The following is a 57,181-nucleotide window of genomic DNA, read 5'->3' as shown; positions in this document are numbered from 1 at the left end:
GTTGAAAACTGTGTCAGCGTCAGTGTGTCGCACTTTCCAGCAGCTGCCTCTATCGATTTACGACCAAAATTTTCCGAGAGCCGGCCTGAACAGTCGCGCCCTGACAAACATAAGCCTCTACTCCTTCGTTAAAACGTAACTGATATTTTCGCACTCAACATTCACACCGGAAATATCACACACCAAGCATCCAATTACTCTTACAGCAAATAATATTTTTTGAGCAATCATTAAAGCACCACCAGCACTCAAAAAAATCGAAGAAAACACAACAACAACTACCACATCAAACCATTTTCATAAACCATTCAAGAAAAGACAATAGAGCATGAATATAGAACATGATAAAAAACGAATTAACAACCCGATGACAATTATCGCGATATTTGCAGCGCTCTCTGAAACTTCGGCAGCCGTTTCCCTACCCTTCCTTGACCAAGAGGAAAGAGAACTCTATGTCTGGTTTCTGATCAGCTTTCCGTTTTATTTACTTTTGCTTTTTTTCGCGACACTCAACTTCAACTACAAATCACTTTATGCGCCTTCCGACTTTGAAAAGGGCAAACACTTCATGAAGGTCATGGATGATGCCGGGCGGCCGGAAAAAAAAGCGTCCGGGAAGTCCTCTGGGAGTTCCGCTCTGGAAACGTCAACGAATGACCGGCAGTCAGCTCGGACGCCCTGCGGCGCACAGGACCCGCCAATGGAGATTGGCCTGCAAACCACCGTATTTGTTCAGCATCAACTTCAGTTACCGGAGTTTATAAAAGACCTGTACATCGTGGATGCACGCTGGATGAGCAAGGAGGTCGAGTTTGGAGCGCTGCTGGAAAAAATCCAGAGGCCACGGGAAAAGGAGGCGTACGTGATTCTGTTTGTCACTTGTGCCGTTTCGGAGGCTTTACTGAAAGCCAGTGCGCTTAAACATTCAAAGCAGACCAGGAAGCGCTGTGTCGCCTTTTATGTTGCCTACAATCTGGACTCGCACAGGTTGTCGGTCATTGATCAAGCCGGACAACCAGCAGACAACAACACGTAGAACAGGACAAACCATTGGCAGGAGAAAAACAGAAAATCATCAGCGAAAACGAAAACACCCGACAACGTAGTAACTGGCGTCACACCCCGTTTTCAGGTGCCTGACCTCGTCCTGGACGAGATCAGGCATCCATCACGATATCAAAGGTCTCAGAACAGCTTCCGGCCTTTGTTCGCTGCAATGCGCATGCGCAAGGCGTTGAGCTTGATGAAGCCCGCTGCATCCGCCTGGTTGTACGCGCCACCATCTTCTTCGAAGGTCGCGATATTGGCGTCAAACAGCGAGTCGTCGGACTTGCGGCCAGTGACGATCACATTGCCCTTGTACAGTTTCAGGCGCACAACGCCGTTCACGTTGACCTGGGACGCATCGATCATCTGTTGCAGCATCAGACGCTCAGGGCTCCACCAGTAGCCGGTGTAGATCAGGCTGGCGTACTTGGGCATCAGCTCGTCCTTGAGGTGAGCCACTTCGCGGTCCAGGGTGATCGATTCGATCGCACGGTGGGCACGCAGCATGATGGTGCCGCCCGGGGTTTCGTAGCAGCCACGGGACTTCATGCCCACGTAGCGGTTCTCGACGATGTCGAGACGGCCGATACCGTGTTCGCCACCGATACGGTTCAGGGTCGCCAGCACGGTGGCCGGAGTCATTTCGACGCCGTCCAGCGCGACGATGTCGCCGTTGCGGTAGGTCAGTTCCAGGTACTGCGGCTTGTCGGGTGCGTTTTCCGGGGAAACGGTCCAGCGCCACATGTCTTCTTCGTGCTCGGTCCAGGTGTCTTCCAGCACGCCGCCTTCATAGGAGATGTGCAGCAGGTTGGCATCCATCGAGTACGGGGATTTCTTCTTGCCGTGACGCTCGATCGGAATCGCGTGCTTCGCGGCGTAATCCATCAGCTTTTCACGGGACAGCAGGTCCCATTCGCGCCACGGAGCGATCACTTTCACGCCAGGCTTCAAGGCGTACGCGCCCAATTCGAAACGAACCTGGTCGTTGCCCTTGCCGGTGGCGCCGTGGGAAATGGCGTCAGCGCCGGTTTCGTTGGCGATTTCGATCAGGCGCTTGGCGATCAGCGGACGAGCGATGGAAGTACCCAGCAGGTACTCGCCTTCGTAAACGGTGTTGGCGCGGAACATCGGGAAAACGAAATCGCGCACGAACTCCTCGCGCAAGTCGTCGATGTAGATCTCTTTCACGCCCATGGCCTGAGCCTTGGCGCGTGCAGGTTCGACCTCTTCGCCCTGACCCAGGTCAGCGGTGAAGGTCACCACTTCACAGTTATAAGTATCCTGCAGCCACTTGAGGATCACCGAAGTGTCCAGGCCGCCGGAATACGCCAGAACGACCTTGTTTACGTCCGCCATGCCATCACTCCACGGGGTTCTACGGAAAGCCGGGAAGTCTACCGCTCATACAGAATAATTTACAGTGGCGCGACAGCTTATGACGACGAAGCGACAGATTCTGTCGAGGGCGCGACGATGACCGCCGGGTCAGGAAGTTGCCGAAGTGGCCGCTTTCGTCGCTTGCGGGGCGACTTGTTCCACAGGTGCTCCGCGCTCCAGGCGTACCGCTACCCGTCGGTTCTTCGCGCGGTTGGCGTTGTTGGTATTAGGCGCCAACGGATAACGCTCACCATGGAAACGCACGGTGATTTGCGACTCCTGGATGCCGTTGGCCTTGAAGAACTCCATCACTGCCAGGGCCCGGCGCCGCGACAAGTCGCGGTTGGTCAGACGGTTGCCACTGTTGTCGGAGTGACCGTCGAGCTCGATGCGATTGACCGTCGGATCGGCCTTCATGTACTCCAGCATCACCTGCAGCTTGGCCTTCGCGGCGCCGTCGAGCTCGATTCCGCCGCCGGGGAAGCCGATTTCGGATTGTTTCACCTGCTCAAAGTTCTGCGGCAACAGTTTGGCCACGCAGCTTTGGTAATCGGCAAACGCCTTGGTGAACCTGACCGGCAGCAAGCGCACTTCCGACACCCGGCCATCCCCCGCGAAATGGCGAACCACCGGGCTGCGACCGTCCATCAGTCCGCTGATCAGGCGTCCGGCCTGAACCTGTGAACTGTTGAACACCACGTTGCCGCTGCCGATTCTCACCGTGCCCAGGTTGATATCGTTACGCCCCGGTTGCCACGGCGCGGCAGCGGCCAGCAGCGTCGCCGAGCCACCGCCAATCATCGGGTTGTAGGTTTTCAGACGAAACGTCGCCTGCTCACCGGCACGACGCACGAACTCGCCCGAACCGAAGTCGGTAATCGGCTGAGTCATGCGGCATTCGAACTTGTCACCCTCGACCGTCCACTCAATGCTCTCCAGACGGGTCTGGAAAGTGAGCGCCATCGCGGGAAGGCTGGCAAACACACTGAGCAAGGCTAAAAAACGCTGGCGCACGGGAGGCTCCACTGGCTTCTACAACAAAAAGACCGACACACACATGTTTACGGCATACCCGTTGGATATCGGAAGCTTCGCGCAAAACTTGATAGCGAGTGCCTGCAAGAGTCTTTTCCGGTAGCATTCCCTTGAGTTTGACCCGCCTGGAATCCCCTCATGTCCGACCGCCTGACCCTGCTGCGTCCCGACGACTGGCATATTCATCTTCGCGATGGTGCCGTATTGACCAATACCGTCGCGGATGTCGCGCGCACCTTTGGCCGCGCCATCATCATGCCCAACCTGGTTCCACCGGTGCGCAACGCGGCCGAAGCCGACGGCTATCGCCAGCGGATTCTCGCTGCCCGCCCGGCCGGCAGCCTGTTCGAGCCACTGATGGTCCTGTACCTGACCGACCGCACCCAGCCTGAAGAAATTCGCGAGGCCAAGGCCAGCGGATTCATTCACGCCGCCAAGCTGTACCCGGCCGGCGCGACCACCAACTCGGACTCTGGCGTCACCAGCATCGACAAGATTTTCCCCGCACTCGAGGCCATGGCCGAAGTCGGGATGCCGTTGCTGGTTCACGGTGAAGTCACCCGTGGTGATGTCGACGTGTTCGACCGCGAAAAAATCTTCATCGATGAACACATGCGCCGTGTGGTCGAGCGCTTCCCGACCCTCAAAGTGGTCTTCGAGCACATCACCACCGCGGACGCCGTGCAGTTCGTCAACTCGGCTTCGGCCAACGTCGGCGCGACCATCACGGCTCACCACCTGCTGTACAACCGTAACCACATGCTGGTGGGCGGGATCCGGCCGCACTTCTATTGCCTGCCGATCCTCAAGCGCAATACCCACCAGGAAGCCCTGCTCGACGCCGCCACCAGCGGCAGCGAGAAGTTCTTCCTCGGCACCGACTCGGCGCCCCACGCCCAGCACGCCAAGGAAGCGGCCTGCGGTTGCGCCGGTTGCTACACCGCCTATGCGGCAATCGAGATGTATGCCGAAGCCTTCGAACAGCGCAATGCGCTGGACAAGCTCGAGGCCTTCGCCAGCCTCAACGGCCCGCGCTTCTACGGCCTGCCGGCCAACACCGATCGCATCACCCTGGTCCGCGAAGAATGGACCACCCCGACCAGCCTGCCATTTGGCGAGCTGACCGTTATCCCGCTGCGCGCCGGTGAAAAACTGCGCTGGCGCCTGCTGGAGGAACACGCGTGAGTGAAGACCATTTCGACGACGAACTGGAAGGCAACGGCGGCGGAGGTGGCCCTCGTCATCCAATGGCGGCCAGGTTCCGTGGTTACCTGCCGGTTGTCGTCGACGTAGAAACCGGTGGTTTCAATTCGGCCACCGATGCCCTTCTGGAGATCGCCGCGACCACCATCGCCATGGATGAAAAGGGTTTTGTTTATCCGGATCACACCTACTTCTTCCGTGTCGAGCCGTTCGAAGGCGCGAACATCGAAGCGGCGGCCCTGGAGTTCACCGGGATCAAGCTCGATCACCCGCTGCGCATGGCCGTGAGTGAAGAGTCTGCCCTGAACGATATCTTCCGCGGCGTGCGCAAAGCCCTCAAGGCCAATGGTTGCAAACGGGCGATCCTGGTCGGGCATAACAGCAGCTTCGACCTGGGCTTCCTGAATGCAGCGGTTGCGCGCCTGGACATGAAGCGCAATCCGTTCCATCCGTTCTCCAGTTTCGATACCGCAACGCTCGCGGGCCTGGCCTACGGCCAAACCGTGCTGGCCAAGGCGTGCCAGGCAGCGGACATCGATTTCGATGGCCGCGAGGCTCACTCGGCCCGTTACGACACCGAGAAGACCGCTGAGCTGTTCTGCGGCATCGTCAATCGCTGGAAGCAAATGGGCGGTTGGGAAGATTTCGACGATTGATGTCGTCGGGTTTATCCCGCCCATAAAAAAACCGGCCTCGAAGGCCGGTTTTTTTGTACCTGCTTTTTATAGCTGAAGCGTGCGCCTTACAGAGCGGCAGCGTGCTCGGTCAGGTAAGCCGCAACGCCTTCTGGCGAAGCGTTCATGCCTTTATCGCCTTTTTTCCAGTTGGCAGGGCAGACTTCGCCGTGCTCTTCGTGGAATTGCAGAGCGTCGACCAGACGCAGCAGCTCTTCCATATTACGGCCCAGCGGCAGGTCGTTGATGATCTGCGAACGGACAACACCTTTGTCGTCGATCAGGAACGCGCCACGGAAAGCCACGCCGTCAGCGGACTGAACGTCGTAGGCTTTCATGATTTCCTGCTTGATGTCGGCAGCCATGGTGTAGCGAACTTCGCCGATACCGCCATTGTTGACCGGGGTGTTGCGCCAGGCGTTGTGGGTGAAGTGCGAGTCGATCGACACAGCGACCACTTCAACGTTACGCGCCTTGAACTCGGACATGCGGTTGTCCAGAGCGATCAGTTCGGACGGGCAAACGAAGGTGAAGTCCAGTGGGTAGAAGAACACCAGGCCGTATTTGCCTTTGATCGCCGAGGACAGGGTGAAGCTGTCAACGATCTCGCCATTGCCGAGTACGGCCGGTACGGTGAAGTCAGGGGCTTGCTTGCCTACGAGTACGCTCATTGGATATCTCCTGGTGTAATAGCGTGAGAAACAGGGTTCGCATCAGCCTGCCACCCTGAGGCGACAGCCCTGTGACACGATCCCCGGTCGCAAAAGACCGGCCATCATACACCGCGTGTTTGAGCTGGCTTAGCTGTTTTTTCCCCGTACGATGAAATCCCCGACGGTTTTGTATCACCAATTTGTCAGGCAGACCATTCGTCAGCCATACTCATTTATGACAAAAAGTGCTCTGAAACCACTTTGACAATCATTCTCGTTAACATTAAGATCCATCGCAATTGAGTCACAATCAGCGACGGACCTTCCTTATGTATGTTTGCCTCTGCACTGGCGTCACCGACGGTCAAATCCGCGATGCGATCTATGAAGGATGCTGCAGCTACAAGGAAGTCCGTGTGGCTACCGGCGTTGCCAGTCAATGCGGCAAATGTGCCTGCCTCGCCAAGGAAGTGGTCCGCGAGACCCTGACCAAACTGCAAACGGCCCAGGCTGCAATTCCCTTTCCAGCAGAATTTACCGCGGCTTAACTATCGAATATCAAAGAACCGGACATACGTCCGGTTTTTTTATGCCTCAAAATCAACTAGTTATGCTCTAGACGCGGAACACAAACATTCTTATTCAGATTAATTTTCATTTAAGTTTCAATAACTTAGGTTTGACACCCTTAAATACGCGGCTCAGACTCTGCCCTATTGACAGCTAATAAAGGGCAGGACCCCATCATGAAAGGCGACGTTACAGTCATCCAGCATCTCAACAAGATCCTCGCCAATGAGCTGGTCGCGATCAATCAATACTTCCTGCATGCGCGCATGTATGAAGATTGGGGCCTGAACAAGCTCGGCAAGCACGAGTACCACGAATCCATCGACGAGATGAAGCACGCGGACAAGCTGATCAAGCGGATCCTGTTCCTTGAAGGCCTGCCGAACGTCCAGGACCTGGGCAAGCTGCACATCGGCGAACACACCAAGGAAATGCTGGAGTGCGATCTGCGTATCGAACGCACCGGTCACGCTGATCTCAAGGTGGCTATCGCTCATTGCGAAACAGTCGGCGACTTCGGTAGCCGTGAGCTGCTTGAAGATATCCTCGAGTCCGAAGAAGAACATATCGACTGGCTGGAAACCCAGTTGGGCCTGATCGATAAAATCGGACTCGAGAACTATCTGCAATCGCAGATGGGCGAAGAGTAGGAGCTGCCGCAGGCTGCGATCCTGGGGATTGCAGCGGCAACTTTGCAGTAACTATCCAGACACAATAAAAAGCCCCGCACTCTTTCGAGTAGCGGGGCTTTTTATTTGCCGAAGATCAAAAGATCGTCCGAACGCGGCCCGAGCCTGCGGCAGCTCCTACAGGGGAGCCAAGCGAATCAGGCTTCGGTCTTTGGAACAGCTGCCTTGGCGGCGGCGTCCTTGATCAGGCTCTGCAGCGAACCGTCAGCAGCCATTTCAGTCATGATGTCGCTACCGCCGACCAGCTCACCGGCAACCCACAGTTGCGGGAAGGTTGGCCAGTTGGCGTATTTTGGCAGGTTGGCGCGGATTTCCGGGTTCTGCAGGATGTCCACGTACGCAAACTTTTCGCCACACGCCATCACGGCCTGCGCGGCTTTCGCGGAGAAGCCGCACTGCGGGGCATTCGGCGAGCCTTTCATGTAAAGCAGAATGGTGTTGTTGGCAATCTGCTCTTTAATCGTTTCGATGATATCCATGGAGCACCTCGGCTGAACTTTCCGACTCATGGGTCGGCACGGTGGCGCATTGTAACGGAAAGCCGAGCGCCCTGCTCGGTCTCTCCGTCAGACTGACTCAAGCTGCGGCCACGGTCACCGGTACGCCATTGAGCGCGGCATTTCCCGACAGTTCGTCAAGCCGGCATTCGTCGGTCAGGTCGTTGGCGCTTGAGCCCGGCTGACTGCTGGCAATCGACATTTGCACGCCCGGCCGCGCGTGACCCCAGCCGTGAGGGAGGCTGACCACGCCTTTCATCATGTCCAGACTGCCAAGCACTTCGACCTCAATTACCCCCACCCGCGAGCTGACCCGCACACGTTGCCCGTCACTGAGCCCGCGACTGGCCAGGTCGTCCGGATGCATCAGCAACTGGTGACGTGGTTTGCCCTTCACCAACCTATGATAGTTATGCATCCATGAGTTGTTGCTGCGTACATGCCGGCGGCCAATCATCAACAACTCGTCGGCGGCCGGCGCCTGCAAGGCTGCGAAGCGCGTCAGGTCAGCGAGAATCGCGGCCGGCGCGGCCTGGATGCGTTGATTGGCAGTCTTCAGGCGTGGTGCCAGGTTAGGCTTGAGAGCGCCCAGATCGACGCCATGGGGATGATCGAACAAAGTCGCCAGCGAGAGTTTGTGCTCTGACGTGTCGCCGTACATCCCCATGCGCAGACCGCGATCGATCATTTGTGCGGGGGCGATGGTGGGTTTCAACTCTTTGCCGGTCCTGGCGGCAAATGTCTTGGCCAGCCCGACGAAGATCTCCCAGTCGTGCAATGCACCTTCGGGCTTGGCGAGGATGGCGCGGTTGAAGCGGCTGACGTTGCGCACCGCAAACAGGTTGAACGTGGTGTCGTAATGGTCGTTTTCCAGCGCCGATGTGGACGGCAGGATCAGGTCGGCGTAACGCGTGGTTTCATTGATGTACAGGTCGATGCTGACCATGAACTCCAACCCGTCCAGCGCCTGCTCGAGCTTTCGGCCATTGGGCGTGGACAGCACCGGATTGCCAGCCACAGTGATCAACGCCCGGACTTGCCCCTCCCCTTCGATGAGCATCTCTTCGGCCAGCGCCGAGACAGGTAGTTCTCCGGCGTATTCCGGGCGCCCGGAAACCCGGCTCTGCCACAGATTGAAATGCCCGCCCGAAGTCGTCGCCACCAGATCCACCGCTGGCTCGGTGCACAAGGCACCACCCACGCGATCGAGATTGCCGGTGACCAGATTGATCAACTGCACCACCCAGTGGCACAGCGTACCGAAGGCCTGGGTCGAAACGCCCATGCGGCCATAGCAGACTGCACTCGGTGCCGCGGCGAAGTCCCGCGCCAACTGGCGGATCTGTTCGGCCGGTACGGCGCACAACGGACTCATGGCCTCGGCAGTGAACGGCGCGACAGCCTCGCGCACGTCCTCCAGGCCGTCCACCGGCAGATGGCTGTCGCGGGTCAGACCGTCAGCGAACAAGGTATTGAGCATGCCGAACAACAGCGCGGCATCACCACCCGGGCGCACAAACAGATGCTGATCGGCAATCGCCGCCGTCTCACTACGGCGCGGATCGACCACCACCACTTTGCCACCCCGGGCCTGTATCGCCTTCAAGCGTTTTTCCACATCTGGCACGGTCATGATGCTGCCGTTTGAAGCCAGCGGGTTGCCGCCCAGGATCAGCATGAAATCGGTGTGATCGATGTCCGGGATCGGCAGCAACAAACCGTGGCCGTACATCAAATGACTGGTCAGGTGATGGGGCAATTGATCGACCGACGTCGCGGAAAACCGGTTGCGGGTTTTCAGCAGGCCGAGGAAATAATTGCTGTGGGTCATCAGCCCGTAATTGTGCACGCTCGGATTGCCCTGATAGACCGCCACGGCGTTTTGCCCGTGACGCTCCTGAATGGCGGCGAGGCGTTCGGCGACCAGATTGAATGCCGCTTCCCACTCGATGGGCTGCCACTCATTGCCCACCCGCTGCATCGGCTGATGCAGGCGATCCGGATCGTTCTGAATGTCTTGCAACGCCACGGCCTTGGGGCAGATGTGCCCACGGCTGAACGTATCCTGGGGGTCGCCCTTGATCGATGTGATCTGGACGTTACCACCTTCGACCTCAGTGGTTTCGATGGTCAGGCCACAGATGGCTTCGCACAAATGGCACGCACGGTGATGGAGAGTCTTGGTCATGGCCAGTCACTGTCTTGTTATGGGCGGGCAACGATGGCCGCGGAAACAAAACTATGGCGCCAGACCCGCCGCCACGCCAGCGACGTGCGTCTTGTGAATCGAGGGTTATCAGGCCAGCCGATGGCCGCCGGAGTTCAGTTCGAAGGCAGCCTGGACAGCGCTCCTGAAGGGTTTCAATCGGCCCGTGGGGGCCCTGCACGCAGGTCAGTTCGCCGATCAGGCACCAGTGTTCGTCGAGCCCGGCGCTGATGAATGACAGGTCAGAAACCGACTGTCAGCGCACCATTGCCGCCCCGCCTGATTGCCAAGCCCCGAGGGGCCGGTGTACAAATGAGGCGCTGCTATCAGGAAACAGGCTTCAAAAGCGCTACCTCGGTGAACCCGTAGCACCTCTGAAACTCCCTAAAAACTGTAGCCCTATTGGTAAGACGCGACATTTAATTATAAGATCGCGCCTTCCCCTATTTCGTCGCCCCGTGCGGCTTACGCCGCAGGTCTCGCCCGTTGTTCCGTTAAACAAGGCTTTGAGCATCTGCGGTTTGTAGCAAAAGGTAGTCAATGATGAGCGCAAGGCACTTTCTCTCCCTGATGGATTGCACGCCCGAAGAGCTGGTCAGCGTGATCCGTCGAGGCGTTGAGCTCAAGGACCTGCGTAACCGCGGCGTACTGTTCGAGCCTCTGAAAAACCGCGTCCTGGGGATGATTTTCGAGAAATCCTCGACCCGCACCCGGATCTCCTTCGAGGCCGGCATGATCCAGCTCGGCGGCCAGGCGATCTTTCTGTCGCCACGTGACACCCAGTTGGGTCGTGGCGAGCCGATCGGCGACTGCGCCATCGTCATGTCGAGCATGCTCGACGCAGTGATGATCCGTACCTTTGCCCACAGCAACCTGACCGAATTCGCCGCCAACTCCCGCGTACCGGTAATCAACGGCCTGTCCGATGACCTGCATCCGTGCCAGTTGCTGGCCGACATGCAGACCTTCCTCGAACACCGCGGCTCCATCCAGGGCAAGACCGTGGCCTGGATCGGCGACGGCAACAATATGTGCAACAGTTATATAGAAGCGGCGATCCAGTTCGACTTCCAGTTGCGCGTGGCCTGCCCGGAAGGCTACGAGCCCAATCCTGAATTCGTGGCCAAAGCCGGCGATCGGGTCACCATCGTTCGCGACCCGAAAGAAGCCGTGCGCGGTGCACACCTGGTGAGCACCGACGTCTGGACCTCCATGGGTCAGGAAGAAGAAACCGCCAAGCGTCTTAAGCTGTTCGCACCGTACCAGGTCAACCGCGCCCTGCTTGACCTGGCCGCTGAAGACGTACTGTTCATGCATTGCCTGCCGGCGCACCGCGGCGAAGAAATCAGCGTCGATCTGCTCGACGACAAACGTTCGGTGGCCTGGGATCAGGCCGAAAACCGCCTGCACGCGCAAAAGGCCTTGCTCGAGTTTCTCGTCGAACCGGCGTACCACCACGCATGAGCCAGCCTTTACTGCTTAACCTGCGCAACCTCGCCTGCGGCTATCAGGACCAGCGTGTAGTACAGAACCTGAACCTGCACCTGAACGCTGGTGACATCGGTTGCCTGCTCGGCTCTTCGGGCTGCGGCAAGACCACCACACTACGGGCGATTGCCGGCTTTGAACCGATACATGAAGGCGAAATCCAGCTGGCGGGCGAAACCATCTCCAGCGCCGGCTTCACCCTTGCTCCGGAGAAACGTCGCATAGGCATGGTGTTCCAGGACTACGCGCTGTTTCCGCATTTGAGCGTGGCCGACAACATCGCCTTCGGCATTCGCAAGCATCCGCAAATGGATCGCGTTACCGAAGAACTGCTGGAACTGGTCAACCTGAAGAACCTCGGCAAGCGCTTCCCCCACGAACTTTCAGGTGGCCAGCAGCAACGTGTCGCCCTGGCCCGCGCACTGGCGCCGGATCCGCAATTGCTGTTGCTCGACGAGCCGTTCTCCAACCTCGATGGTGAATTGCGCCGCAAGCTCAGCCACGAAGTACGCGACATCCTCAAGGCCCGAGGCACCAGCGCGATTCTGGTGACTCACGACCAGGAAGAAGCCTTCGCAGTCAGTGACCACATTGGCGTGTTCAAGGAAGGTCGCCTGGAACAGTGGGATACGCCCTACAACCTGTATCACGAACCGCTGACACCCTTCGTGGCGAGTTTCATCGGCCAGGGCTATTTCATTCGCGGTCAGTTGAGCAGCCCGGAATCGGTGCAAACCGAGCTCGGCGAATTGCGCGGCAACCGGGCCTACACCTGGCCGGTAGGCGGTGCGGTTGATGTGCTGCTGCGCCCGGACGATATCGTCTACGCGCCGGATAGCGCACTGAAGGCGCGAATCGCCGGCAAGACGTTCCTGGGTGCGTCGACCCTGTATCGCTTGCAGCTGCCGACAGGCGCACAGCTGGAATCGATCTTCCCGAGCCATGTCGATCGCCAGGTTGGGGCGGATGTGGGTATTCGTGTCGCGGCTGAACACTTGGTGCTGTTCCAGGCGTCCGGCAGCACGGCGGCGCAGATTCCTGCTGTTGAATCAGGTGTCCGGCGTTACAGCGCCGCTAGCTGATACACAAAAACCCTGTAGGAGCGAGCTTGCTCGCGAAAAACGTCTGGATAACGCGTTCCTTCCGGTTGCACGCGTTATCGTTGTCGTCCATCGCGAGCAAGCTCGCTCCTACATTGGATTTGCGTTAACCCAACATCAGCGTTCCACGCGCTACCAAGGTCGCATTCCCGCCGATCTTCACTCGATCGCCTTCCAGTCGACAGAACAGCTCCCCACCCCGCGCCGAACGCTGAAAAGCCGTCAGGCTCGACTTGCCCAAATGCTTTGACCAGTACGGAATCAGAAGGCAATGGGTCGATCCGGTCACCGGGTCTTCATTGATGCCGATTGCCGGGGCGAAATAGCGGGAAACGAAATCGTGCTGCTCGCCCCGCGCCGTCACGATGGCGCCCAACCATGGCAGTTTCGCCAGGGCCACCATGTCCGGCTTGCAGTCGAGCACGGCTTGCTCCGACTCCAGCACCACGAACAGTTCATTCGAACCCAGTACCTCAACAGCCTTCACACCCAGTGCACGCTCAATTTCCGAGACCACGTTCACCGGTGACGCAGTGATCGCCGGGAAGTCCAGCCACAGGCCTGCGCCCTCCCGCGTCACGCTCAACGGGCCGGACTTACAGGTGAAGTCCAGTCGCTCGACAGGCTCTTTATAGATCTCAAACAGCACATAGGCGCTAGCCAGCGTCGCGTGACCACACAATGGCACCTCGGTGGTCGGCGTAAACCAGCGGATGTGCCAGCCCTGCCCTTCGCGCACGACAAACGCCGTTTCGGCGAGGTTGTGCTCGGCGGCAATCTTTTGCATCAACTCATCGGCGAGCCAGGTATCGAGCCGATAGACCATCGCCGGGTTACCACTGAACGGCTGATTGCTGAACGCGTCGACCTGATGAAACTCAAGCTGCATAACCTTCTCCCTTGGTTTGTCCGCTGAGCATGCAGCGCCGGCCGAATGAGCGCCAGTGACAGAGCGGGCAGATTTTCACCATACAGCGCTCACACCCGACCGATATCGGCAAATTTCGCCTGGGTGTGCTCGGCCAGCACGGCCGGTGCCAGTTCGACTTCCAGTCCACGTCGACCCGCACTGACAAAAATACTGGCGAAGGACTGGGCTGAATTATCGATGAATGTGCGCAAGCGCTTTTTCTGCCCCAGCGGACTGATCCCGCCCAATAGATAGCCAGTAGAGCGTTGCGCTGCCGCCGGGTCGGCCATTTCGACCTTTTTCACGCCCGCGGCGTGGGCCAGCCCTTTCAAGTCCAGGCTGCCGACAACCGGCACCACGGCCACCAGCAACTCGCCCTTTTCGCTGGCCGCCAGCAAAGTCTTGAACACCTGCGCCGGATCGAGCCCGAGTTTTTCCGCCGCTTCCAACCCGTAGGAGGCGGCCTTCGGGTCATGTTCGTAACTGTGTACGCGATGTTCGGCCCGAACCTTTTTCAACAAATCCAATGCGGGGGTCATGACAGCTCCAGACTGGGCGGCAGAAGAAAAATACTGCGCCCGATTCTAGGACATTGATCGTTAAAAGGCTCTACGGCGGCGCATCCATAACGCCATTGCCTGGCCATCCCATTGCGCAATGACTCATTCATTCATGCAACGAATAGTTTTTTTGTGACCGATGGTTCACTTTCGACCTTTGACATCAGCGTTTCTTGTCTATATTTTTTCGTTTCTGAAACTGTACGAAACGTCCTACCGCTGCACCCAGCAGTAAACCGCGACCAGGATGGGGATCCTGCCTCGGCGAAAAACGCGCTCCGACCATGATGGGAAAAGCGCCAGACAACAAAAAAATTGAGGTTTCAATGACAACTGTTTTACAACAACCGTCGCTCTCGAGCCAATGCATGGCCGAGTTTCTGGGTACAGCGCTGCTGATCTTTTTTGGTACAGGCTGTGTTGCCGCGCTCAAGGTCGCGGGTGCCAGTTTTGGCTTGTGGGAAATCAGCGTTATCTGGGGCGTCGGCGTCAGCATGGCGATCTACCTTACCGCCGGGGTTTCCGGGGCTCATCTGAACCCTGCCGTCAGTATTGCCCTGAGCATTTTCGCGGACTTCGAAAAGCGTAAATTGCCTTTCTACGTACTCGCCCAAGTGGCGGGTGCCTTCTGTGGAGCGCTGTTGGTCTACACGCTCTACAGCAATCTATTCTTCGAATTCGAACAAACGCACCACATGGTTCGCGGCACTCACGCCAGCCTTGAGTTGGCCTCCGTGTTCTCCACCTTCCCGAATCCTGTGCTGACCACCGCCCAGGCATTTCTGGTCGAGGTGATCATTACAGCCATCCTGATGGGCGTGATCATGTCCCTGACCGATGACAACAATGGCCTGCCAAAAGGCCCGTTGGCACCGCTGCTGATCGGCCTGCTGATTGCGGTGATCGGCAGTTCGATGGGACCGCTGACCGGTTTTGCCATGAACCCTGCGCGGGACTTCGGTCCTAAACTGATGACTTTCTTCGCTGGCTGGGGTGAAATTTCCTTCACCGGCGGACGCGATATTCCGTATTTCCTGATTCCTGTTTTTGCACCGATTGTCGGTGCCTGCCTCGGCGCCGCCGCCTATCGCGGGCTGATTGCCCGCCATCTGCACGGCGCTGTACCTGCTACAAAGGATGCAACAGCTGCCATTGACGGCAAACCCAGAACTTCTTGATACCGTTGGCGCGTGCCCCTGCCCTTTGATCACGCGCCAGACCTCACTCCCTTATTTCGTCCAAGGCAATCGACATGACCGACACACAGAATAAGAACTACATCATTGCCCTCGATCAGGGTACGACCAGCTCCCGCGCGATCATTTTCGACCGCGACGCGAACGTGGTCTGCACCGCCCAACGGGAGTTCGCTCAGCATTACCCGCAAGCCGGTTGGGTTGAGCACGATCCGATGGAGATCTTCGCCACCCAGAGCGCAGTGATGGTCGAGGCCCTTGCACAAGCCGGCCTGCACCATGACCAGGTAGCAGCCATCGGCATCACCAACCAGCGCGAAACCACCGTGGTCTGGGACAAGAACACCGGCCGCCCGATCTACAACGCAATCGTCTGGCAGTGCCGACGCAGCACCGAGATCTGCCAGCAACTGAAGCGCGATGGCCACGAGCAATACATCAGCGACACCACAGGCCTGGTCACCGACCCGTATTTCTCCGGCACCAAGCTCAAGTGGATCCTCGACAACGTCGAAGGCAGCCGCGAACGCGCGCGCAACGGTGAGCTGCTGTTCGGCACCGTCGACAGCTGGTTGATCTGGAAATTTACCGGCGGCAAGGTGCATGTCACCGACTACACCAACGCTTCGCGCACCATGCTCTTCAACATCCACACCCTGGAGTGGGACGCGAAGATGCTGGAAGTCCTCGACATCCCGCGTGAGATGCTCCCGCAAGTCAAATCGTCGTCCGAGATCTACGGCCACACCAAAAGCGGCATCGCCATCGGCGGCATTGCCGGTGACCAGCAAGCCGCTCTGTTCGGCCAGATGTGTGTCGAGCCAGGCCAGGCGAAAAACACCTACGGCACTGGCTGCTTCTTGCTGATGAACACTGGCGACAAAGCCGTGAAATCCCGACACGGCATGCTGACCACCATCGCCTGCGGCCCGCGTGGCGAGGTGGCCTATGCCCTGGAAGGTGCGGTGTTCAACGGCGGCTCCACCGTGCAATGGCTGCGTGACGAACTGAAGATCATCAACGACGCCCACGACACCGAATACTTCGCCAACAAGGTCAAGGACAGCAACGGCGTGTACCTGGTGCCGGCCTTCACCGGACTTGGCGCACCGTACTGGGACCCGTACGCCCGTGGTGCATTGTTCGGACTGACCCGCGGCGTACGCGTGGATCACATCATTCGGGCCGCGCTGGAATCGATTGCCTACCAGACCCGTGACGTGCTGGACGCCATGCAGCAAGACTCTGGGGAGCGTCTGAAAGCTCTGCGCGTGGACGGCGGTGCAGTGGCCAACAATTTCCTCATGCAGTTCCAGGCCGACATCCTCGGCACGCAGGTCGAGCGCCCGCAAATGCGCGAAACCACGGCGCTGGGTGCGGCTTACCTGGCAGGCCTGGCCTGTGGCTTCTGGGGCAGCCTGGAAGAGTTGCGTGGCAAGGCTGTGATCGAGCGCCAGTTCGAGCCGACGCTGGACGAAGCTGCGAAGGAAAAACTCTACGCAGGGTGGAAAAAAGCGGTCAGCCGTACTCGCAATTGGGCGGCTGAAGACGAGGCTGAATAAACCGGGATACGGGCTCGTATCTGTATGTAACTGGTCGGGAGCGGATTCCTGCGGCATCATGGGCAAATTTTGCACGGCAGCCCAAAGGACGCCCAATGAATCTGCCTCCCCGTCAGCAGCAAATCCTCGAACTGGTCCGCGAACGCGGCTATGTCAGTATCGAGGAAATGGCCACGTTGTTCGTTGTTACCCCGCAGACCATCCGCCGCGACATCAATCAGCTCGCGGAAGCCAATTTGTTGCGTCGCTACCACGGCGGCGCGGCTTACGACTCCAGCGTTGAAAACACCGCCTACGCCATGCGCGCCGATCAGATGCGCGACGAGAAACAGCGTATCGGCGAAGCCATTGCCGCGCAGATTCCCGACCATGCCTCGTTGTTCATCAACATCGGCACGACCACCGAATCCATTGCCCGGGCACTGCTCAACCACAGTCACCTGAAAATCATCACCAACAACCTGCATGTGGCTTCGATGCTCAGCGCCAAGGACGACTTCGACGTGCTGCTGACCGGTGGCAACGTACGGCGCGACGGCGGTGTGGTCGGTCAGGCCAGTGTCGATTTCATCAATCAGTTCAAGGTCGACTTCGCCCTGGTCGGCATCAGCGGCATCGATGAAGACGGCAGCCTGCTGGACTTCGACTATCAGGAAGTGCGGGTATCCCAGGCGATCATCGCCAATGCCCGGCAAGTGATCCTCGCGGCCGACTCCAGCAAATTCGGACGCAACGCCATGATTCGCCTGGGGCCGATCAGCCTCGTCGATTGCCTGGTCACCGATCAGCAGCCTTCCCCGGCGCTGGCGCAACTGCTGAACCAGCACAAGGTTCGGCTGGAGGTTGTTTAACACCGAAGGTGGTTAAACAACCTGTAGGAGCCGGCTTGCCGGCGAAGGCGATTTCAGGAGCGCGTTCGCCGGCAAGCCGGCTCCTACAGCACTTACGCGACACTCCTCCCTTCTTTCAATGTTCGAATATTTTCCTTTGATGCCCCCTCGATGAGTATTTTCAATCGAAGCTGGCTGGCTGTGCGCGTCTTTATGGGCTAGTATTTTCGCAAATGAACATTAATGTTCGAATTCAAATACAGAACATCAAAGAACTCCGAGGCCGAGCCGATGCCCACTTCCACCTTGCCCACGCCCCCTCTCGCCGAGGTTTACGATATCGCCGTCATCGGTGGCGGGATCAATGGCGTGGGGATCGCAGCGGATGCCGCCGGTCGCGGTCTCTCGGTGTTCCTTTGCGAAAAGGATGACCTGGCCAGCCATACCTCGTCGGCCAGCAGCAAGCTGATTCACGGTGGCCTGCGCTACCTCGAGCATTACGAATTCCGCCTGGTGCGTGAAGCCTTGGCCGAACGTGAAGTACTGCTGGCCAAGGCTCCGCACATCGTCAAGCAAATGCGTTTCGTGTTGCCGCACCGCCCGCACCTGCGCCCGGCGTGGATGATTCGCGCCGGTCTGTTTCTCTATGACAACCTGGGCAAGCGCGAGCAACTGCAAGGTTCGAAAAGCCTGAAGTTCGGCCCTGACAACGCACTGAAAAGCGAGATCACCAAGGGCTTCGAATACTCCGATTGCTGGGTGGATGACGCGCGCCTGGTGGTGTTGAACGCCATGGCCGCCCGGGAAAACGGCGCCCACGTTCACACCCAGACCCGCTGCGTCAGCGCGCGTCGCACCAAGGGCCTGTGGCACCTGCACCTGGAGCGTGCCGATGGCAGTCTGTTTTCGATCCGCGCCAAGGCATTGGTCAATGCGGCCGGGCCATGGGTCGCCAAGTTCATTCGCGATGACTTGAAGATGGAATCGCCATACGGCATCCGCCTGATCCAGGGCAGCCATCTGATCGTGCCGAAACTATACGAAGGCGAACACGCGCACATCCTGCAGAACGAAGATCAGCGCATCGTGTTCACCATTCCGTACCTGAATCACTTCACCCTGATCGGCACCACCGACCGCGAGTACACCGGCGATCCGGCGAAAGTGGCAATTACCGATGGCGAAACCGATTACCTGCTGAACGTGGTCAATGCCCATTTCAAAAAGCAGATCAGCCGCGACGACATCCTGCACAGCTATTCCGGTGTGCGCCCGCTGTGCAACGACGAATCCGACAACCCGTCGGCCGTGACCCGCGATTACACCCTGGCGCTGTCTGGCACAGGCGAAGAGGCTCCGTTGCTGTCGGTGTTCGGCGGCAAGCTCACCACCTATCGCAAACTGGCCGAGTCGGCGCTGGCGCAACTGGCACCGTATTTCAAACACATCAAGCCAAGCTGGACCGCCAGCGCCACGCTGCCGGGCGGTGAAGGCATGACCACCCCGCAAGCCTTGAGCTCGCGTATCCGCGACAAATTCGACTGGGTACCGAGCGAGATCGCTCGCCGCTGGGCCACCACCTACGGCAGCCGTACCTGGCGTATGCTCGAAGGCGTACAGGACCTCAGCGATATGGGCGAGCACATCGGCGGCGGTCTCTACACCCGCGAAGTCGACTATCTGTGCAACGAAGAATGGGCCACCAGCGCCCACGACATCCTCTGGCGTCGCAGCAAGCTCGGTTTGTTCACGACGGTGGCCGAGCAGGAAAAGCTCAAGGACTACCTGAACAAGGTCGAACTGAACCGCAGCAAGATCGAAGCGGCCTGATCGGTCACCGGCATAAACAAAAGCCCCTGAATCTCGCGATTCAGGGGCTTTTTCGTATCGATGGATTTCAGTCGCGCAAATCCGATTCATGAATCGGCTGCTCACGGTGAGTCGCCCGCTGATACTGCGCCGGCCACACGGCCTTGTGCCCGCCCAGATCGTCATCTGCATGCAACGCCCAGTAGGGATCGCGCAACAACTCACGGGCCAGGAAGATGATGTCCGCCTGACAGGTGCGCAGGATGTGCTCGGCCTGGGCCGGCTCGGTGATCATGCCAACCGTGCCGGTGGCCATGCCCGACTCCTTGCGTACACGCTCGGCGAAGCGGGTCTGGTAACCCGGCCCTGTGGGAATCTCCGCATTCACCGCCGTCCCGCCCGACGAGACGTCGATCAGGTCGACCCCCAGGGCTTTGAGGCGGCGTGCCAGTTCCACCGTTTCATCGGGGTTCCAGCCATCTTCCACCCAGTCGGTGGCCGAGACTCGGACAAACACCGGCAACTCTTCAGGCCACACCGCACGCACCGCTTCGGTGACCTGCAGCACCAGCCGAATACGATTTTCGAAGGAGCCGCCATATTGATCGCGACGCTGATTGCTCAACGGCGACAGGAACTGATGCAGCAGGTAACCATGGGCCGCGTGCACTTCGACCACCTTGAAACCGGCCGTCAGTGAGCGTTTTGCCGCATCGACAAAGGCCTGGATCACCTTCGCGATCTCGCCGTCATCCAGTTGTCTGGGTTGGGTGTGCTGTGGATCGAACGCGATCGGTGAAGGTCCGACCGGCACCCAGCCGCCCTCATCGGGCTTGACGCTGCCATGCTTGCCGAGCCACGGCCGGTAGGTGCTGGCCTTGCGCCCGGCATGGGCCAGCTGAATGCCGGCAACGGCGCCCTGGGCGTTGATGAAGCGGGTGATGCGTTGCAGGGGTTCGATCTGCTCGTCATTCCACAGACCGAGGTCCTGAGCGGTGATACGCCCGTCGGCGGTGACCGCCGTGGCTTCGGTAAACACCAGCCCGGCCCCGCCGACAGCGCGGCTGCCGAGGTGGACCAGGTGCCAGTCATTGGCCAGGCCATCGGCACTGGAGTACTGGCACATCGGCGATACCGCGATGCGGTTGGGCAGGGTCAATTGGCGAAGGGTAAAGGGTTCAAGCAGCAGACTCATGGGGCACCTCTCGAATCAGTGGGCAGGCTCCAGGTTCTGTTTGAATAGTCGACGAGTGACAGGAAAAAGGTACAGCACCCGCCCCCGCGGGCAAAAAATTCGACAAGACGTCACAAGGCCAAAATCAAGCAGTGCTTAGAGCCTAGTCGACATCGGAGATCAGTGGAGGGTTCAAGAAAAGATCGCAGCCTTCGGCAGCTCCTACAAAGGCATGACGTACACCTGTAGGAGCTGCCGAAGGCTGCGATCTTTTGATCTTTAACGCACTATCGCGGTTCGATGTGGGCAATCATCAGCTGGACCGTCTCGTTGCCACGAAACTCGTTGAGGTCGAGTTTGTAGGCCAGTTCCACCCACTTGATGGTCGGATTCGGCCAGATGTCGCGGTCGATCCCGAAGGCAATGCCGTCGAGTTTCACCGAGCCACATTCACTTTTGAGCACGACTTTAAGGTGCCGTTCGCCAACGACGCGCTGCTCGACCAACTGGAACACCCCATGAAACAAGGGTTCCGGGAAGTGTTGCCCCCAAGGGCCGGCATGCCGCAAGGCACGGGCCAGCTCCAGGTGGAACTCTTCCACCGCCAGGGTGCCGTCCGACAACAGGCGGCCAGTCAGGTCTTCTTCGCGCAGTTGCCGGCGCACTTCAGCGTCGAAGGCTTCGGCGAACAAGGGGAAGTTCGCTTCCGGCAGCGTCAGGCCGGCCGCCATCGCGTGGCCACCGTATTTGGTGATCAGATTCGGATGCTGCGCCGCCACCACGCTCAGGGCGTCGCGGATGTGAAAGCCCTGGACCGAACGCCCCGAGCCCTTGAGCAGGCCATCTCCGGCATCGGCAAAGGCGATGGTCGGGCGGAAATAGCGCTCTTTCATCCGTGACGCGAGGATACCGATGACGCCCTGATGCCACTCGGGATCGAACAGGCACAAGCCGAACGGCATCGACTCCACCGGCAGATCCTTGAGCTGCGCCAGCGCTTCACGCTGCATACCTTGCTCGATGGATTTGCGATCCTGGTTCATGCCGTCCAGTTGCGCCGCCATCTCACGGGCCAGACCGGCGTCTTCGGTCAGCAGGCATTCGATGCCCAGGCTCATGTCATCCAGGCGCCCCGCCGCGTTCAGCCGCGGGCCGACAATGAAGCCCAGGTCGGTGGAAGTGATACGTGCATGGTCACGCTTGGCCACCTCGAGGATCGCCTTGATCCCCGGCCGGGAACGTCCGGCACGAATGCGCTCCAGGCCCTGATGCACCAGAATCCGGTTGTTGGCATCCAGCGGCACCACGTCGGCCACACTGCCCAAGGCCACCAGATCGAGCAGTTCGCCGATATTCGGCTGCGGCTTGCTTGTGTACCAGCCCAGTTCGCGCAACCGCGCACGCAGGGCCATCAGCACATAGAAAATCACTCCGACCCCGGCCAGTGCCTTGCTCGGGAACTCGCAACCTGGCTGGTTCGGATTGACGATGGCGTCGGCTAACGGCAGCTCGTCACCGGGCAAGTGGTGATCGGTAACCAGCACCTTGAGCCCGGCCTTTTTCGCCGCGGCCACGCCTTCGACGCTGGAGATGCCGTTGTCGACGGTAATCAGTAAATGCGGCTGACGCTCAAGCGCCACCGCGACGATCTCCGGTGTCAGGCCGTAGCCGTAGTCGAAACGGTTTGGCACCAGATAATCGACATGCGCCGCGCCCAGCAAACGCAGGCCCAGCGTACCCACAGTGCTGGCCGTCGCGCCGTCGGCATCGAAGTCGCCGACGATAAGAATGCGCTGGCGCTGTTCGAGCGCCGTCACCAGCAGATCCACGGCGGCATCGATGCCCTTGAGCTGCTGGAACGGAATCAACCGCGCCAGGCTCTTGTCCAGTTCTGCCTCGGATTGCACACCCCGCGCCGCGTACAGGCGGGTCAGCAGCGGCGGAATATCACCGAGGAATGGCAGGGTGTCGGGCAGCAAGCGAGGTTCGATGCGCATGGGGTGAATGATGCTTCTCTTCGATACGTAGGATAAAACCGGGTGACGCGGTGCAATGGCGAATAATCAGCCGCGCTCACCGGCCAGCCACTGCAACTGGACTTCGTGCTGACCACGGTCGTCGGTGACGAAAATCGTTCCTTCGCTGATCATCACGTCCCACTTGATAACGCGCGGCATGTCTTTGGCCAGGGTTTCCAGGACTTCCTGCGGAACAGCCGCGATATGTACGTTTTTCAGATTTTTGATAGCCGGGATCACTTTGGTTTCCCAGACGCGCAGGCTGCCATAGGCCAGCAGGCTGGTGCGCTCGGTGCGGCGCGAGCACCAGGTCAGGCGCTCGGCATCGGGCTGGCCGACTTCGATCCAGTGCAGGACGCGGTCATCCAGACTTTTTTCCCACAAGGCCGGTTCATCCACTTCCGACAGACCACGGCCAAAAGACAGTTGCTCGTTGTACCAGAGGGCGTAGGCCAGCAGGCGCACGGTCATGCGCTCTTCGGTTTCCGAAGGGTGACGGGCGATGGTCTGCTTCACGCTCTCGTAGACGCTGCGGTCAAGGTCGGTGAGGTTCAGTTCAAACTTGTAGGTCGTGGACGGCTGGGCCATGAACGGGCTTCTTGATACGAGGAAAGGCGGCAAGTCTAACCGATGCGACGGGCAATCCACGAATTGAACACAATCAAGCTGGAGCGCCTGACAGTCGGCTATGTTAAAACGCTCTAATCGCTCATCCCTTGTCCTGCAGGATCCCGCATGCCGCTCACCGCCAAACCGCTTTCCGGTCTGAAAGTCATCGAATTGGGTACCTTGATTGCCGGCCCGTTTGCTTCGCGCATTTGCGCTGAATTCGGTGCCGATGTGATCAAGGTCGAGTCCCCGGACGGCGGTGATCCATTGCGCAAATGGCGCAAGTTGTATGAAGGCACTTCGTTGTGGTGGTTCGTCCAGGCCCGCAATAAAAAGTCCCTGACCCTCAATCTCAAGCACCCTGACGGTCAGGCGATCCTGAAACAGCTGCTGGGTGAAGCCGACATTCTGATCGAAAACTTTCGTCCCGGCGTCCTGGAGAAACTCGGCCTGGGCTGGGACGTCCTGCACACCTTGAACCCGAAACTGGTCATGGTGCGGCTGTCGGGTTTCGGCCAGACCGGCCCGATGAAAGATCAGCCCGGCTTTGGCGCAGTTGGTGAATCCATGGGGGGCCTGCGCTACATCACCGGCTTCGAAGACCGGCCACCGGTGCGCACCGGCATTTCCATCGGCGACTCGATTGCCGCGCTCTGGGGCGTGATCGGCGCACTGATGGCCCTGCGTCATCGCGAGGTCAACGGTGGCCAGGGGCAAGTGGTGGACGTGGCGCTGTACGAAGCCATCTTCGCGATGATGGAAAGCATGGTCCCGGAGTTCGATGTGTTCGGCTTCATTCGCGAACGCACGGGCAACATCATGCCGGGCATCACCCCGTCCTCGATCCACACCAGCGCCGATGGCAAGCACGTGCAGATCGGCGCCAATGGCGACGCGATTTTCAAACGCTTCATGCTGATCATTGACCGGGAAGACCTGGCCAACGATCCTCTGCTTGCCAGCAACGATGGCCGCGATGCCCGACGCGACGAGATTTATGGCGTCATCGATCGCTGGGTCAACTCGTTGCCGCTGGACACGGTGCTGGCGCGGCTCAATCAGGCCGAGGTGCCGGCCAGCCGGATCTTCAGCGCCGAAGACATGTTCAATGACCCTCAGTACCTGGCGCGGGAAATGTTCCTGCAGGCCAAGCTGCCGGACGGCAAAGACTTCAAGATGCCGGGCATTGTGCCGAAACTCTCAGAGACACCTGGGGAATGTGAATGGGTCGGGCCACAACTGGGTGAGCACAACGCACAGGTACTCCAGGAACTTGGCTATGACGCGACGCAGATCGCACAGTTGCGCAAAGACGGAGCCATCTGAACCGAGGCGCCTGCCTCGATGCTGCCCGTCGCGCGGCGGGCAGCTGCTGCGCATGCTGGCGATTTTGCTCTTGCTCCTTGAAACGGTCCCATCAGCTCTGGCGCAAACCAGGGAAACCCTGATCTGGCTCAAACGCGACCTGCCGCCGCTGACGATCTTCGACGGCCCGAAAAAAGGCCAGGGCGTTATCGATCAACTGCTTCCACTGTTGATTGCCGGCATGCCGCAGTACCAGCACATCGTGATGAGGGTCAATCGCGCGCGTGGATTGCAAATGCTCCACGAGCCGTCCCTCGTCTGCGACGCGGCGCTGAACTGGAGCAAGGAACGGGAAAAGTGGATCGCCTTTTCCATCCCGGTCTTCCGCGCCATGAGCAATGGCCTGGCCGTGCGGCGCGTCGACCAGAAAGTGCTGACACCCTTTATCAAGGACGGCGAAGTGGACCTGGCAGCGCTGCTCGCCAGCGGCAGCGAAAAACTGGGGATTATTGCCGAGCGCAATTATGGCGAATACCTCGACGAGTTGCTCAAGCAAGCGCCAGCCGACGCGCTGACCGCTCATTACGGTAATGACGCCTTGGGCAGCCTGCTACAGATGCAGCGCCTGGGACGCTTGCGCCTGCTGTTGGGTTATCGCCCGGAAATTCGTTACCAGGCCTCACTGCAAGGTATCGCCGAAGATGAATTGCAGTTCTATCCGATCCGTGGCACTGGCAAGTACCTGTCCGGTTACATCGGCTGCACCGACACGCCAAAGGGCCGGCAGGCCATTGTCGAGATCAACCAGGTGCTGCGCACCCTTCCCCGTGAACGCCTTGACGAGGCCTACGCCGCCTGGCTGGATCCGGAGAGTCGCAGCGATTACTTGAAAGACACCAAGGCGTTTTTCGACAATCTGGCGCAGCCATGACAAATCCCGGGCAAAAAGAAACCCCGGGAAGTGGGGAGACGACCCGGGGTTAAACTTGGCCTGCCTGGAGACCAGTAGCAGCAAGCTACAAGCACCGGAGCACAATGCTTGATCCTGCTGTTACAAAGTCTGACTGACCTGGGCGCGGGAAGGTTCCCACAAATATCCGTTCAATTGCGGCTGGCCAGAAGCTTGTCCTGCGCCGCATTACGCAATGCCGCGATGACACAAGGCTCAAGGCGCCCTTCAGCGATCAGCACGTCGCGATGCAAACCGTCGACCACATCCGTCAGCAGCCGTTTGTCATTCAACTGGACCTGATTGAACGCGCGCTCGACCACGGTCGCGCCGATAGCATTCTTCAAGGTTATCCGGCATTCGCCACGAATGCCTGATGGGGTCAACGTGACCTGATACGGGCTCAGCGCCTCACCGAGCAACAGACTGATACTTTCCATCCCGATCACCACTCAATAGTCCGAAACAACGTGCCTGGGGCATGCCTGAAAAAGATGACCGCTGGCCCGAGAAGAAAGTTCTGGATACTGACCGCAAGCGAACCTGCAGCCCAGTCAAGAGAGCATGCACGGCGAACATGACAGAGAAAAAACGTAACCATCACGTCTGTCGGGTACGTCGGGCGATGTCGGCCCAGCCCCCCAACAATCCTCGTAGCTGGCCATCTGCCGTGTAAAACGGCACCGTCCACTGGTAGATATCCCTGACGCCTTCCTTGAACATCAATTGACGCTCGAAAAAGCGCGTCCTGCGCGTACTCAACTGCGCCAGAAACTCGGCATGCAACAGTTCAGCGGTTTGTCTGGGCATGACATCGACCTCGATCAACTGCCGCCCCTGCATCCGGTCAAAACGTGTCGACAAGGCGTCCTCATAACTTTTGTTGCACATGATCAAGCGCCCTTGCAGATCACGGACAAACATCGGGTCAGGCATGGCATCCATCAGGGCATGCTGGAAGGCGAGCTGATCGCGCAGACTCCTTTGGGCCTCGACCCGTTGCCTGACCACCACCGCCAACCGCCGATTCCAGAGCAGGGACAACAGCCCGAACAGGCTGAGCACAAACATACCCCAGCAGACCCACTGGTCAATCCGCTGCCAGAGACCAGGCGGCTGTGGCACGGTAGCGCCGCCGAACCACTTCAGGCGAAGGTCGCGCAGCTCCTGCGCAGGAAACGCCTCAAGCGCCTTGTTGAGGATACTCAGCAACTGCGGCTGACCTTTGCGCAACGTCAGATAATCCGCATCCCATTTGCCCGGCACCACAGCCCCGATCTGCAGCCGACCCGACGGAAAATGCTGGGCGCCGATTTCGTTTTCGATGGTGACGTAGGCTTCGTCGCTTTCAACCCAGGCACGGGCTTCGGCGTAGGTTTTAACCGAACGCAATTCGATGGACGGATAATCACGACGGATCACCGCTTCCAGTGCATGCCGGGTCGGCAGCACCAGTACCCCCGTCGCCATATCCTCCAGCGACTGCACCGGCGGCGCCCCAGCCTGCCCGACAAAGACCCATCCGGCACCGCCGAACGCATGGCTGAAATCGAGAAATACCTTGCGTTCGTCATTCATCGCCAGGGTCGTACTCAAATCCGCCGCGCCGCTTTCCAGATGGGCCAGCATCTGATCGGTGGAAAAAGACTGTTCGTAAACGAACTGCAACCCCGTCATGTCACTGATGCGCTTGAGCAGATCACTGTTCAAGCCCGTCCATTGGCCATGTTCATCCTTGAACAGGTACAACGGATATTCCAGTGCCGTGACCACGACCCGTGGATGGCTGGCCATCCATTGCAACTCCTGGTCATTCAGCACGACCTTTGAGTGGGGGGCAGACATCCCGCGTTCCGGAATCGATGCAGGGTTCGCCCCTCCCCATTCGGCGATTCCCAGCATGCCGAATAAAAACAGCCAGCGTGCGACTGGCTTGAACACACTTGTAAACAGCATTCCCACGTCCTTGGTGATCCATTCGCCTGTCCCTTCGCGGCGATAACACGACAAGTGTGCATGCAGAAATGAAAAAGCCCGTCAGGAGACGGGCTTCAAAATGTTACAGCGCTGACCGGTTACAGCGGCTTGCCGCGGTTGCCATGCTGACTGACAAAGGCCTGCACGGCCTTCAAGTCATTTGGCAATACGGTGCAACGTTCGTCTCGTTCAAACAAATCAGAAAGATGTGCAGGCAGTTCGAGCGCTTTTCCTACGCCGGCTTTTTCCACGGCGTCCGGGAATTTGACCGGGTGGGCGGTGCCCAGGATCACCATTGGAGTGTCCAGGCTGCGACGGCATTCCCGCGCAGCTTTCACGCCGATGGCAGTGTGCGGATCCAGCACTTCACCAGTCTGCTCGTAGACTTCAGCGATGGTTTCGCAGGTTTGCGCGTCATCCACGGCCAGCGAGTCGAACAACTTGCGAGCTTCGGTCCAACGCTCTTGCTCGACACTGAAACCGCCGCCCTGCTTGAACGAATCCATCAGCCCGGCGATGGCCGCGCCGTTGCGACCATGCAGGTCGAACAGCAGGCGTTCGAAGTTCGACGACACCATGATGTCCATGGACGGCGACAGCGTGGCGTGCAGGGTTTCCTTGACGTACTGGTTGCCGCTCATGAAGCGGTGCAGGATGTCGTTGCGGTTGGTGGCGACGATCAATTGGTTGATCGGCAGGCCCATGTTGCGCGCCAGGTAACCGGCGAAGATGTCGCCGAAGTTGCCGGTCGGCACCGAGAACGCCACCGAACGCGCCGGGCCGCCCAGCTGCAGGGCCGCGTGGAAGTAGTAAACGATCTGGGCCATGATCCGCGCCCAGTTGATCGAGTTCACGGCCACCAGGCGAGTGCCCTTGAGGAAACCCTGGTCGGCGAAGCTCGCCTTGACCATTTCCTGGCAGTCATCGAAGTTGCCTTCGATGGCGATGTTGTGGATGTTCTCACCAAAAATGGTGGTCATCTGCCGACGCTGCACTTCGGACACGCGGTTGTGCGGGTGCAGGATGAAGATGTCGACGTTTTCGCAGTGCTTGCAGCCTTCGATGGCGGCCGAGCCGGTGTCACCGGAGGTGGCACCGACGATCACCACGCGCTCGCCGCGCTTTTCCAGCACGTAGTCGAGCAGGCGACCGAGCAATTGCAGGGCGAAGTCCTTGAACGCCAGGGTCGGGCCGTGGAACAGCTCCAGCACCCATTCGTTGCCGTTCAGCTGACGCAGCGGCGCAACGGCGCTGTGGGCGAATACGCCGTAGGTTTCTTCAAGAATTTTTTTGAAATCGGCGTCCGGGATGCTGCCGGTGACGAACGGGCGCATGACCCGAAAAGCCAGTTCGTGATACGGCAGGCCGGCCCAGGAAGCGATTTCTTCCTGGGTGAAACGTGGCAGGTTTTCCGGGACGTACAGACCGCCGTCGGTGGCAAGACCTGCCAGCAGGACGTCTTCGAAATTCAGGGCCGGTGCCTGGCCGCGGGTACTGATGTAACGCATGACTGACTCCAATGGACAGTGTTCGTAGTGCCGGGCCCGCAAGCGAGCCCGGTCAACGATATCGGCTTAGTTCAGGTGCTCGACACGGATCCGTACAACCGGACCGACCACACCCGCCAAGGCTTCCAAAGCAGCGATGGCGTCGTTGATGTGCTGTTCCAGCACGCGGTGGGTCAGCAGGATCATCGGCACCAGGCCGTCGTGCTCCTCGGCTTCCTTCTGCATGATCGACTCGATGTTGATGCCGCGCTCCGAGAGGATGCTCGCGACCTGAGCCAATACGCCCGGATGGTCCTTGGCCTGAATACGCAGGTAGTAGGCGCTTTCACAGGCTTCGATTGGCAGGATCGGATGAGCCGACAGCGAATCCGGCTGGAACGCCAGGTGCGGCACGCGGTTTTCCGGGTCGGAAGTCATGGCGCGGACCACGTCCACCAGGTCGGCGATCACCGACGAAGCGGTCGGTTCCATGCCGGCGCCAGCGCCGTAGAACAGGGTCGAACCGGCAGCATCGCCGTTGACCATCACCGCGTTCATCACGCCGTTGACGTTGGCGATCAGGCGATCGGCCGGGATCAGCGTCGGGTGCACGCGCAGTTCGATACCCGCCGCGGTGCTGCGCGCCACGCCCAGGTGCTTGATACGGTAGCCCAGCGCTTCGGCGTAGTTGACGTCGGCGGTGGTCAGTTTGGTGATGCCTTCGGTGTAGGCCTTGTCGAATTGCAGCGGGATACCGAACGCGATGGACGCCAGGATCGTCAGCTTGTGAGCGGCGTCGATACCCTCGACGTCGAAGGTCGGATCGGCTTCGGCGTAACCCAGTGCCTGGGCTTCGGCCAATACGTCTTCGAAGGTGCGACCCTTCTCGCGCATTTCCGTCAGGATGAAGTTGCCGGTGCCGTTGATGATACCGGCCACCCAGTTGATGCGGTTGGCCGACAGGCCTTCGCGGATCGCCTTGATCACTGGAATACCACCGGCTACCGCCGCTTCGAACGCAACGATCACGCCCTTCTCGCGGGCCTTGGCGAAAATTTCATTACCGTGAACGGCGATAAGTGCCTTGTTCGCGGTGACCACATGCTTGCCATTCTCGATGGCCTTGAGTACCAGCTCGCGGGCAACGGTGTAGCCGCCCATCAGCTCTATAACGATGTCGATCTCAGGGTTCGTGGCCACTTCGAAGACATCGTTGGTAATCGCAATACCGGTCGTTTGGAACTGAGGCTTTGGCGTGCGCATGGCAATTTGTGCCACTTCGATCCCACGCCCGGCACGACGAGCAATTTCCTCGGCGTTGCGCTGAAGTACGTTGAAGGTACCGCCACCGACGGTTCCTAACCCACAGATGCCTACTTTGACCGGTTTCACTGTGAACTCCCCATAAAACGGCCGACTCGAGGCCGGCCGTGAAAACAACCGCAGACTCGCGGCTCTCTATTGATGGCCCGGCGAATGTCGCTACCGGACCATGATCGTCAAGGCTTGCCGTGACGATACGAATTTACTTCGCGCCCAGCGCCAGTTTGGCGACTTGTGGCGCAGGCTGGTAGCCCGGAATGACCTGACCGTCGGCCAAAACGATGGCCGGTGTACCGTTCACGCCGATCGACTGGCCGAGTGCGAACTGTTTGGAAACCGGGTTATCGCACTTGGCGGCCTTGATTTCCTTGCCGTCGACCATTTTATCCATGGCCGCCTTCTTGTCCTTCGAGCACCACACCGCTTGCAGCTGTTCGTCACCCGGCGAGCCCAGGCCCTGGCGCGGGAACGCGACGTAACGCACTTCGATGCCGCGCTTGTTCAGCTCAGGCACTTCGGCATGCAGTTTGTGGCAGTACGGGCAGGTGGTGTCGGTGAATACGGTGATGTGCGACTTGGTTTCGCCAATGGCCGGGTAGACAACGGTTTCGGCAACCGGGATGTCGTTGATCAGCTTGGAGATCCCCTGGCGCTCGGTTTTCTCGGTCAGGTTGACCGGCTTGCCGTCCTTGAGATCGAACAGGTAGCCCTGAACTACGTACTGGCCGTCGGCACTGGCATACAGCACGCGGCTGCCTTTGAGCTTGACTTCGTACAGGCCTGGCAACGGGCTGGCGGTGATGCTTTCCACTGGCACTTCGAGCTGGAGGTTTTCCAGGCTTTTACGAATGGCTTTGTCGGCCGCGTCATCGGCGACGGCAAAGGTGCTGACCAACGCAATGGCTGCGGCGGCGAAAATCTGGGTCAGACGCATGAGAACTCCTGAAGGCGAACATATGGGACGATCAGAACGCCCGTGCCGAAACACCGGGTCATAACCGCCCATCGTGCAAACCGGCTCAGCCTATCACATAAGGCCCGCATGGCCGAATGCGCCTGTCGCAAGAGATTTTGAGAGCACCGAAGAACCTGTAGGAGTGAGCCTGCTCGCGATAGCGGTAGTCCTGACAACACAGCGGTGACTGACAGACCGCCATCGCGAGCAGGCTCACTCCTACAGGGATTTTGTTCAGCCTCTGGGGTGGTGTTTGGCGTGCAGGTCCTGCAATCGCGCTCGGGCAACATGGGTGTAGATCTGTGTCGTCGACAAATCGCTGTGCCCCAGCAGCATCTGCACCACCCGCAGGTCTGCGCCGTGGTTGAGCAGGTGTGTGGCGAAGGCATGGCGCAAGGTGTGTGGTGACAGTGACTTGCCTATCCCGGCCACCCTGGCCTGATGCTTGATCCGGTGCCAGAAGGTCTGGCGGGTCATCTGCTCGCCACGCTGACTGGGAAACAACACATCGCTGGGACGCCCGCCAAGCAGTTCGCCGCGAGCATCACGCATGTAGCGCTCGACCCAGACAATCGCCTCCTCGCCCATTGGCACCAATCGCTCCTTGCTGCCCTTGCCCATCACTCGCAACACGCCCTGGCGCAAATTGACCTGTTCCAGGGTGAGGCTGATCAGCTCGGTCACCCGCAAGCCACAGGCGTACAGCACTTCAAGCATGGCCCGGTCGCGCTGACCGATTGCCTCACTCAAGTCCGGTGCCGCCAGTAGCGCCTCGACGTCGGCCTCCGACAAGGATTTCGGCAGTGGCCTGCCGAGCTGCGGCATATCAATCCGTAACGTTGGATCGACGGCGATCATCTTTTCCCGTAGCAAATAGCGATAGAAGCCACGTACACCGGAGAGAAATCGAGCAGTGGAACGAGGCTTGTAGTTTTGCTCCAGGCGCCAGGCCAGGTGGTCGAGAATCAACTCTCGCCCGGCATTGACCAGCTCCAGTCCATTGTCCTGTAACCAGCCGTTGAACAACGCCAGGTCACTACGATAGGCGTCTCGAGTGTTATCGGAGAGACCTTTCTCCAGCCAAAGAGCGTCGAGAAACTGGTCAATCAGGGGATGATCAATGGCAGGCATAAAGGCTCAGGCAAAACCGGCAATACGGCCAGGGAAGATAAATCGCAGACAACAAAAAAGCAGCCCGCAGGCTGCTTTTTTTTGCATCGGAAGCTGGACTTAAGCCAGTTTTTCCTTGATGCGAGCTGCTTTACCCGACAGGTCGCGCAGGTAGTACAGCTTGGCTTTACGCACGTCACCGCGACGCTTGACAGCCATGCTGTCGATTTGCGGGGAGTAGGTCTGGAAAGTACGCTCTACGCCAACACCGTTGGAGATTTTACGAACGGTGAATGCACTGTTTACGCCGCGGTTACGCTTGGCGATAACAACACCTTCGAACGCTTGCAGACGCGAACGGTCGCCTTCCTTCACTTTCACCTGAACGACAATGGTGTCGCCCGGGGCAAAGGTAGGGATCTCTTTGGTCATCTGCTCTGCTTCGAGTGCAAGGATGATTTTGTTAGTCATGCTGTGCTCCTAAGGTAAATCGTCGGATCTACCATCGATACGTTGTTAACTATCGTCCCGCTCGCGGATGTATTCCTCGAGCAGCTTCTTCTCTTCTCCAGAAAGCGAGCGGCTTTCCAGAAGATCGGCGCGTCGTTCAAAGGTCCGACCAAGGGACTGCTGTAAACGCCAACGCCGGATGTGCGCGTGATTGCCACTTAGCAATACGTCGGGAACACGCTGATCCGCATACACCTCCGGTCGGGTGTAGTGCGGGCAATCCAGCAAACCATCCGTAAAGGAATCTTCCTCGGCGGAGTCCGCATGCCCTAAAGCTCCAGGCAGCAGTCGTGTAACCGCATCGATCAGGACCATCGCCGGCAGCTCGCCGCCAGACAGTACATAGTCGCCAATCGACCACTCTTCATCGACATGAGCATCAATAAAACGCTCGTCAATGCCTTCATAGCGGCCGGCAATCAGGATCAATGCATCCAGATTCGCCAACTCGCGTACCGCCGACTGAGTCAGTTGACGGCCTTGGGGGGACAGGTAAATCACCTTCGCCGCCTCCCCGGCTGCTGCCTTGGCCTGAACCAGAGCATCTTCCAGGGGCTTGATCTTCATCACCATGCCCGGACCACCGCCAAACGGGCGATCGTCCACAGTGTGATGTCGATCCGTCGTGTAGTCTCGCGGATTCCAACAGGTGAGCTGCAAGAGCCCCTGTTTCACCGCCCGACTGGTGATGCCGTACTCGCTGATGGCGGAAAACATCTCGGGAAACAGACTGATCACTTCTACGCGCAAGTTAGCCACGTTAGAAATCCGCGTCCCAATCCACCTTCATCTCGCCCGCGGCCAGATCGACGGCCAACACGCATTGCTCCGTATAGGGCAACAGGCGTTCGCGATCATCCAGGCTGCCAGCGCAAGGCTTGACCACCATGACATCGTTCGAGCCGGTCTCCAGCAGGTGATCGATTTTCCCGAACAGTTGTCCGAGAGTGTCGATGACCTTGAGACCTTCCAGCTGGTACCAGTAGTACTCGCCGTCGATGAGTTCAGGGAACAGGTTGCGCGGCACGCAGATCTCATAACCGGCCAGAAGACGAGCTTCTTCGCGATCATCGAGACCCTTGAGCTTTGCGACCAGGAACTTGTCGTTCCCGCGTCCGCTGACCAGCTCTACCTGCTTTACATTGCCGTCACGCTTGAGCGTCCAGGTTTTGTAGTCCAGCAGGTTTTTAATCGGATCAGTAAAGGAGTACACCTTCACTTCGCCGCGAACGCCGTGAACAGAATAAATCTTGCCGATAACGATCAAATCATCAGCAATGGCTGGCGTCGCGTTCATATTGCTCAGGCCGCAGCCTTAGCAGTTTCCTTCAACAACTGAGCAACGCGCTCAGAAGGTTGTGCACCAACGCTCAGCCAGTAGGCTACGCGCTCTTGGTTCACGGACAGACGAACTTCCTGACCACGAGCAACAGGGTTGAAGTAGCCAACCTGTTCCTTGTGCGAACCGTCGCGCGGGTTGCGGCTGTCGGTTACGGTCAAGTGGTAAAACGGGCGCTTTTTGGAGCCGCCAAGGGCAAGACGGATTGTTAGCATGTGAACATCGTTCCTGTAGTCGGTGCTGCAAATCTAAAGGCACAGCGGGCATGGGTGCCCGAAAGGCCGCATATTCTAAGGAATATCCGGACTTTTGCAAATGACTTTTTCCGGCGGTCTATCGGCCGCCATGCAGATTTGCTATAGAGCCGTCGTTGAAAACGGCCGGTCAGCTCCCGCCAAGTGCGGGTTTGCTGTGTATCCCACGTCCGTGTGGGGCAGCGCCGACCTGATGGCCGGCGCGGATTCTTTACATTTTCGGCATGCCGCCGCCGGGCAACATTCCGCCCATGCCGCGCATCATCTTGGCCATTCCGCCTTTCGCGGAGAACTTCTTCATCATCTTCTGCATCTGCTTGTGCTGCTTGATCAAGCGGCCGATGTCCTGCACCTGAGTGCCAGAACCCATGGCGATCCGACGCTTGCGCGAACCGCTGATCATCTCAGGGTCGCGGCGCTCGGCCGGGGTCATGGAGTTGATGATGGCTTCCATCTGCTTGAATTGCTTTTCTGCCGCGCCCTGGGCGTTGCCCATTTGCGCCAGGTTCACGCCGCCCATGTTCGGCAGCTTGTCCATCAGGCCACCGAGGCCGCCCATGTTCTTCATTTGTTGCAGCTGATCGCGAAAGTCTTCGAGATCGAAGCCCTTACCCTTCTTCAACTTTTTAGCAAGCTTGTCGGCTTTGTCCTTGTCGAGCGTCGCTTCCGCCTGCTCGATCAGGCTGAGCACGTCACCCATGCCGAGGATGCGCGAGGCGATACGCTCAGGATGGAACGGATCGAGCGCTTCGCTCTTCTCGCCCATACCGATGAACTTGATCGGCTTGCCGGTGATCGCACGCACCGACAGAGCGGCACCGCCACGGGCGTCGCCGTCGACCTTGGTCAGGATCACACCGGTCAGCGGCAATGCATCGCCGAAGGCCTTGGCCGTGTTGGCGGCATCCTGGCCGGTCATGGCGTCGACCACGAACAGGGTTTCGACCGGGTTGATCGCGGCGTGCAGGGCCTTGATCTCGCCCATCATCTCTTCATCGATGTGCAGACGACCAGCGGTATCGACGATGACCACGTCGATGAATTTGAGTTTCGCTTCCTTAATAGCCGCTTGCGCGATCTCGACCGGCTTCTGGCTCAGGTCGGACGGGAAGAAGGTAACGCCGACTTCACCGGCGAGCATTTCCAGCTGCTTGATCGCCGCGGGACGGTAAACGTCGGCGGACACCACCATGACCGACTTCTTCTTGCGCTCTTTGAGGAAGCGCGCGAGCTTGCCGGCAGTGGTGGTTTTACCAGCGCCCTGCAAACCGGCCATCAGGATGACCGCTGGCGGCACGGCGCTCAGGTTCAAATCTTCGTTGGCCGCGCCCATCAGGCTTTCAAGTTCGGCCTGGACGATCTTCACGAAGGCCTGGCCCGGCGTCAGGCTGCGCGACACCTCGGTACCGACGGCACGCTCCTTGACCGAATTGACGAAGTCCTTGACCACCGGCAGGGCGACGTCGGCTTCGAGCAACGCCATGCGCACTTCACGCAGGGTGTCTTTGATGTTGTCTTCAGTCAGCTTGGCCTTGCCGGTGACATGGCGCAGCGTCTGCGAGAGACGGTCGGTTAAGTTTTCAAACATTGCGCGATCCTTTCAGGCCCTGTGTAGACCGGGATAATGGCGGCCCGGACCGGACTAAACGTGTGCTCGGCGAGCCTGCGGCGTGGGCAGGTCGCGGATTATAGCGAAGACTGTGGCCGGCGGACACCTCGCTGTCGGGTTGCGCGGTCTTTCGTGCGGCGGGGGTTCTATGCCAAACTCAGCGACTTTCGGGCTTGCCTAACAGGATTTATGCTCCCCTTGTCACCCAGCTTGCTAACTACCCTCGCCGCCGCCTGCTTGTATGCCGCTGCGACCATTTACCAGGGCACTCGCCTGGCTTCCGGCGCCAAGGCCAACAAACGCCTGCTGGTCATGCTCGGCGTGCTCGCCGTATTGGCCCATAGCGCCAGCCTGCTCACCCACCTGCTGACCCCGGGCGGCCTGGCCCTGGACTTCTTCAGCGCCGCCAGCCTGATTGCCGTGGCGGTCATCGCACTGACCCTGCTGGCCTGCTCGCGGATTCCGGTAGAGAACCTGCTGATCCTGCTGTTCCCGCTTGGGGCCTTGACCGTGTCACTGGCGCATTTCGCGCCGGCCGGTACGGTGCAGGTCATCGATGAAGAGCCTGGCATCCTCGCCCACATCCTGCTTTCGATTCTGGCCTACGGCATGTTCACCATCGCGGTGTTCCAGTCCTTGCTGCTGCTGGTTCAAGACCACCAGCTCAAGCACAAGCATCCCTCCGGACTGATCAAGAACTTCCCGCCACTGCAAACCATGGAAAGCCTGCTGTTCGGTTTCCTCTGGGCCGGCTGGACGCTGTTGTCGCTGTCGCTGATTTCCGGCTGGCTGTTCGTCGAGAACCTGTTCGCCCAGCATCTGGTGCACAAAACCCTGCTGGCCTGCCTGGCCTGGGTCGTCTTCAGCGTGCTGCTGTGGGGACGCAATCGCCTCGGCTGGCGCGGGCACAAAGCGATACGCTGGACCCTGGCCGGTTTTTGCCTGCTGATGCTGGCGTATTTCGGCAGCAAGCTGGTTCGTGAATACATCCTGCATATCTGACGGGCGGCATTAATGGACGACTTGCCCATAGGGCCGATGCTCGCGGTAGTGACCCTGCTGATTTTATGGTCGGGGCTGTTTACCGCCATCGAAGCGGCGCACCAGCATTTGCTGGCCCAGCGCACCGCAACGCGTTCCAGCGACAAACCGGTGGCGAAACTCAGCTTCCCCCTGGCCAGCCTGATTTTTTGCAACACCCTGTGCCGTGCACTGGTGGTAGTCATCAGCACCTTGCTGGCCATTTTCACCTGGGCCGAGAACGGCCCGTGGGTCGCCTGCCTCGGGACGGGTGCCATGTTGCTGGTGTTTTCCGACTACTTGCCACGCGCCCTCGCCACCCGCTATCCGGATGCGATCCTGGCCCAGGGCAACAATCTGCTGCGGGTGCCGCTGAAAATCATCTATCCCGCGGCATGGCTGCTCAATAGCATCAGTCAGTTGCTGACGCGACCATTCGCCCGTAAAACCAAAGTGGTGCAACAAAGTGAGGACGAAGCGCTGACGGAGCGGCATGCGCCCTCCGAAACCGTAAGCCGCCCTCACCCGCTGCCAGGCATCCACGCGCTGGACAACATCACCGTCAATGACATCCTGGTACCGCGCAGCGACGTGGACGGCATCAATCTCGATGACTCCATCGAAGAAATCATCGAACAATTGCGCCACAACAAGCGCACGCGCCTGCCGGTGTTCCACAGTGATATCAACCAGGTCGAAGCCGTCCTCAACACCCGACACATCCTCCACTTGCTGCCCGATGCGATCCTGACCAGGGAAGCGTTGCTGGCGGCCAGCCATGAGCCGTACTTCGTGCCGGAAAGTACCCCGTTGCAGTTGCAGCTGCTCAACTTCCACAAGCAGCAGCGGCGCCTGGGCATGGTGGTCGACGAATACGGCGAAGTGCTGGGCATCGTCACCCTGGAAGACATTCTCGAAGAAATCGTCGGCGAGTTCGAAAGCCAACACAGCGTGGACAATCCGCACATTCATCCGCAAGCGGACGGACGCCTGGTGATCGACGGTGCCGCCTCCATTCGCGAGCTGAACAAGAGCCTCGGCTGGCACCTGCCCAGCGATGGCCCGAAAACCCTGAACGGCTTGGTCACCGAGGCCCTGGAAACCATTCCCGAAAGCGCGGTGTGCCTGAAGATCGGCCGCTACCGCCTGGAAATTCTCGAGACCGAGGACAACCGTGTCACGCGGGTGCTGATCTGGCAGACAAGTGCGATGCCTGTTGTTATCTAAAACTCGCCACAATGTCCTCGCAAGCCCTCTTGTTCGATCGTTAGCCACCTTCCTATAATCGAACCGCTTACCCAAGCCTCGCCGGCCCCGTGCTTACCCCGCACTTCACAACTTCCGGCCTGTCCACCCGCAAAGCCCGCAACAAACCGACGACTGTTCCTACCTTGAACAGCGACCGTGCCTCCACCCACATCCCTGGGTTCTCGACCATAATAATTCGCTCCACTGGAGCACATGACTGTCAGGGATAACCGCATGACGACCAGCACGACTTACAGCGACTCCACACCTGCACAACCGACGAACTCCGCCACCCGCGTGGCCACCGCGAGTTTCATCGGTACCGCCATCGAGTTCTACGACTTCTACGTCTATGCCACCGCCGCCGCGCTGGTGATCGGTCCGGTGTTCTTTCCGCAGACATCCGGCACCGCCCAGATGCTTTCGGCGTTTCTCACGTTCGGCATCGCCTTCCTTGCGCGCCCCTTGGGTTCGGCCCTTTTCGGTCACTTCGGCGACCGTATCGGCCGCAAGAGTACCCTGGTCGCCTCGCTGCTGCTGATGGGCGTGTGCACCACCCTGATCGGCGTTCTGCCAGGTTACGACAGCATTGGCGCCTGGGCACCGGTCCTGCTGTGTGTCCTGCGCTTCGGCCAGGGCTTGGGGCTGGGCGGCGAATGGGGTGGTGCGGCGTTGTTGGCCACGGAGAACGCACCCAAAGGCAAGCGCGCGTGGTTCGGCATGTTCCCGCAACTGGGTCCATCCATCGGCTTTCTGGCGGCCAACGGCCTGTTCCTGACCCTGGCCGTGGTGCTGGATGATGAACAGTTCCGCTCATGGGGCTGGCGTATTCCGTTCCTGCTCAGCGCCGCACTGGTGATGGTCGGCCTGTACGTGCGCCTCAAGCTGCATGAGACCCCCGTGTTCGCCAATGCCATGGCACGCCAGGAACGGGTGAAGATCCCCCTGTTCGAGCTGTTCGGCCAATACTGGGCGCCCGTATTGCTGGGCGCTGGCGCGATGGTCGTGTGCTACGCGCTGTTTTACATCTCCACCGTGTTTTCCCTGAGTTACGGTGTGGCAACGCTCGGCTACAGCCGCGAAACCTTCCTCGGCCTGCTGTGCTTCGCGGTGCTGTTCATGGCTGCCGCCACCCCGCTGTCGGCCTGGGCCAGCGACCGTTACGGGCGCAAACCGGTACTGATCATCGGTGGTGTGCTGGCGATCCTGTCAGGGTTCCTCATGGAACCGCTGCTGACCCAAGGTTCGACCTGGGGCGTGGCGCTGTTCCTGTGCATCGAGCTGTTTCTGATGGGCGTGACGTTTGCGCCGATGGGTGCGCTGTTGCCGGAGCTGTTCCCCACTCACGTGCGCTACACCGGCGCTTCGGCGGCCTACAACCTGGGCGGTATCGTCGGTGCGTCCGCAGCGCCGTTCTTCGCTCAGAAACTGGTGGCGATGGGCGGGTTGAGTTACGTCGGCGGTTATGTGTCCGGGGCGGCGGTGCTGAGTTTGATTGCGGTGCTGTGCCTGAAGGAAACGCGGCATAACGATTTGAATCAGGTCGCCTGACAGACCGCCATCGCGAGCAGGCTCGCTCCCACAGGTTGAGTGTCGTTCACAAAATGCTGGTACGACACATATCCCTGTGGGAGCGGGCTTGCCCGCGATGGCGCCCTCACTGACAAAACACCCCCCGAAAAACCACAACTTTCCCCCACCCATTGTCACCTCGCTCTACGCGCATCGGCTCATCCCCGCTATACTTCCCGGCTTTTCCTGAATAAATGCCAATAGGGTCCCGCCGCGCATGGATAAGACCTACCAGCCGCACGCCATTGAAACTTCCTGGTACAACACCTGGGAGTCAGAGAATTACTTCGCCCCGCAAGGCGCGGGCGAGTCCTACACCATCATGATCCCGCCGCCGAACGTCACCGGCAGCCTGCACATGGGTCACGGCTTCAACAACGCGATCATGGACGCCCTGATCCGTTTCCGCCGCATGCAGGGTCGCAACACCCTGTGGCAGCCGGGCACCGACCACGCCGGTATCGCCACGCAGATGCTGGTAGAGCGTCAGCTCGAAGCCAAGGGCCAGAGCCGCCATGACTTGGGCCGCGAGAAATTCCTCGAGAAAGTCTGGGAGTGGAAAGATGAGTCCGGTGGCAACATCAGCCGTCAGATCCGTCGCCTCGGCTCGTCGGTTGACTGGAGCCGCGAGCGCTTCACCATGGACGACGGACTCTCGGAAGCCGTTAAAGAAGCTTTCGTACGCCTGCACGAAGACGGCCTGATCTACCGCGGCAAGCGCCTGGTCAACTGGGACACCAAGCTGCACACGGCGATTTCCGACCTCGAAGTGGAGAACCACGACGAGAAAGGTTTCCTGTGGAACCTGAAATACCCGCTGGCCGACGGCGCCAAGACCGCTGAAGGCAACGATTTCCTGATCGTCGCGACCACTCGCCCGGAAACCATGCTCGGCGACTCCGCCGTGGCCGTTAACCCGAACGATGAACGCTACAAAGCCCTGATCGGCAAATTTGTCGAGCTGCCACTGGTTGGCCGCCGTATCCCGATCATCGCCGACGATTACTGCGACCCTGAATTCGGCACCGGCTGCGTGAAAATCACCCCGGCCCACGACTTCAACGACTACGAAGTCGGCAAGCGTCACAACCTGCCGCTGCTGAACATCTTCGACAAGAACGCAGCGGTCCTGCCGGCCTGCCAAGTGTTCAACCTTGACGGCACGCTGAACGAAACCATCGACGGCAAGATCCCGGCCGAATATGCCGGTCTCGACCGCTTCGAAGCGCGCAAGCAGATCGTCGCCGCGTTTGACGCTGCCGGTCTGCTGGTCAGCGTTGACGATCACGCCCTGAAAGTGCCGAAAGGCGACCGCTCCGGCACCGTCATCGAGCCATGGCTGACCGACCAGTGGTACGTGTCCACCAAGCCTTTGGCCGAACCTGCGATTGCCGCCGTTGAAGACGGCCGTATCCAATTCGTGCCGAAACAGTACGAAAACATGTACTTCTCGTGGATGCGCGACATCCAGGACTGGTGCATCAGCCGCCAGCTGTGGTGGGGCCACCGGATTCCGGCCTGGTACGACGAGTCGGGCAAGGTCTACGTCGGTCGCGACGAAGCCGAAGTTCGGGCCAAGCACAACATCGGCCCGGACGTTGCTCTGCAGCAGGACAATGACGTTCTCGACACCTGGTTCAGCTCGGGCCTATGGACGTTCTCCACCCTCGGCTGGCCGGAAAAAACCGAATTCCTGAAGAAATTCCACTCCACCGACGTCCTGGTGACCGGCTTCGACATCATTTTCTTCTGGGTTGCCCGGATGATCATGCTCACCATGCATTTGGTGAAAAACGAAGACGGCACGCCGCAGGTACCGTTCAAGACGGTGTACGTTCACGGCCTGGTGCGTGACGGCCAAGGCCAGAAAATGTCCAAGTCAAAGGGCAACGTCCTTGACCCGCTGGACATCATCGACGGCATCGAGCTGGAAGAACTGGTGCAGAAACGCACCTCCGGCATGATGCAGCCGAAACTGGCGAAGAAGATCGAGAAGCAGACCCGCGACGAGTTCGCCGAAGGCATCGCCAGCTACGGCACCGACGCCCTGCGCTTCACCTTCTGCTCGCTGGCGTCCACCGGTCGTGACATCAAGTTCGACATGGGTCGCGTCGAAGGCTATCGCAACTTCTGCAACAAGATCTGGAACGCGGCGCGCTACGTGCTGGACAAGGGCGAAGACTGCGGCCAGAACGGCGAAGCCTTTGAGCTGTCCCTGGCTGACCGCTGGATCATTTCGCAGCTGCAACGCACCGAAGCCGAAGTGACCCGCCAGCTTGACCAGTTCCGTTTCGACCTGGCCGCGCAAGCCTTGTACGAGTTCATCTGGAACCAGTATTGCGACTGGTACCTGGAACTGTCCAAACCTGTACTGTGGGACGAAAACGCACCGGTCGAACGCCAGCGCGGCACCCGTCGCACCCTGGTTCGCGTACTGGAAGTCGCCCTGCGCCTGGCGCACCCGTTCATGCCGTTCATCACCGAAGAAATCTGGCAGCGCATCGCGCCGCTGGCGGGCATCGATGGCAAGACGATCATGCTGCAACCTTGGCCGGTGGCCAACGAAACACGCATCGATCAGGCCGCCGAAGATGACATCGAATGGCTCAAGGGCCTGATGCTCGGCACTCGCAACATCCGTGGCGAAATGAACATCGGCCCGGGCAAACCGCTGCCGCTGTTCCTGAAGAACGTCAGCGCCGAGGATCAGCGTCGCCTGACCGAGAACGAAGCCCTGCTGAAGAAGCTGGCCCGCCTCGAATCGATCACCGTGCTGGCTGCTGGCGAAGAAGCACCGCTGTCCGCTACCGCTCTGGTCGGCGAGATGGAAGTGCTGGTGCCAATGGCCGGCTTGATCGACAAAGGTGCGGAACTGGCGCGTCTGGACAAGGAAATCCAGCGTCTGCAAGGTGAAGTGCAACGTGTCGGCGGCAAGCTGTCCAACGCCGGTTTCGTTGACAAGGCGCCAGCCGAAGTCATCGAGAAAGAACGCGCCAAACTGGCCGAGGCCGAACAGGCCCTGGGCAAACTGGCCGAGCAGCATGCGCGGATTGCCAGTTTGTAACGGCAAGTCGCGATGAAAGAGGGAGGCCCGGGTGGCCTCCCTTTTTTATCCAAAAACACAACAAATCCCCTGTAGGAGCTGCCGCAGGCTGCGATCTTTTGACTTTGCTTAAAAACAAGATCAAAAGATCGCAGCCTGCGGCAGCTCCTACGGGTTCGGCGCATTCGCCATCAATGTGGGACAATGCCCGCCACTTTCAGCCATACCCGAATCGACCACACCCATGACCGCCCCCCGCCCCCCCAAGCCTGCGCGCAAAAAGCCTGCTCCGAAGACTCCGGCCACGGCCGTCTCCCCGAAGGAAAAGGCCAGCCTGCATCCGCGCAATCGCCATCAGGGTCGCTACGACTTTCCGGCGCTGATCAAAAGCGCCCCGGAACTGAAGAAATTCGTGATCGTCAATCCGTACGGCAAGGAAAGCATCGACTTCGCCAGCCCGGAAGCCGTGCGGGTGTTCAACCGCGCACTGCTCAAGTCGTTCTATGGCATCGCTCACTGGGACATTCCGGCCGACTACCTGTGCCCACCGGTGCCAGGCCGTGCCGATTACGTGCACTTCCTCGCCGACCTGCTGGCCAGCAGCAATGACGGTGTGATCCCCCGGGGCGCCGCCGTGAAGGTGCTGGACATCGGCATGGGCGCCAACTGCGTGTATCCGCTGATCGGTTACAGCGACTATCGCTGGCAGTTCCTTGGTTCCGATATCGATGCGACCGCCATTGCCGCGGCGAAGGCCATCATTCAAACCAATGGCCTGAACAAAGCGATCCAGGTACGCCAGCAGAGCAACCCCAAGCAGATCCTCACAGGCCTGCTGGAGAGCGCAGAGCGGTTCGACCTGACCATGTGCAACCCGCCATTCCACGCCTCGCTGGACGAGGCCACACGGGGCAGCACGCGCAAATGGCGCGCCCTGGGCAAGGCCGATCCGAAACGCAAGCTGCCGGTGTTGAACTTTGGCGGCCAGTCGGCCGAGTTGTGGTGCGAAGGCGGTGAAGTACGCTTCGTGACCCAACTGGTCAGCGAAAGCGTGCAAGTCGCTCAGCAGGTGCTGTGGTTCAGTACATTGGTATCAAAGGCGTCCAACCTGCCAGCGATCCAAACTGCCCTGAAAAAGGCCGGCGCCCTGGAAAGCCAGGTAGTGGAAATGTCCCAAGGGCAGAAGCAGAGCCGCTTCGTCGCCTGGACCTTCCAGAACAAAGCGCAGCAACAAACCTGGCGCCAGGCGCGATGGAGCAACGCTTCAGCGTAGTGAGCGCTTTATCGCGCCCACAAAAAAACCGTGCCCGGATCGCTCCGGCGCACGGTTTTTTTTAACAAGTCTTACTTGTTAACAGCGTCGGTCAGGCCTTTGGCCACAACCAGCTTGATCACTTTCTTGGCAGCGATTTCGATGGCAGCGCCAGTCGAAGGGTTACGGCCAGTACGGGCAGGGCGCTCAGTCACTTTCAGTTTGCCGATACCTGGCAGAGTGATTTCGCCGCCGTTTTCCAGCTGATCGGCAACGATTTGGCCCAGTTGGTCCAGAGCGTTACGCGCGGTGGTTTTCGGCGCGTCGATAGCTTCAGCGATGTCGGCGATCAGTTGGTCTTTAGTAAGAGCCATTTAGTGTTCCTTCCCTATCAAATTCATATGGATTGCAGAGTGCAATGTCAGCCATCGAGCCCGATCTTCTGGATCTGGCACCCTCGGCGAAATAACCTCGGGATCGGGGTTATAGATACCGAAATCAGGGTTTGGTTCGACCTGACAAAAGCTGACTGCAGGCTTAACGCAGTGACTTCGCGCAAGACCGGGCAAAACTAGCACACAGACGTGGAAATATCCGCCTCTAGCTACCCATTTGGTCAGCTTTATTGCGCTAAAACATGAAAAAAACCCATAAGCGCCGCCGGTCGCCCGCCAATTACCCTTCGCACCGCGCCAAAACCAGTGGTTGCGGTACACTGGGCGCTTTTTCGGGGGAGCACGCCCTCCTCTCTTCATTCAGCCGAGAAGCCCATGCCGATCCGTCATTGCATCGTCCACCTGATCGACAAAAAACCCGACGGCACACCTGCGGTTCTCCACGCCCGTGACTCTGAACTGGCTGAGTCCGCGGCCATCGAGAACATGCTCGCCGACCTCAATGAAAGCTATAACGCCAAACAGGGTAAAGCCTGGGGCCTGTTCCATCCGGAATCCGGCGCGTTCCCGTTCAGCGGCTGGCTGAAGGAGTACCTGGAGGGCGGCCAGGATTTCACCGCATTCAGCCGCGTGGCGGTCGAGCACCTGCAAAAACTGATGGAAGAGTCGAACCTGTCGGTCGGCGGCCACGTGCTGTTCGCGCACTATCAGCAAGGCATGACCGACTACCTGGCCATCGCCCTGCTGCACCACAGTGAAGGCGTGGCCGTGACCGACGAACTGGACGTGACCCCGTCCCGTCACCTGGACCTGGGTCAATTGCACCTGGCGGCGCGGATCAACGTTTCCGAGTGGCAGAACAACAAACAATCCAAGCAGTACATTTCGTTCATCAAAGGCAAGAACGGCAAAAAGGTTTCGGAGTATTTCCGCGACTTCATTGGTTGCCAGGAAGGCGTCGACGGTCCCGGTGAAACCCGCACCCTGCTCAAAGCCTTCAGTGATTTCGTCGAAAGCGAAGACCTGCCGGAAGACGACGCACGCGAGAAGACCAAGACCCTGGTGGATTACGCCAGCAGCCAGGCCAAACTCGGCGAACCGATGGGCCTGGAAGAGTTGTCGGGACTGATCGACGAGGAACGCCCGAAGGCCTTCTACGACCACATCCGCAACAAGGATTACGGCCTGTCGCCGGAAATCCCGGCTGACAAACGCACCCTGAACCAGTTCCGCCGTTTCACCGGCCGCGCCGAAGGCCTGTCGATCAGTTTCGAAGCCCACCTGCTGGGCTCGAAGATCGAGTACGACGAAGAAGCCGGCACGTTGATCATCAAGGGCCTGCCCACTTCGCTCACCGATCAGTTGAAGCGTCGCAACTGATGCTCGGCGGCGTGCTGAAAAAATTCCTGCTGATCCTGCTGGTGGTCGTGGCTTACCAGAACTGGGGCAAGATCGAGCGGGTGTTCAACCCTTCGCAAGTGGTACCTGCACAGACGCAGGCCCAGGCCAACGTCGTGCTCTACGCCACCGATTGGTGTGGTTACTGCAAGCTGACCCGGCGCTTTCTCGATCAGAAAGGCATTCCGTACAAGGAATTCGATATCGAGAAGGATGCCGTCGCGCGCGGGGACTATGCAGCCTTGGGTGGCGGCGGGATTCCGATCATCGATGTAAACGGAACCCTGATTCGCGGGTATGACCCGGATGCGATTCTGGCGGCACTGAAGTAAACCAAAGATCAAAAGATCGTCCGATCGCGGCCTGAGCCTTCGGCAGCTCCTACATGAGATTGGTGTAGGAGCTGCCGAAGGCTGCGATCTTTTCGTTTTTACTATCAACAGAAATGTCAGCTGGCTTCGATACGGAAACCAAACCGCGGGAAGTGCACATGCATCACACCGCCACGCTCGTCCTCGCGCTGTACAATCAGCTCTTCGCGGCCGGCAAACAACAACTCCCCCGCCACCGGATCAACGCCATAGTCCGTGGCTGCAATCACTACCTGCTGCCCCGCCTTGAATCCATTGGGATCGACGAACTGCTCATCCGGCAATGCCGCTGGCGTGGACGCGCGCGCCACTGCCAGAGCCTCCTCGGAGCTCATCTCGCTGGACGCACCATGACCGAAGCCCAAAACCCTCGCATGCCAGGCGGCAACCGCCGGATAAGCATCGACCAAGGGTGCCGTGACCGACGTCGCCTTGAGAAACCACAGTGAATGAGCCAGGGCGAAGTCGGCAATCGACGGTTCGCCAAACAGGTAATCGCCTTCTTCGCGCTGCAACTGTTGCTCCAGGCGAGACATGATCGTTGGCCACTGGTGTTTGGCCTGCTCGGCGGACAACCTGGTCGCGCTGCCACCACTGAACAAACCGGCGCGGTCGGCGATAAACGCCTTGATCGCTTCCGGCGACAAATTGCCAAAGCGCACCGCTATCGATTCCGGCTGGAACACCAGGCTGACCGCATGCTGGAACACCACTGAGTCGGCCCAGGCTGCAAATGACGCGGTGATCATTTCTTGACCCTCAGGGAAGAACGCCGGCAAGGCTTTTTCCTGTTCCAGTCGCCGGGCAATCAATGCCGTGTCGCAATAGATATCTGCACCGACCTGCAACACCGGTGTCTTGCGGTATCCACCGGTCAGCGCCGTGAGATCCGGTTTGGGCATCACTGACGAGATCTTCACCGAGCGCCAGGACAAGCCCTTGAAGCCCAGCAGCAGGCGGGCCTTCTCGGCAAAAGGGGACGTCGGGTAATGATGCAGAATCAACTCGGACATGCTCGGCTCCGCCGCAAGGATCAGGAACCAGCAGCTTAGCGCGCAATCAGCTGGCAGCCTACAGATCTGCCTGATGGGAACTGATCAGTCAGAGTGATAAGCCAGAGGTGGCGCTCGCTGCGTTCGCCACCAGGCATTCCTTGGCGCTTTTCTTGAGTTTTTTGATCAGCCGTTCCTGACGCAACGCATCGCTTTTGTCGCGACAACGTTCGGTGTAGACCAGGGCCATGGCCGGGCTGGAGAGAAAGAATCGTGCGCCCTTGCCGCTTTGATGCTTGGCGAAGCGACGCACGGGATCATCGCTGATCCCACAATAAAGCGAACCGTTGGCCGCGCGAACGAGGTAGACGAACCAGGTTTTGCTCGCGCAGGTGTCGGCGTCGACAGGGCTTTCGCTGAGGGTGGTCACGTAACGATCCGGGCTTGAGGGAAAACAGGCCGCGATTTTATCAGCGACTGGCCTGGAATGCCTTCAGCCCCTTCAATGCCTGGGCGCGAACGGCGTTGCGCACCAGTGGCGTCCAACCCAGCAACAGACCTTTGAAACCCAGCGCCTGACGCGACCAGGCCCACAGATCAAAACGGTCATGATGCTCGCAGATCTTGCCATCACGAAAGACGAAACGCGCCTGGATATCGTTGACCACGGTGTTGCCGGTCTGGCTGAACAGATAGGTCGCGACCCAATGGGCACCACCGGTGCGCTCATCGGCGTGAACATGATCGAAGGTCAGGGAAAAATCCTTGGCCCGAGTGGTCAGCATGCGCCACATGTCACCGGCATCGCGACCGCGAAGCTCACCGAACGCCGGGTCGCTGAACACCACATCATCGGTGTAGCAGGCAGCCATGGCTTCGGCATCCAGGCGCTGGAAAGCCTGGTAGAAACGGGTGATCAAAACGCTATGGGCTTCACTCATTTGCGGATTCCCCAGGATTTGCATAATGGCTTCGAAAGATTGCCTGCACGATAGTCTGCAAATGCATCGAACACTATCGGCATTCATGACGAAAATAACGCGATGATTATTCCTGTCATTTCAGTACGACATTCCGTTGTCCCGGGCGTAGGAAAAAAGATCAACATCCGTGGAAATACCCAGCCGGTGCATGGCCATGTTCTTTTGTTTACTGATGGTCGACACGCTGCGATTGAAATGAATGGCGATTTCGCTGACGGTCATGCCACTGGCGAGCATTCGAACCACTTCGTGCTCCTTGGCTGACAGTGGCGATTCGTGCAGCTGATTGCGGGTGTTGGCCAGCAGTGTGCGCAGGGACTCGCTGAGGTAGCGGCGCCCTGCCTGCACCGCATTGATTGCCAGGGGCAACTCAGTCGCCGATGCGGTTTTGGCGACGACGGCCATCACCCCTTGAGCCAACGCAGCCCTTGCTGTCGCCACACTGGTAAACATCGTCACCAGAATGATCGGCAAGGCCGGGTAACGGCGTTGAATCGTACTCAACATTTTCAAGCCATCGGCCTGCTGCCCCCCCGGCATGGAGAAATCCGTGATCAGCAGGTCGCAGGGCGTGCTTGAAAGCAGATTCATCAGGCTGTCGACACTGTCGGCCTCACCGACGATCACACATCGTCGACTGGCGTTGATGAGTATGCGCAGCCCGACACGAACGACGGAATGGTCGTCAGCAATAACGACTCGCATTGTGGGATACCTCCTGCTTGTGGCGCGAAGGCGCGGAAAATAGCGCCGTTCTTACCCATTCCACAACGCCCCGAAAAAACCTCTAACGTCGCCCCCTCAATGTATTCAATGAGCTGACTCTTTGCCCATCTAACAAACAGATGGTTCCTACATTGCAGCGCGCTGAAGACTACGCATGAGGATTACAACCAAAGGATTCCTCGTTAGAAAACGTTACGTAGTCCGCAACACCCTTTCATACATACCCCCCTCTCTTTTCGTACTAGTTGCATTCCTCCCGCTCCGCCTGCTCGATAAATTGTCGCCTGCCAAGCAGTCCGGCCGTAGCCGTAAAGAACTGCGCTCACTCTCTGCCTGACTATCGAATACGTGAACAAGACGCCAATGACCCTGCGCGCTGCATTCTTACTCACGCAATCCCTGCGCTACCTGTATCGCGAGCCATGCCAACGGTCTTTTATCCGGGAATTTCAATGAGAGACATCAAGACAATATTGTTGAAGCAAGTGCGCCGTTTGACCCATACGGGTATCGGTGCCTGCGCTCTGTTATGGACCGCACAGGTCCACGCCGACGGCATGGTGCCCGATACTTCAGTGGTCATCGTCAATGAAGCCAACGGGGAAACCGCTGTCTCTGTAACCAATACCGATAGCAGCCTGGCGCTGCTGCACGTCACCCTCGAAGACATTCCCGAAGACACCGAGCCTTTGGTGTTCGTGACGCCCCCCTTGGCACGCGTTGAAGCCTCCAGGACGCAGTTGGTGCGCTTCATCCTGCAATCAGAAAAGCCCCTGCTCACCCAGCGTTTGAAGCGGGTGATTTTTGAAGGCATCCCACAAGGCAAATCTGCTCCCGAAGCCGGGCATGCCCGTGTCGGCGTGACGGTGCGCCAGAACCTTCCGGTCATCCTTCACCCCGCAGGCCTGGCGCCCAACCGCACACCATGGACCAACCTGAAATGGTCGCTGCAGGATGGTCATCTGACCGTACGCAACGAAACACCTTATGTCGTACGTCTGGCTCAGGAAGTGCAACTGTTGCCTTCCGGGAGCGGTGCAATGCTACCGCGAACCTACGTACTGCCTGGAGACCACATCAGCGTTCCGGTCCCCGTAAAGGCTGCCACCCAGGTTCGAATTCATCCCGCGACCGTCTATGGCTTTGCCGTGCCTCCCTATGACGCGCTGCTCGCCCCCTGAAACTGACACCACCGATAGCGCCGTTCAGGGAATAGCTGGCGCCAATACTTCAAGGTGACGGCCTGTTTTTCCGTCGCTACATGCAGGTCTGAAGCCGTAGCGGAATAGGCCAGCACACAGGCAAACCCCAAGTGAACCTCATGAACACCGTATTGAAATACCGTGATGGCGAAGCCATGCCTGCGATTCGGGCGATCCGCAAACTCCCTCATCTGTCGCGACTTCGTACCGGCATGGTGTTGCTGCTAAGCAATGTAGTGATGGGGACCGACGCCTACGCCGAAGATCTCAATGACGCTTCGTTGCAGACTTCGTTCGACCAGAAGATGCTGACACAACGCGGTATCGACCCAGGCCTTGCAACCCTGCTGCTGGCCGCTCCGAACTTCACCGCCGGCCGACATCCGATCACCCTCATAGTCAATGGTATGCGCCGTGGCCGGGTGGACGTCACGTTCAACCGCGAAGGCGACTTGTGCTTTGACCGTGCCCTGCTCGATGCGGCAAACCTGACTGTGCCCCCCACCCCGGCCAACGACAAAGGCTGTTTCGATGTCCTCGCCACCTGGTCGCAAACCCGAATCGAACAAGACCCGGCCAACCTCGGCCTGTCATTGATCGTGCCCACCCAGGCGATACGTCCGGCGGTCCGGGATATCTCGGGTTATCAAACCGGCGGTATCGCCGGGTTGTTCAATTACGACGTCAACAGCCTCCACAACCAATATGGCAATCAATCGAACCGTTACCTCTCGGCCAATACCGAAGTCGGGTTCAATGCCGGCGACTGGATTGTGCGCAGTCGTCAGGTGCAGACCTGGCAGAACGATGTGTCCAGCACCACTCACCTGGCGGCCTATGCCCAGCGCACCTTTGCCAGCCATGAGACGGTGCTTCAAATGGGTCAGGTCAATCTCTACAACCCGGTACTGGCTGGCGCGCAGATCACTGGCGTCCAGGTGATGACCGAGCAGGCGCTTCAGGTCGAAGGCCAAAGCAATCCCGTCGAAGGGATTGCTCGCAGCCAGGCTCAGGTCGAAATTCGCCAGAACGGTTCGCTGATCCACTCGACAGTGGTGCCGGCCGGGCCGTTTTCCCTGAGTAACGTGCGTCGGCTCGACAGTCGCTCCGATGTTGAAGTCACCGTCAAGGAAGCGGATGGCAGCGAGCAACGCTTCACGGTCCCCGTCGCCATGCTCGGCGTTGGCCTGCCGGCTCCCGGCTTTTCGTTGGCCGCAGGCCAGGTACGCAGTCTCGGCGCGGCACAGAGCGGCGACCCATGGGTGATCAGCGGCGGCTGGAGCGGAGCACTCAACCCGTATGCCCTGCTCAGCGCCGGCGCCACGGGGACCGCCGACTATCGTGCAGCGGGCGCAGGTCTTGGCCTGCTGACGGGGCCCGGCACACAGATCCAGACCACCCTGCAAGCGGCCGACACCAGCACCCGCCAAGCCGACAGAGGGCTACAGGCCGACCTGAATATTTCGCAACGCCTGGGTGAGCAGTGGTCGATCAATGCCGGAACTTCGCACCGGACCTTCGGCTATCGCGAACTGTCCGAGGCCGTGTTCGACACCCAGTCGGAACGTAGCCAGTCGCGTTACCGTGATCGGCAAAGCCTGTCGCTGGCCTGGTCATACCCAGGACTTGGCGCGTTCAGCAGCGGCTTCAATCGTTCAACGACATTCGACGGACAGAACAGCAGCCGCGCGCTGGCGTCCTGGGGCACCCAGATCGGCGGCGTGTCGGTGTCAGCCACGGCACAATGGCAAGTCAATGGCACCCAACGCAGTGACGACAGCGTTTACCTGAGTTTCAGTATTCCGCTGGGTGAAAATCGTCGGGCGCGCACTTGGGTACGCAGTTCCGCTGGCGAATACCGCAGCGGTGTCGGCTTGAACGAACAGGTCAACGACCAGTTGAGTTACCGGGTCGGTGTTGAGCACGACACACGAGACAAACAAGTGCAGTCCTCGGCGGGGGTTTCCCTGCTGCCGCGCTACAGCCAATTGGATTTGAGCTACACCCGCTCCGATGCCGAACACTCCAGCTACCAGGTTGGCGCGCGTGGCGGCGCCGTGTTGCACGGCGACGGTTTGACGTTATCGCCGTATCCCGTGCGTGACACTTTCGCGCTGCTTTCGGTAGGCGATACGAGCGCCATCAAAGTCTCGACCCCCAGTGGTCCGGTATGGACCGATTGGCAAGGTCACGCCGTGGTTCCTCAAGTGAGCGCCTACGGTCGCAGCCCGGTAGAAGTCGACACCCGCTCGCTGCCACGCAACCTCGACATCAACAACGGACTGGCCATGGTTTGGGCCGGGCGCGGAGCCGTCGACAAGGTTGAATTCGGTGTCACGTTGACCCGCCGTGCCTTGCTCAAAGTCACCACCGACAACGGTGCCCCCCTGCCCCGTGGCGCGACGGTCAGCACTGCAAACGGCGAGTTCGTCACGCTCGCTCAAGAAGGGGGATTGGTGTTTCTGCCCAACGCCCTGGACACCCCTGACCTGTGGATAACCGCACCGGGGCTGGAGCGCTGCGAACTGCGTTTCGAACTGCCGACCAAGGCCAACACCCAGGTGTATTACGAGACCGCCGCCGCCCAGTGCCGGACTCTTTAAGGATGATCCTATGAAGCTGTCCCACCCTTTGCTGTTAACACTCGGCACCTTGATGTTGAGCGGACTTGCGCCACAGGCCTGGGCGCTCACCGATGAATGCCAGCTCGCCCTGAGTCAGCCGGTACTCGATTACGGTTTGACGAATAGGGCTATACGCGCCAATGGCTCCGCAGAGCGAACCCTGGGCGAGCGCCGCCTGAGTCTGAACCTGAGCTGCCCACAACCCACCGACATGACTCTGTTCTACCGCGCCATGGCCGCGACCGCCGAACGCTTTCGCTTTGCCGAACACGGCACCTATGCCGTGCGCATGAGTGACGCGGTACTCGATGGGCAACCGGTGGACCTGGGCCTGATTTCCGCCGTCGGCCAGGTACCCGAAGCCGCCGCTTCGAGTCTGCTTTGGCGACCGCAGCAAGCGATCGTTCCGGTTCGGGGCGGTGTGGCTGTGCAGGGGCAAAGTCTGTCGGCGCAACTGGAACTGACAGCCTGGGCGCAGGAAAAAGCGTTGCAGGTGCGTGACGCCGTTGTCTGGGAAACCACCGGTCTGTTCGATGCGGTCGCTACGGGCCGCTCAAGGGAGATAACCCAGCGCGCCAGTTTTGCGCCCGCCGCGTGCAACGTGGAACTGTCCAATGGCGGCCTGGTGGATTTCGGTCGGTTATCGAAAAACGACCTGAACCCTGACAGGAACACCCGATTGCCACCCAAGGAATTAACCCTGCGGGTTGGCTGCGACGCCCCGGCACAATTTGCCCTGGTCATGCATGACAACCGCTCAGGCACGGCGACGGTCAACAGCGAGATTTACTACGGGCTGGGACTGGATAACCGCAGCAACAAGATCGGCCTGTACTCACTGAATGTCGATCCCGCCAACGCCAGCGCCGACAGCTTTGCTCGCGTGTATCGAACCGACTCCACCACCCAGGGCGTGGCCTGGAGCACCTCCAGTTCGAACCCCATACCGATCGCCCGGAAAAGCTACCTGGGCTTTACCGACAGCGCCGCCAGCACCGCAGGGCCCGCCTCGATCCAGAACCTCACAACCACGGTGACGGTCGATGCCGTCATTGCTCCCACAGCGAGTCTGGACCTGAGCACCGCCGTTCACCTCGACGGCTCAGCGACGATCGAAATGCTTTACCCGTAACACTCACCCTGCCTTGTTGAAGCCCAGGTGCAATCACGCGCTCTGGGCCATTCAAGGTCAACAACAGTAGTAAGGAAGTTTCATCCATGAAAAAGTACTTCGCAGCACTCACCACAACAGCACTGATCAGTGCCGCGCCTTTTGCGCTCGCAGCGTCGAGCACTGACCTGACGGTTACAGGCATTATCACACCTGTCGCTTGCACGCCGACCTTCTCCGGCGGCGGTGTCATTGATATTGGCAAGATCTCGTCAGGGGACCTTAATTTGGACAAGAACACCCTGGTTGGGACACATCCAATTCAACTGGTCGTAACCTGTGATGCTTCAGCCAAGTTCGCACTGAATCCAATTGACAATAAAGACGGCACATCTTCGGGTGATTGGTTTGGCCTTGGTCTGACCCCTGACAACGAAAAGTTGGGCTTCTTTTTCCCCAAAGTCATGCAAGTCAAAGACGGGGCAACTTCGCTGGATGCAATCAAATCAGACGACGGCGGATCAACCTGGGTGAAAGCAACCGATGCTCAAGCGGGATATCTCTTGTCCGTTGCCACTACTGGCGGCACCGCACCGATTGCAGCTGAAGTTGTCACCTTTGATTTTGAGGTCGAGACCTACATCGCCCGCGCCGACTCACTGACCCTGACCGAAGAAGTCACCATTGATGGCTCCGCGACGTTCGAAGTGAAATACCTCTAAGGACCAAGGCGCTGAACCGTTCGCTGCCTGAAGGAACGGGCGGTTCAGCACCTATACCTTCTTCTCAAAAAGGAATTTACCGATGAAGCGTATCCCTATCTCCCTGACCACAGCACTGTTGCTGAGCACGACGACTTGCGCCCTGGCCGCATCTACCGCCGATATGACTGTCAACGGCATCATCACCCCGGTCGCCTGCACCCCGATTTTTTCCAATAACGGTCTTGTCGACTACGGAAAAATATCCCGGCAGGACCTGAACGTAGACAAAAGGACGCAACTGCGTGACCAATTCCTTGACCTCAACATCAGTTGCAACGCTGCGGCCCGTTTCGCGTTGATCATGCGGGACAACCGGGAAGGCTCGGCCATCGTCAACAGTGAGATCTATTACGGCCTGAATTTCGACCGCAGCGACAACAAGATCGGTCTTTATTCGTTGCACTTCGATCCCGCCAGCACCGTAGTGGACGCTTGGCCTGAAGTCTATCGAACCGACTCCACCACTGGAGGGCGGGCATGGAGTCCATCCAGGTCGAGCCCCATACCGATTGCCGCAAAAAGCTATCTGGGCTTTACCCATGTGGCGGGCAGCACCGCAGGTCCTGTCGCGATTCAGAACCTGAGCAGTCGGGTCACGCTCGTCACGGTCATTGCACCCACCTCAACGCTGGACTTGAGTGACGATGCCACACTTGATGGCTCGGCGACCCTGGAGGTTGTCTATTTATAGGTGTCCGTCACGGTTGAATTTTCCCACTGCTGACCTGCACATACAGCGCCCGCCCGGCACCGAGACCGGCGATGATCGCCCCCAGGCCAATGACGCCAAAAATCCAGCCCACGGCCGTCCAGCCGCCGGTCCAGTCATGCACGATGCCGACCGCAAACGGCCCCATGGACGCCAGGGTGTAACCGAAGCCCTGGGCCATGCTCGACAGGTTCGCCGCGACATGGGAGTCCCGCGAGCGCAACACGATCAGGGTCAACGCCAGGCTGAACGTGGCGCCCTGCCCCAGCCCGAGCACGATCGCCCAGCCCCACAGACCTTCAATCGGGGCGTAAAGACAGCCGAACAGACCGCCGAGCGTCAGGGCCATCACGATCACAATCGCCAGCCGCTGATCCTTGCCGCGCGTTGCCAGCCATGGCGCGGCGAGGGAGCTGACCAGTTGAACGATCACCGAACCCGACAGCACCAGCCCGGCCTGGGTCGGAGTCAGGCCGCGACCGATCAGGATCGACGGCAACCAGCCGAACACGATGTAGGCCAGGGACGATTGCAGGCCCATGTACAAGGTCACTTGCCAGGCCAGCGGATCGCGCAGCAATCCCCGAACGCGATAGGCGACGTTGTGCGCGCCGTGTTTCTGGCCGACTTGCGGCAACCAGAACAGCGCCGCCGCTAATGCCGGAATGACCCAGATGCCGAGACCCAGCGCCCAGCTCTTGTCGAAATGCTCACTGAGCGGCACGGTCGCACCCGCCGCCATCGCCGCGCCCAGACACAGGGCCATGGTGTAGACGCCGGTCATGGTCCCGGCCTGTTTCGGGAAGTCGCGTTTGACGATGCCCGGCAGCAACACCCCGATCACACCGATGCTGGCACCGGCGAGCACGCTGCCGGCAAACAATCCCATCTCGCCAAAAGAACTGCGCAGGATGATCCCGCCCGCCAGAGTCAGAAGAATGCCCAGCACCACCCGCTCCGCACCAAATCGCCGCGCCAGCACGGGTGCCAAGGGCGCAAACAGGCCAAGACAAAGCACCGGCAACGTGGTCAGCAATCCCGCAGCAGATGCCGACAAGCCGAGGGACTTCGACACTTCGCTGAGCATCGGCGCCATGCTCGACAGCGCCGGGCGCAGGTTCAGCGCCACCAGAATCAGCCCCAGCAGCAACAGCCACGGCCGGCGCAGAACCGGGTGGGTTTGCTGGACCTGTTCGTCATCGGCCTCGGCATCGATCAGCAGCTCTTCCAGCTCTGCCGAGCGTTTTGAGGCTGTGGATAAATCACTGCGGTGCATGGACTTCTCGGTTTCAAGGTTCATTGATCAACTGCCTCGACAGGGCTTTAGCCCGCTCCGGGTCGCGTTGTTCGACGGCATCGAGCAACTCGATGTGCAGGTCGAACACTTCCTGGCGGCGCGGGACGACGCTCAGGGTCTGGCGCAACTGCGCGCCGACGATGCTGGAGAAATAGCGGTACAACTCGCTGAGGGTCGGGTTATGCGCGGCGTCCACCAAGCGGCGGTGAAACACCAGATCGCAGGCGATGTAGGTGTCGAGATCGCCGTGGTAGTGGCTACCGCTGACACCCAGCGCCTCGCGCAATGCAACCAGGTCTTCATTGGTACGGCGCATGGCTGCCAGGCCTATGGCCTCGACTTCGAGGATGTGCCGGGTCTCGCGAGCCTGTTCAAGCGAACAACGGGACAACGCCTTGAGCGTGTCCAGCGGATCGACCACCGCCCGCAGGTAACTACCATCGCCC

Annotated in this window: 53 protein-coding genes (1 of these 53 cut by a window edge); 25 read left to right on the top strand and 28 right to left on the bottom strand. The window is 59.3% G+C overall.

Annotated elements, in window-relative coordinates; translation table 11 throughout:
- Positions 1-328 precede the first annotated feature (328 nt).
- Positions 329-1,039, top strand: a complete 711-nt coding sequence (locus tag AC1D19_RS06435) for a hypothetical protein (RefSeq protein WP_477752699.1) — start codon at positions 329-331, stop codon at positions 1,037-1,039.
- A 149-nt stretch (positions 1,040-1,188) separates the two neighbouring features.
- Here AC1D19_RS06435 and AC1D19_RS06430 read toward each other — a convergent pair whose 3' ends face one another.
- Together AC1D19_RS06430 and AC1D19_RS06425 are read right to left on the bottom strand one after the other, a co-directional pair.
- Positions 1,189-2,406, bottom strand: coding sequence for an argininosuccinate synthase (locus AC1D19_RS06430; RefSeq protein ID WP_007972320.1), 1,218 nt, complete (start codon positions 2,404-2,406; stop codon positions 1,189-1,191).
- A gap of 129 nt (positions 2,407-2,535) precedes the next feature.
- Entirely contained in the window at positions 2,536-3,441 is a 906-nt protein-coding gene (locus AC1D19_RS06425; RefSeq protein ID WP_477762710.1) for a flagellar protein MotY, read from the bottom strand.
- A 159-nt stretch (positions 3,442-3,600) separates the two neighbouring features.
- Between AC1D19_RS06425 and pyrC the strand changes: the two genes are divergently transcribed.
- Together pyrC and rnt are read left to right on the top strand one after the other, a co-directional pair.
- Entirely contained in the window at positions 3,601-4,647 is a 1,047-nt protein-coding gene (gene pyrC, locus AC1D19_RS06420) for a dihydroorotase (RefSeq protein ID WP_477752701.1), read from the top strand.
- Complete coding sequence (gene rnt / locus AC1D19_RS06415) at positions 4,644-5,321, top strand: ribonuclease T (RefSeq protein ID WP_046043606.1); 678 nt, start codon at positions 4,644-4,646, stop codon at positions 5,319-5,321. The genes pyrC and rnt overlap by 4 nt, the downstream gene beginning before the upstream one ends.
- An 86-nt stretch (positions 5,322-5,407) precedes the next feature.
- Here rnt and AC1D19_RS06410 read toward each other — a convergent pair whose 3' ends face one another.
- Positions 5,408-6,010, bottom strand: a complete 603-nt coding sequence (locus AC1D19_RS06410) for a peroxiredoxin (protein WP_007971324.1) — start codon at positions 6,008-6,010, stop codon at positions 5,408-5,410.
- A 311-nt stretch (positions 6,011-6,321) separates the two neighbouring features.
- Between AC1D19_RS06410 and AC1D19_RS06405 the strand changes: the two genes are divergently transcribed.
- Both AC1D19_RS06405 and bfr read left to right on the top strand, forming a co-directional pair.
- The gene (locus tag AC1D19_RS06405) at positions 6,322-6,540 is read left to right on the top strand and encodes a bacterioferritin-associated ferredoxin (protein ID WP_008053520.1); all 219 of its coding nucleotides are present in this window, start codon (positions 6,322-6,324) and stop codon (positions 6,538-6,540) included.
- Positions 6,541-6,738: 198 nt separating this feature from the next.
- Positions 6,739-7,212, top strand: a complete 474-nt coding sequence (gene bfr / locus AC1D19_RS06400) for a bacterioferritin (RefSeq protein ID WP_223548157.1) — start codon at positions 6,739-6,741, stop codon at positions 7,210-7,212.
- 176 nt (positions 7,213-7,388) lie between these two features.
- Here the strand turns inward: bfr and grxD are convergent, their stop codons facing one another.
- Both grxD and AC1D19_RS06390 read right to left on the bottom strand, forming a co-directional pair.
- The gene (gene grxD, locus AC1D19_RS06395; protein WP_477762709.1) at positions 7,389-7,730 is read right to left on the bottom strand and encodes a Grx4 family monothiol glutaredoxin; all 342 of its coding nucleotides are present in this window, start codon (positions 7,728-7,730) and stop codon (positions 7,389-7,391) included.
- Between the two features lie 97 nt (positions 7,731-7,827).
- Positions 7,828-9,936, bottom strand: coding sequence for a molybdopterin oxidoreductase family protein (locus tag AC1D19_RS06390; RefSeq protein WP_477762708.1), 2,109 nt, complete (start codon positions 9,934-9,936; stop codon positions 7,828-7,830).
- Positions 9,937-10,497: 561 nt separating this feature from the next.
- On the opposite strand from AC1D19_RS06390, the gene argF reads away from it, so the two are divergent.
- On the top strand, positions 10,498-11,418 hold the full coding sequence (argF, locus tag AC1D19_RS06385) for an ornithine carbamoyltransferase (protein ID WP_218426903.1): 921 nt from the start codon (positions 10,498-10,500) through the stop codon (positions 11,416-11,418).
- On the top strand, positions 11,415-12,524 hold the full coding sequence (locus tag AC1D19_RS06380) for an ABC transporter ATP-binding protein (RefSeq protein WP_477760091.1): 1,110 nt from the start codon (positions 11,415-11,417) through the stop codon (positions 12,522-12,524). The genes argF and AC1D19_RS06380 overlap by 4 nt, the downstream gene beginning before the upstream one ends.
- 124 nt (positions 12,525-12,648) lie before the next feature.
- On the opposite strand, the gene AC1D19_RS06375 is transcribed toward AC1D19_RS06380, so the two are convergent.
- Together AC1D19_RS06375 and ybaK are read right to left on the bottom strand one after the other, a co-directional pair.
- Entirely contained in the window at positions 12,649-13,431 is a 783-nt protein-coding gene (locus AC1D19_RS06375; RefSeq protein ID WP_477762707.1) for a PhzF family phenazine biosynthesis protein, read from the bottom strand.
- Between the two features lie 89 nt (positions 13,432-13,520).
- The gene (gene ybaK, locus AC1D19_RS06370) at positions 13,521-13,991 is read right to left on the bottom strand and encodes a Cys-tRNA(Pro) deacylase (RefSeq protein WP_477754246.1); all 471 of its coding nucleotides are present in this window, start codon (positions 13,989-13,991) and stop codon (positions 13,521-13,523) included.
- 347 nt (positions 13,992-14,338) lie between these two features.
- On the opposite strand from ybaK, the gene AC1D19_RS06365 reads away from it, so the two are divergent.
- The 4 genes from AC1D19_RS06365 to glpD all read left to right on the top strand — a co-directional run bounded on the left by AC1D19_RS06365 (position 14,339) and on the right by glpD (position 19,430).
- Positions 14,339-15,190 carry an MIP/aquaporin family protein gene (locus tag AC1D19_RS06365; RefSeq protein ID WP_477762706.1) on the top strand — a complete coding sequence of 284 codons (852 nt, stop codon included), beginning with the start codon at positions 14,339-14,341 and terminating at the stop codon, positions 15,188-15,190.
- A gap of 74 nt (positions 15,191-15,264) precedes the next feature.
- Positions 15,265-16,770: a glycerol kinase GlpK gene (gene glpK / locus AC1D19_RS06360; RefSeq protein ID WP_477754248.1), complete on the top strand. Its 1,506-nt coding sequence runs from the start codon at positions 15,265-15,267 to the stop codon at positions 16,768-16,770.
- A gap of 95 nt (positions 16,771-16,865) precedes the next feature.
- On the top strand, positions 16,866-17,621 hold the full coding sequence (locus AC1D19_RS06355) for a DeoR/GlpR family transcriptional regulator (RefSeq protein ID WP_007971301.1): 756 nt from the start codon (positions 16,866-16,868) through the stop codon (positions 17,619-17,621).
- 270 nt (positions 17,622-17,891) lie between these two features.
- Positions 17,892-19,430 carry a glycerol-3-phosphate dehydrogenase gene (gene glpD, locus AC1D19_RS06350; protein WP_477762705.1) on the top strand — a complete coding sequence of 513 codons (1,539 nt, stop codon included), beginning with the start codon at positions 17,892-17,894 and terminating at the stop codon, positions 19,428-19,430.
- 67 nt (positions 19,431-19,497) lie between these two features.
- On the opposite strand, the gene AC1D19_RS06345 is transcribed toward glpD, so the two are convergent.
- The 3 genes from AC1D19_RS06345 to AC1D19_RS06335 form a co-directional block, all read right to left on the bottom strand.
- The gene (locus tag AC1D19_RS06345) at positions 19,498-20,604 is read right to left on the bottom strand and encodes an NADH:flavin oxidoreductase/NADH oxidase (protein WP_477754249.1); all 1,107 of its coding nucleotides are present in this window, start codon (positions 20,602-20,604) and stop codon (positions 19,498-19,500) included.
- Positions 20,605-20,870: 266 nt separating this feature from the next.
- Positions 20,871-22,580, bottom strand: a complete 1,710-nt coding sequence (recJ, locus tag AC1D19_RS06340; RefSeq protein ID WP_477762704.1) for a single-stranded-DNA-specific exonuclease RecJ — start codon at positions 22,578-22,580, stop codon at positions 20,871-20,873.
- Between the two features lie 66 nt (positions 22,581-22,646).
- Positions 22,647-23,189 carry a YaeQ family protein gene (locus AC1D19_RS06335; RefSeq protein WP_223459916.1) on the bottom strand — a complete coding sequence of 181 codons (543 nt, stop codon included), beginning with the start codon at positions 23,187-23,189 and terminating at the stop codon, positions 22,647-22,649.
- 147 nt (positions 23,190-23,336) lie between these two features.
- Between AC1D19_RS06335 and AC1D19_RS06330 the strand changes: the two genes are divergently transcribed.
- A complete protein-coding gene (locus AC1D19_RS06330) occupies positions 23,337-24,536 on the top strand; it encodes a CaiB/BaiF CoA transferase family protein (RefSeq protein ID WP_477760092.1) in 1,200 nt (399 codons plus the stop codon).
- Positions 24,490-25,446 carry a TIGR02285 family protein gene (locus AC1D19_RS06325; RefSeq protein ID WP_477762703.1) on the top strand — a complete coding sequence of 319 codons (957 nt, stop codon included), beginning with the start codon at positions 24,490-24,492 and terminating at the stop codon, positions 25,444-25,446. The genes AC1D19_RS06330 and AC1D19_RS06325 overlap by 47 nt, the downstream gene beginning before the upstream one ends.
- A gap of 170 nt (positions 25,447-25,616) precedes the next feature.
- On the opposite strand, the gene AC1D19_RS06320 is transcribed toward AC1D19_RS06325, so the two are convergent.
- The 11 genes from AC1D19_RS06320 to ffh all read right to left on the bottom strand — a co-directional run bounded on the left by AC1D19_RS06320 (position 25,617) and on the right by ffh (position 36,007).
- Entirely contained in the window at positions 25,617-25,904 is a 288-nt protein-coding gene (locus AC1D19_RS06320; protein WP_477754252.1) for a DUF3509 domain-containing protein, read from the bottom strand.
- 160 nt (positions 25,905-26,064) lie between these two features.
- Entirely contained in the window at positions 26,065-27,420 is a 1,356-nt protein-coding gene (locus AC1D19_RS06315) for a transporter substrate-binding domain-containing protein (protein WP_477762702.1), read from the bottom strand.
- A 119-nt stretch (positions 27,421-27,539) separates the two neighbouring features.
- A complete protein-coding gene (gene thrC, locus AC1D19_RS06310; protein ID WP_477762701.1) occupies positions 27,540-28,949 on the bottom strand; it encodes a threonine synthase in 1,410 nt (469 codons plus the stop codon).
- 66 nt (positions 28,950-29,015) lie between these two features.
- A complete protein-coding gene (locus AC1D19_RS06305) occupies positions 29,016-30,320 on the bottom strand; it encodes a homoserine dehydrogenase (RefSeq protein WP_007998527.1) in 1,305 nt (434 codons plus the stop codon).
- A gap of 133 nt (positions 30,321-30,453) precedes the next feature.
- Entirely contained in the window at positions 30,454-31,185 is a 732-nt protein-coding gene (dsbC, locus tag AC1D19_RS06300) for a bifunctional protein-disulfide isomerase/oxidoreductase DsbC (RefSeq protein ID WP_477754254.1), read from the bottom strand.
- Positions 31,186-31,440: 255 nt separating this feature from the next.
- On the bottom strand, positions 31,441-32,337 hold the full coding sequence (gene xerD / locus AC1D19_RS06295) for a site-specific tyrosine recombinase XerD (RefSeq protein ID WP_477762700.1): 897 nt from the start codon (positions 32,335-32,337) through the stop codon (positions 31,441-31,443).
- A 99-nt stretch (positions 32,338-32,436) separates the two neighbouring features.
- Positions 32,437-32,787 (bottom strand): 50S ribosomal protein L19, encoded by a 351-nt coding sequence (gene rplS, locus AC1D19_RS06290; protein ID WP_003175895.1) that lies wholly within the window; start codon positions 32,785-32,787, stop codon positions 32,437-32,439.
- Positions 32,788-32,832: 45 nt separating this feature from the next.
- On the bottom strand, positions 32,833-33,585 hold the full coding sequence (trmD, locus tag AC1D19_RS06285) for a tRNA (guanosine(37)-N1)-methyltransferase TrmD (RefSeq protein WP_007897583.1): 753 nt from the start codon (positions 33,583-33,585) through the stop codon (positions 32,833-32,835).
- Position 33,586: 1 nt separating this feature from the next.
- On the bottom strand, positions 33,587-34,123 hold the full coding sequence (rimM, locus tag AC1D19_RS06280; RefSeq protein ID WP_477762699.1) for a ribosome maturation factor RimM: 537 nt from the start codon (positions 34,121-34,123) through the stop codon (positions 33,587-33,589).
- A gap of 5 nt (positions 34,124-34,128) precedes the next feature.
- Positions 34,129-34,380: a 30S ribosomal protein S16 gene (rpsP, locus tag AC1D19_RS06275; protein WP_108214983.1), complete on the bottom strand. Its 252-nt coding sequence runs from the start codon at positions 34,378-34,380 to the stop codon at positions 34,129-34,131.
- A 250-nt stretch (positions 34,381-34,630) separates the two neighbouring features.
- Positions 34,631-36,007 carry a signal recognition particle protein gene (gene ffh, locus AC1D19_RS06270; RefSeq protein ID WP_056726162.1) on the bottom strand — a complete coding sequence of 459 codons (1,377 nt, stop codon included), beginning with the start codon at positions 36,005-36,007 and terminating at the stop codon, positions 34,631-34,633.
- Between the two features lie 210 nt (positions 36,008-36,217).
- On the opposite strand from ffh, the gene AC1D19_RS06265 reads away from it, so the two are divergent.
- From AC1D19_RS06265 to rlmF, 5 genes are all read left to right on the top strand, one after another.
- The gene (locus AC1D19_RS06265; RefSeq protein ID WP_477754505.1) at positions 36,218-37,030 is read left to right on the top strand and encodes a cytochrome C assembly family protein; all 813 of its coding nucleotides are present in this window, start codon (positions 36,218-36,220) and stop codon (positions 37,028-37,030) included.
- Between the two features lie 12 nt (positions 37,031-37,042).
- Positions 37,043-38,275 (top strand): transporter associated domain-containing protein, encoded by a 1,233-nt coding sequence (locus AC1D19_RS06260; protein WP_477762698.1) that lies wholly within the window; start codon positions 37,043-37,045, stop codon positions 38,273-38,275.
- A 255-nt stretch (positions 38,276-38,530) separates the two neighbouring features.
- A complete protein-coding gene (locus AC1D19_RS06255) occupies positions 38,531-39,847 on the top strand; it encodes an MFS transporter (RefSeq protein WP_477762697.1) in 1,317 nt (438 codons plus the stop codon).
- 238 nt (positions 39,848-40,085) lie between these two features.
- Positions 40,086-42,932, top strand: coding sequence for a valine--tRNA ligase (locus AC1D19_RS06250; protein WP_477762696.1), 2,847 nt, complete (start codon positions 40,086-40,088; stop codon positions 42,930-42,932).
- Positions 42,933-43,155: 223 nt separating this feature from the next.
- Positions 43,156-44,184, top strand: a complete 1,029-nt coding sequence (gene rlmF / locus AC1D19_RS06245) for a 23S rRNA (adenine(1618)-N(6))-methyltransferase RlmF (RefSeq protein ID WP_477762695.1) — start codon at positions 43,156-43,158, stop codon at positions 44,182-44,184.
- Between the two features lie 71 nt (positions 44,185-44,255).
- Here the strand turns inward: rlmF and AC1D19_RS06240 are convergent, their stop codons facing one another.
- A complete protein-coding gene (locus tag AC1D19_RS06240; RefSeq protein WP_007905514.1) occupies positions 44,256-44,537 on the bottom strand; it encodes an HU family DNA-binding protein in 282 nt (93 codons plus the stop codon).
- A 396-nt stretch (positions 44,538-44,933) separates the two neighbouring features.
- Here AC1D19_RS06240 and yejK point away from each other — a divergent pair, with 396 nt between their 5' ends.
- Together yejK and AC1D19_RS06230 are read left to right on the top strand one after the other, a co-directional pair.
- The gene (gene yejK / locus AC1D19_RS06235) at positions 44,934-45,938 is read left to right on the top strand and encodes a nucleoid-associated protein YejK (protein WP_008018580.1); all 1,005 of its coding nucleotides are present in this window, start codon (positions 44,934-44,936) and stop codon (positions 45,936-45,938) included.
- The gene (locus tag AC1D19_RS06230; protein WP_477754501.1) at positions 45,938-46,288 is read left to right on the top strand and encodes a glutaredoxin family protein; all 351 of its coding nucleotides are present in this window, start codon (positions 45,938-45,940) and stop codon (positions 46,286-46,288) included. Before yejK ends, AC1D19_RS06230 begins: the two co-directional genes overlap by 1 nt.
- Positions 46,289-46,404: 116 nt before the next feature.
- On the opposite strand, the gene AC1D19_RS06225 is transcribed toward AC1D19_RS06230, so the two are convergent.
- The 4 genes from AC1D19_RS06225 to AC1D19_RS06210 form a co-directional block, all read right to left on the bottom strand.
- Positions 46,405-47,340: a glutathione S-transferase family protein gene (locus AC1D19_RS06225; protein WP_477762694.1), complete on the bottom strand. Its 936-nt coding sequence runs from the start codon at positions 47,338-47,340 to the stop codon at positions 46,405-46,407.
- An 88-nt stretch (positions 47,341-47,428) separates the two neighbouring features.
- Complete coding sequence (locus AC1D19_RS06220; protein WP_477762693.1) at positions 47,429-47,749, bottom strand: GIY-YIG nuclease family protein; 321 nt, start codon at positions 47,747-47,749, stop codon at positions 47,429-47,431.
- A gap of 40 nt (positions 47,750-47,789) precedes the next feature.
- On the bottom strand, positions 47,790-48,260 hold the full coding sequence (locus tag AC1D19_RS06215) for a nuclear transport factor 2 family protein (RefSeq protein WP_477762692.1): 471 nt from the start codon (positions 48,258-48,260) through the stop codon (positions 47,790-47,792).
- Positions 48,261-48,380: 120 nt separating this feature from the next.
- The gene (locus AC1D19_RS06210) at positions 48,381-49,007 is read right to left on the bottom strand and encodes a response regulator (protein WP_477762691.1); all 627 of its coding nucleotides are present in this window, start codon (positions 49,005-49,007) and stop codon (positions 48,381-48,383) included.
- Positions 49,008-49,480: 473 nt separating this feature from the next.
- On the opposite strand from AC1D19_RS06210, the gene AC1D19_RS06205 reads away from it, so the two are divergent.
- From AC1D19_RS06205 to AC1D19_RS06185, 5 genes are all read left to right on the top strand, one after another.
- Positions 49,481-50,209, top strand: coding sequence for a fimbria/pilus chaperone family protein (locus tag AC1D19_RS06205; RefSeq protein WP_477762690.1), 729 nt, complete (start codon positions 49,481-49,483; stop codon positions 50,207-50,209).
- A gap of 140 nt (positions 50,210-50,349) precedes the next feature.
- The gene (locus AC1D19_RS06200; RefSeq protein WP_477762689.1) at positions 50,350-52,833 is read left to right on the top strand and encodes a fimbria/pilus outer membrane usher protein; all 2,484 of its coding nucleotides are present in this window, start codon (positions 50,350-50,352) and stop codon (positions 52,831-52,833) included.
- A gap of 10 nt (positions 52,834-52,843) precedes the next feature.
- Entirely contained in the window at positions 52,844-53,986 is a 1,143-nt protein-coding gene (locus AC1D19_RS06195; protein WP_477762688.1) for a DUF1120 domain-containing protein, read from the top strand.
- Positions 53,987-54,072: 86 nt separating this feature from the next.
- Positions 54,073-54,687 (top strand): DUF1120 domain-containing protein, encoded by a 615-nt coding sequence (locus tag AC1D19_RS06190; RefSeq protein ID WP_477762687.1) that lies wholly within the window; start codon positions 54,073-54,075, stop codon positions 54,685-54,687.
- 82 nt (positions 54,688-54,769) lie between these two features.
- Positions 54,770-55,420, top strand: coding sequence for a DUF1120 domain-containing protein (locus AC1D19_RS06185; protein WP_477762686.1), 651 nt, complete (start codon positions 54,770-54,772; stop codon positions 55,418-55,420).
- A 7-nt stretch (positions 55,421-55,427) separates the two neighbouring features.
- On the opposite strand, the gene AC1D19_RS06180 is transcribed toward AC1D19_RS06185, so the two are convergent.
- Positions 55,428-56,738: a CynX/NimT family MFS transporter gene (locus AC1D19_RS06180; RefSeq protein WP_477762685.1), complete on the bottom strand. Its 1,311-nt coding sequence runs from the start codon at positions 56,736-56,738 to the stop codon at positions 55,428-55,430.
- On the bottom strand, positions 56,728-57,181 hold the 3' portion of the coding sequence (locus tag AC1D19_RS06175) for a FadR/GntR family transcriptional regulator (protein ID WP_477762684.1). It continues 206 nt past the right edge of the window; the window shows 454 of its 660 coding nt (coding positions 207-660); its start codon lies off the right edge, out of view; its stop codon occupies positions 56,728-56,730. The genes AC1D19_RS06180 and AC1D19_RS06175 overlap by 11 nt, the downstream gene beginning before the upstream one ends.

It is taken from the genome of Pseudomonas sp. P1_C12 (assembly GCF_056406435.1).
The sequence above is the reverse complement of the archived record's forward strand: the minus strand, read 5'-3'. Positions and strand labels throughout refer to the sequence as shown.

Excerpts from the sequence above, each read along its gene's own strand:
- AC1D19_RS06435 (WP_477752699.1), top strand. The coding sequence starts at position 329 with ATGAATATAGAACATGATAAAAAACGAATTAACAACCCGATGACAATT.
- AC1D19_RS06430 (WP_007972320.1), bottom strand. The coding sequence starts at position 2,406 with ATGGCGGACGTAAACAAGGTCGTTCTGGCGTATTCCGGCGGCCTGGAC.
- pyrC (WP_477752701.1), top strand. The coding sequence starts at position 3,601 with ATGTCCGACCGCCTGACCCTGCTGCGTCCCGACGACTGGCATATTCAT.
- AC1D19_RS06410 (WP_007971324.1), bottom strand. The coding sequence starts at position 6,010 with ATGAGCGTACTCGTAGGCAAGCAAGCCCCTGACTTCACCGTACCGGCC.
- AC1D19_RS06405 (WP_008053520.1), top strand. The coding sequence starts at position 6,322 with ATGTATGTTTGCCTCTGCACTGGCGTCACCGACGGTCAAATCCGCGAT.
- bfr (WP_223548157.1), top strand. The coding sequence starts at position 6,739 with ATGAAAGGCGACGTTACAGTCATCCAGCATCTCAACAAGATCCTCGCC.
- grxD (WP_477762709.1), bottom strand. The coding sequence starts at position 7,730 with ATGGATATCATCGAAACGATTAAAGAGCAGATTGCCAACAACACCATT.
- AC1D19_RS06390 (WP_477762708.1), bottom strand. The coding sequence starts at position 9,936 with ATGACCAAGACTCTCCATCACCGTGCGTGCCATTTGTGCGAAGCCATC.
- argF (WP_218426903.1), top strand. The coding sequence starts at position 10,498 with ATGAGCGCAAGGCACTTTCTCTCCCTGATGGATTGCACGCCCGAAGAG.
- AC1D19_RS06380 (WP_477760091.1), top strand. The coding sequence starts at position 11,415 with ATGAGCCAGCCTTTACTGCTTAACCTGCGCAACCTCGCCTGCGGCTAT.
- AC1D19_RS06375 (WP_477762707.1), bottom strand. The coding sequence starts at position 13,431 with ATGCAGCTTGAGTTTCATCAGGTCGACGCGTTCAGCAATCAGCCGTTC.
- ybaK (WP_477754246.1), bottom strand. The coding sequence starts at position 13,991 with ATGACCCCCGCATTGGATTTGTTGAAAAAGGTTCGGGCCGAACATCGC.
- AC1D19_RS06365 (WP_477762706.1), top strand. The coding sequence starts at position 14,339 with ATGACAACTGTTTTACAACAACCGTCGCTCTCGAGCCAATGCATGGCC.
- glpK (WP_477754248.1), top strand. The coding sequence starts at position 15,265 with ATGACCGACACACAGAATAAGAACTACATCATTGCCCTCGATCAGGGT.
- AC1D19_RS06355 (WP_007971301.1), top strand. The coding sequence starts at position 16,866 with ATGAATCTGCCTCCCCGTCAGCAGCAAATCCTCGAACTGGTCCGCGAA.
- glpD (WP_477762705.1), top strand. The coding sequence starts at position 17,892 with ATGCCCACTTCCACCTTGCCCACGCCCCCTCTCGCCGAGGTTTACGAT.
- AC1D19_RS06345 (WP_477754249.1), bottom strand. The coding sequence starts at position 20,604 with ATGAGTCTGCTGCTTGAACCCTTTACCCTTCGCCAATTGACCCTGCCC.
- recJ (WP_477762704.1), bottom strand. The coding sequence starts at position 22,580 with ATGCGCATCGAACCTCGCTTGCTGCCCGACACCCTGCCATTCCTCGGT.
- AC1D19_RS06335 (WP_223459916.1), bottom strand. The coding sequence starts at position 23,189 with ATGGCCCAGCCGTCCACGACCTACAAGTTTGAACTGAACCTCACCGAC.
- AC1D19_RS06330 (WP_477760092.1), top strand. The coding sequence starts at position 23,337 with ATGCCGCTCACCGCCAAACCGCTTTCCGGTCTGAAAGTCATCGAATTG.
- AC1D19_RS06325 (WP_477762703.1), top strand. The coding sequence starts at position 24,490 with ATGACGCGACGCAGATCGCACAGTTGCGCAAAGACGGAGCCATCTGAA.
- AC1D19_RS06320 (WP_477754252.1), bottom strand. The coding sequence starts at position 25,904 with ATGGAAAGTATCAGTCTGTTGCTCGGTGAGGCGCTGAGCCCGTATCAG.
- AC1D19_RS06315 (WP_477762702.1), bottom strand. The coding sequence starts at position 27,420 with ATGCTGTTTACAAGTGTGTTCAAGCCAGTCGCACGCTGGCTGTTTTTA.
- thrC (WP_477762701.1), bottom strand. The coding sequence starts at position 28,949 with ATGCGTTACATCAGTACCCGCGGCCAGGCACCGGCCCTGAATTTCGAA.
- dsbC (WP_477754254.1), bottom strand. The coding sequence starts at position 31,185 with ATGCGTCTGACCCAGATTTTCGCCGCCGCAGCCATTGCGTTGGTCAGC.
- xerD (WP_477762700.1), bottom strand. The coding sequence starts at position 32,337 with ATGCCTGCCATTGATCATCCCCTGATTGACCAGTTTCTCGACGCTCTT.
- rplS (WP_003175895.1), bottom strand. The coding sequence starts at position 32,787 with ATGACTAACAAAATCATCCTTGCACTCGAAGCAGAGCAGATGACCAAA.
- rimM (WP_477762699.1), bottom strand. The coding sequence starts at position 34,123 with ATGAACGCGACGCCAGCCATTGCTGATGATTTGATCGTTATCGGCAAG.
- rpsP (WP_108214983.1), bottom strand. The coding sequence starts at position 34,380 with ATGCTAACAATCCGTCTTGCCCTTGGCGGCTCCAAAAAGCGCCCGTTT.
- ffh (WP_056726162.1), bottom strand. The coding sequence starts at position 36,007 with ATGTTTGAAAACTTAACCGACCGTCTCTCGCAGACGCTGCGCCATGTC.
- AC1D19_RS06265 (WP_477754505.1), top strand. The coding sequence starts at position 36,218 with ATGCTCCCCTTGTCACCCAGCTTGCTAACTACCCTCGCCGCCGCCTGC.
- AC1D19_RS06260 (WP_477762698.1), top strand. The coding sequence starts at position 37,043 with ATGGACGACTTGCCCATAGGGCCGATGCTCGCGGTAGTGACCCTGCTG.
- AC1D19_RS06255 (WP_477762697.1), top strand. The coding sequence starts at position 38,531 with ATGACGACCAGCACGACTTACAGCGACTCCACACCTGCACAACCGACG.
- AC1D19_RS06250 (WP_477762696.1), top strand. The coding sequence starts at position 40,086 with ATGGATAAGACCTACCAGCCGCACGCCATTGAAACTTCCTGGTACAAC.
- rlmF (WP_477762695.1), top strand. The coding sequence starts at position 43,156 with ATGACCGCCCCCCGCCCCCCCAAGCCTGCGCGCAAAAAGCCTGCTCCG.
- AC1D19_RS06240 (WP_007905514.1), bottom strand. The coding sequence starts at position 44,537 with ATGGCTCTTACTAAAGACCAACTGATCGCCGACATCGCTGAAGCTATC.
- yejK (WP_008018580.1), top strand. The coding sequence starts at position 44,934 with ATGCCGATCCGTCATTGCATCGTCCACCTGATCGACAAAAAACCCGAC.
- AC1D19_RS06230 (WP_477754501.1), top strand. The coding sequence starts at position 45,938 with ATGCTCGGCGGCGTGCTGAAAAAATTCCTGCTGATCCTGCTGGTGGTC.
- AC1D19_RS06225 (WP_477762694.1), bottom strand. The coding sequence starts at position 47,340 with ATGTCCGAGTTGATTCTGCATCATTACCCGACGTCCCCTTTTGCCGAG.
- AC1D19_RS06215 (WP_477762692.1), bottom strand. The coding sequence starts at position 48,260 with ATGAGTGAAGCCCATAGCGTTTTGATCACCCGTTTCTACCAGGCTTTC.
- AC1D19_RS06210 (WP_477762691.1), bottom strand. The coding sequence starts at position 49,007 with ATGCGAGTCGTTATTGCTGACGACCATTCCGTCGTTCGTGTCGGGCTG.
- AC1D19_RS06205 (WP_477762690.1), top strand. The coding sequence starts at position 49,481 with ATGAGAGACATCAAGACAATATTGTTGAAGCAAGTGCGCCGTTTGACC.
- AC1D19_RS06200 (WP_477762689.1), top strand. The coding sequence starts at position 50,350 with ATGAACACCGTATTGAAATACCGTGATGGCGAAGCCATGCCTGCGATT.
- AC1D19_RS06195 (WP_477762688.1), top strand. The coding sequence starts at position 52,844 with ATGAAGCTGTCCCACCCTTTGCTGTTAACACTCGGCACCTTGATGTTG.
- AC1D19_RS06190 (WP_477762687.1), top strand. The coding sequence starts at position 54,073 with ATGAAAAAGTACTTCGCAGCACTCACCACAACAGCACTGATCAGTGCC.
- AC1D19_RS06185 (WP_477762686.1), top strand. The coding sequence starts at position 54,770 with ATGAAGCGTATCCCTATCTCCCTGACCACAGCACTGTTGCTGAGCACG.
- AC1D19_RS06180 (WP_477762685.1), bottom strand. The coding sequence starts at position 56,738 with ATGAACCTTGAAACCGAGAAGTCCATGCACCGCAGTGATTTATCCACA.